A 55,220-nucleotide genomic window follows, 5' to 3' on the forward strand; every position below is an offset into this window, starting at 1 on the left:
TCGGGCTGGTCCGCGTCGTCGCCGATCCACTCGGAGAGGTTCTCCACGCCCAGGTCGTCCAGGAGGAGGCCGTGGGAGGCGTCGACCTCGCCGACGACGGCGAACACGGCCTCCAGCCGGGTGTGGGCCGCACGCTCGCAGTGCAGCCCGGGGGTCTGGGGGAGGACCTCGGAGTCGTAGGTGCAGCCGGCCGGTGGAGAGGCCTTCAACTGCTGCCAGACCTCGGCCGTCGCCGCGTCGGTGCCCAGCGAGGCCGTGAGGGTGAAGGTGTGGACAGGCACGGTGGGTTCCTGGTGTGCCGAGGGTGGGAGGTGGTCAGGGGCGGACGGGGAGCGCGAGGCGTTCGATGCGGGTGGCCAGGTCGGGGTCGCTCTCGGTGCGACCGAGTCGGCACATGGTGGTGGTACGGACCGAGGTGGCCTTGACGCCGCGCATGCTCATGCACAGGTGCTCGCCGGCGGTGTAGACGGCGACGTCATCGGTCCCGGCGGCCTTGGCGAGGTCGTGGGCGACATCGTGGGTGATGCGTTCCTGGAGCTGGAGGGCGTGGCTATGGGCCTCCAAGTGCCGGACCAGCTTGGACAGGCCGATGACGGTGGTGGCCGGCACGTAGGCGATGGAGACGTCGAGGCGGAACGGGAGCAGGTGGTGCTCGCAGACGCTCCACGCCTCGATGCCGGTCAGCAGGACGAAGTCGCCGTACTGGCGCTCGTGGGCGAAGCTGGTGTCGAGCCGGCCGGGGTCGTGGTCGAGGAACTCTCCCCACCAGTCGGCGACTCGGCGGGGCGTGTCCCTGAGGCCGTCGCGGTCGGGGTCTTCGCCGAGGGCGTGCAACAGCTGGCGGGTCAGCTCTGCGACGCGCGGGCGGTCGACTGGGCGGCGCTGGGCTTGCACGGGTATGGACGTCATAGTCATCCCTCGGGGGTGAGTTGACGGTGGAGGGGCCGCGAAGTGCGGTGTGTCAGAGGTGGGTGGCGCCGGGCAGGCAGCCGAGGATCGGTACGGCAGTGAACGCCTCCGCGTACCGGGTGCCGATGCGGGCGCCCCACAGCCGGCCGAGGGTCTCGGCCATGGGCCCGAAGTGCTGCTCGATCGGCTGGCTCGCGTGCTCGCGCAGCGCCGCCATCTTGGTATCGAAGGTCGCGGTGGCGTCGACGATCACGTCGGCGCGCACCGGTCCGTCGAGGGTGAGCGAGTTGTAGGTGTCGCAGGTGTAGAAGCGGCTCGGCCGGCCCGTGGCGATCCTGGGCTCGGGGACGGCGGCGAGCACGGTGGCGGCGACCGCCCGGTGCTCGGGATGGACATCGCCCAGCGGGTGGGTGATGACGATGTCCGGCTGCGCCTCCAGCAGCTGCTGCTGCACGGTGGCGTGGTCGAGCTGGGGGACCTGGCGCAGGTCGGCGCTGAGCGCCGCGGCGCCCTTGCGGGCTTCGGCGTCACGGACGTCGTCTCGGTGCGGGACGACGACGGTGACGACGGCGTACCTGGCGTGGAGGGCGAGGGTGGCGCCTGCCCACAGCTCGGCGTCGTCGGGGTGCGCGAAGGCGGCCAGGATCGAGCCTGGCAAGGCGCCGGTCACCACAGCCCCAGCTTCTCGACGACGTCGGCGGGCTTCGGCAGCTGGGGGCTGGCCTCGCCGCGGAGGGCTACGGGCGCGTCCACGTCGCGGCGGACCGTGATCATCGCCTCCCAGCGGAGCACGTCGGCCCAGGCGGTGGTGATCGCGGTGCCCTCGGCGCCGGTCAGCCGCCCGGAGCCGGGCAGGCCGTGCAGCAGCATGCCGCCACGCAGCAGGGTGGCGGCGACCTTAGGGCCGACGCCGCGGACGCCGGGGATGTTGTCGGACTTGTCGCCGGTCAGGGCGCGGAAGGCCGGCCACTGGGCCGGGGTGACGCCGAAGCGGGCGACGACCTCGTCGGCAGTGATGATCCGCTGGGACGACTTCCGGGAGCGGTTGAGGATGCGCACACGGTCGTCGAGGAGCTGGTAGAAGTCCATGTCCCGCGACATGATTAGGACCGGTCGGGAAGCGGCGGCCCGGGTGGCGAGGGTGGCGATGACGTCGTCGGCCTCGGCGTTCTCGACCTCGGCCCACCGGATCCCGAGTGCGTCCAAGCCGTCCTTCACCGGGGCGAGGAACTGCAGCGGCTTGAGTGCCTCCGGTGTCGCCTCCCGGTTCGCCTTGTACTCCTGGTCGGCGGCCACGCGCTCGGCGGAGCCGTGCTCGCCGTCGAAGACGACCAGGACCTCAGGGGGCGCGACGTCGACGTCGTCGCGGATCGCCGCGCGCAGCAGGGCGAAGAAGGCGAACAGGCCGGTCAGCTCGCGGGTCTTGTCGCGGGAGTGGATCGGCGCGGGGAAGCCGAAGGTGCCGGCCCACAGAAGGTTGAACCCGTCGACGAGCAGCAACGGGGCAGGGGTTGCTGGGGTTTCGGGCATCACGACACCGCCTCCATGAAGAAGTCAGCGATTCGGCGGGGCTCGAACTGAGCCGCCCGCCGATACACGGTCTGTGTAGTCGCGACGTACAGTACGTCATCTTCCAGGAGGGTTCGTGCCGCCTTGTGGAGTGCGGCCGGGCCTTCACCGTGGTCGACGAGGAGGTGGTCGCCGTGGCCGGTCGGGCCGATCAGGGTAGGAAGGTTGCCGACCCGGTAGGCGACGACCGGGGTGCCGACGCTCATGGCCTCCAGCGCCACCAGGCCGAAGGTCTCCTTGTGACTGGGGACGATCACCACGGCGGCCTGGGCGAGCCAGGGCAGTACCGCGGACGGGGTCAGCGGCCGGGCGTCAGTGGGTGACGGCCTGTTCGAGGAGGTCGACGGCCTCCGCGAGGGTGGCGGGGCGGGCTGCGCCGCTCGGCGGCTGGTTGCGGGCCCAGCCGGGACCGGCGGCGACGACCACCGCCCCGCCGCGGGAGCCGTGCGGGCCCCACGCGCTGTCGCTGACCGTGCGTACCAGCTCGCGGTCCGCGGTGTGCCGGTCCTGGGACCAGATCATCACGGCCCCCGGGCCGATCCGGTGGACGGCGTCCAGCAGGGCCCGGTGCGGGACGGCCGCGCCCAGCATGCGGAAGGCGACCGCGCGCTCGGTCAGCGCCGCGGCCGTCGCTTCCAGGGGGAGGGTATGCAGTTCGAGGGGAGTCGCGGTCAGCAGGACAGTCCTTGTCCGCCGGGCGGTGTACGCGCCCACGGCCACGCTCCGCAGGGCACTGGAGACGTGCCAGGACAGCAGGTGCTCGACCTCGACGTACTGCTCGCCGTCCGCCGCCCACTTGCGGCCCGCGGCACGAAGGGCGGGCATCATGACGTCCGTCCACGCGTCGACCACCCCCAGCGTTTCCAGCGCTTCCCGGAGGATCCTGGAAATCTCCGGCGCGTCGAGCCGCACCGCCGCCCGGGCCAGGCCCCGGCACTCAGGGCGTACCGTCCCGACCCCCAGGGCGCGGCTTCCACCCGGGCCGGGGCCGGGCCGGTTGCGGCCCCGGGAGTTCGCTTCGGGCCTGCCAGGGGCGGGATGCGGACTGCCGTCGCGTTCGGCCAGGGCCGCGCGGGCGGCCTCGCCCGGCGGTACCCCGCGTGCTGTCAGGCGGCACATCGTCTCCAGGACCGCGATGTCCTGCTGGTTCCAGCGCCGGTGGTGTCCGGCCTCGCGGTGGGCAGGACCGATGCCGTAGCGGCGCTCCCAGGAACGGACGGTGGTGGGTGAAACCCCCAGTCGCCGGGCCACACCGCCGGTCGGCAGCCCCACGTCCTCCAGCGGACCGGAGACGGAGTCCGACGCCGCGGGCTCCGCCCCGACGGGCAGTCCGGCAGCGTGGCCCGGAGACACGGTCACCATCCGGCGATCCGCCCCACGGCGAAGCCCACGCAGCACACCACCATGGCGGCGATGACCAGCAGCGGGATCCAGCCCGGCCAGGCCGTGTGCAGCTCGACCGACTCCGGGGTGGAGATGCCCGCGCAGGTCGAGGCCTCGCACTCGGGCGTCTCGGTGGGCGGGCTCACGGGCTGCGGGCGCCCGCCGGCGGGGAGTTGGTGGTAGGTGGTCATGATGTCCTCCCGCTGTCTGCGGTGGTGCGGGCGATCCGATTGGATGCGAGCCCGGCCGGTACGGTGCGCGTCGGCCCGGAGCGAACTCGGGCCTGCCCGAAGCCCTTCGGGCCCGTCGCAGGTCCGGCGGTTCAACGTCTCCATTGTGCGTCTGCCTGCTCCCTGTCCCCAGCCGCAGCGTTTGCGCACCGCCACCGGAACCCGGTTCCGTCGTACTCGGCGGTGCTCGACACGTCGCCTACCAGCCCGAGGTGCCATGCCCGCCCTTGAACGGGCCGGTGATCTCCCGGGTGATCCACCCTCCGTAGAAGTCGCCGTCCTGGGCGTGCACGGCCTCGCCGTCGACGGTGCAGAGGTCCACCCGTCCCGGGTAGAACGCCAGCATGCCGCGCAGTTCCCGGTACCCGGGGAGCGGATGCGGGTAGCTCCACGCCGCCCGCACCGCCGCCCGGGAGCCCACCCTCAGGTCCCAGTAGCGGGCCCGGCCCTTCCACTCGCACACGCTCTCACCGTCGGCGGGGCTCAGCAGTTCGGTGGCGACGTCGTCGGGCGGCAGGTAGAACACCGGCGGGTGGCTCGTCTCCAGCACCCGCACCGCCTGCGTCGTGGACGCCACCAGCTTCCCGGCGAACCGCACCTCGACGAGCCGGCCGCGGGCGGAGCGGACCGCCGGAGGCCGCGGGTAGTCCCACACCGACTCCGTACCGCGACCTGCCACCGTCATCGTCCCGCCCCCGTCAGACGGTTGGACCCGGGCCAGGCCCGCAGCCCGGCGCGCGCTTGCCTCGTGCACGGGAGGTCGGAGCCAACGTCGAAGGCGGCCCTGAGCCGAATGAGCGCGTCGCGGATGCGGGTCTTGACAGGACCCAGGGGCACGCGGGTCCGCTGCGCGATCTCCCGATGTGAGTACCCGCCGTAGTAGGCCAGCACCATCGCCTCGCGTTGCGCCGAACTCAGCTCCGCGAGGGCAGACCTGACCCGCAGCCGGTCCAGGGAGCGGACCACCTGCTCCTCCGGCGTATCGCTCGGCACAGGCCCGCGAGCCGCGACACGGTGGTCCCGCTCGGCAGCCGCCCGGACGCAGCGCACTCGATCCACCGCACGGTGATGCGCAATCGTCAGCGCCCACGTCATCACCGACCCCCGCTCAGGCCGGTAGACCGCGGCAGTGCGCCGCATCTCCAGCAGGACCTCCTGGGCGACCTCCTCGGCGTGTGCGGGGCTGCGCAGCGTCCGCAGTGCGACTCCGTACACCGGTGCGGCGACCGTGGGATACACACGTTCGAACGCACGCTCGTCGCCGCGCGCCGAACGCTCCACGAGAGGACGTAGATCGGAGGCCTTCGGCACCCTGCTGGCGCCGGGGGCACTGCCGACACGACCTTGCCATGGTGAGGTCACGCCGTCACGGTGCAGCGATTCGGCACGGGAGAGAAGTCGAAGCGTTTGTGCAGCGTTTTGATCCAGCCGGGAACCCGTCCGTCCGGTAAACGGTGCGGTACCGCTGCAACTGTTGCGGCCGGTTGCGGCGGCCGAATCTGCGGGGGAGGCCGCGTGCCTCGCGCCCACCCGATGACCGAGAAGTGGAGCCGACCATGAAACTGCACGATGAACTGCCGGTCGATCACCGTCTGTCCCAGGTCTACCGTGCCGGCGCCGGACTGTGCGGTGCGGCCCTGTTCGTGTTCGGCGCTCTCGGCCTGGTGGACGGGCTGTCCTTCTTCAGCACCTCCGGTGAGAGGATTGCCGGTCTCTCCAGCAATGGTCTGCTCAGTCTCGTGTCGGTGGTGACCGCCGTGGTGCTCGTCGTCGGCGCGCTGATCGGCGGGAACACCGCCTCCACGATCAACATCACCGTGGGCACGCTGTTCGTCCTCAGCGGCTTCGTCAACCTGGCGCTGCTGGACTCGTCGGCGAACATCCTGGCCTTCCGCATGCCGAACGTGCTGTTCAGTTTCGTCATGGGGCTGGTGATCGCCACCTTCGGCATGTACGGGCGGGTGAGCGGAAAGCTGCCGCTCGACAACCCCTACTGGCGTCACCGCCACCCGCGGCCGGCTCTTCGGGACGGCGCCGCGGCCCTTCCCGGCGGGACGGGACGGGCCCTCCTGCCCGGGCGTCCGGTATGAGCGGCCCGCGCCCGCACTGGGTGTTCGGCGACCAGCTGGGGCCGCACTTCCGCGTCCCCGCGCAGGACGGCCCGGACCCGGACGCCCCGGTGGTGATGATCGAGGCCCGGTCCGTGCTGCGCCGACGGCGTTTCCACCGGGCCAAGGCCCACCTGGTGCTCTCGGCCATGCGCCATGCCGCGGCCGCCCTCGGGGACCGGGTGCGCTACGTCCAGGCCGACACCTACCGGGAGGGCCTGGCCCGGGCGGTGGGCCGGCAGCAGATTACGGTGTGCCACCCGACCTCGCGAGCCGCCCTCGGCCTGGTGGACGGCCTCCCCCGGGTGACGGTGCTGCCACCGCGCGGCTTCCTCGTCCCCTTCGCCGATTTCCGCCGCTGGGCCGGCGAGCCGGGGCAACGGCGCCTGCTGCTGGAGGACTTCTACCACCGGGTGCGCCGCGCCGAGCACCTGCTGCTGGAACCGGACGGCAGCCCGGCCGGCGGCCGCTGGAACCTCGACCGGGACAACCGCGAGCCACCGCCCAGGGGAGCCGCCGCCCTCCCACTGCCGCCGCCCTTCGCGCCCGAGGAGGACGGGATCGACGAGCAGGTCCGGGCCGACCTGGACCGCTGGGAACGCGCGGGCGAGGTCGCCTTCGTCGGCCGGGACGGCCCGCGCCGCTTCGCCGCGACCCGCGCGGAGGCCGAACGGGCACTCGCGCACTTCGTCACCCACCGACTCCGCGACTTCGGCCGGTACGAGGACGCCATGCTCCACGCCGACCCGTGGCTGGCCCACAGCGCGCTGTCCGTCCCGCTCAACCTCGGCCTGCTCGACCCGGGCGAGTGCGTGCGCGCCGCCGAGGCCGCCTACCGGGCGGGGCAGGTGCCGCTCAACAGCGCGGAGGGCTTCGTACGGCAGGTCGCCGGCTGGCGCGAGTACGTCTGGCAGCTGTACTGGCACCTCGGCGAGGGCTACCGCGACGCCAACCGCCTCGGCCACCACGAGCCGCTGCCGGCCTGGTTCCGCGACCTCGACGCCGACGCCGTCACCGCCCGCTGCCTGGCCCGCGTCCTCGCCGAGGTCCGCGACCACGGCTGGGTGCACCACATCCCCCGGCTGATGGTGCTCGGCAACTGGGCCTTGCAGCACGGCTGGGACCCGCGCGAACTCACCGACTGGTTCCACCGCTGCTTCGTGGACGGCTACGACTGGGTGATGACCGCCAACGTCGTCGGCATGTCCCAGTTCGCCGACGGCGGACTGATCACCACCAAGCCCTACGCGGCGGGCGGCGCCTACCTGAACCGGATGAGCGACCACTGCCGCCCGTGCCGCTACCGGCCCACCGAACGACTCGGCGAGCGTGCCTGCCCCTTCACCACCGGCTACTGGGCCTTCGTCCACCGCCACCACGACCTCCTCGCCGCCAACCACCGCACCGCACAGGCCGCCGCCGGCCTGCGCCGACTGGACGGCCTGCCGGAACTCCTGGCCGCCGAACGCGCCCGCGGCCAGTCACCGCCGTAGCTCGCCGCTCAACGTCCGCTCAGGTACCCGCCCCTTGAGCATCCGTGCCTGAGGACCGCGTCGGTGCGCATCCGTCCGCCCGTCTCGTCGGCGGCCTCCACGACCATGACGTCCCGTCCGGCCGCGGTCAGGTCCGGCGCGGCCGGGCCCGCGCCGACCGCGCCCGGGTCCACTGGTTGTCTCTCGTCGCACCCTGCTCACCGGCTTTCCGTCGAGTGCGGGCTGCGCCGCGGGCGGTGGTGGCCCGTCGGGCAGGTGGCGTGGTAGGCGTGCGCGAGGGACTCGGCCATGGTGTCGACGCCGAACCGGTCACGGACCGTCGCCGCCCCGGCCGCCGCCATCGCCGCCAGCTCGGGCGCGGGTGTGCGCAGGAGGGACTGCAGGCCTGCGGCCAGGCCCTGCGGCGACTCGGTGACCAGGAGCCGTCCGTTGACACCGTCACGCAGGTAGTGGGAGGCGCCGCCGCGGCGCGGGGCGGCGACGGGCAAGCCCGCCTCCATGGCCTCCAGCACCGCCAGTCCGAACTCCTCCTTCGCGCTGGGGCACACGTACAGGGCTGCTCCAGACCGCCCCTGCGCCAGGAGCCGCTCCAGCAGGCGCACGTGGTGGTTGGGCAGCGCCGGCCACAGGGCCGCCCGGCGCATCGCGACCGGTTGCGACCGCAGCAGCTCGCTCACCCGTCCTCGCACCGCCGATTCGACGGCGGTCGGCTCCCTGAGTGACCCGCCGACGAGCAACAGGGTCGAGCGGTTGTGCAGGCCGGCGTGCATCCAGGCCCGCACGAGCTGCTCCTGCTGTTTGACCGGGTGGAGCCGTCCCACGCACAGGAGCAGCGGCAGTTCGCGGTCCGCGGAGTCCAGTCCGTCGGCGTTCGCACCGCCTGCGAACAGCCGGGAGAGCATCGCGCGTGCGGTCGCGCCATCGTGCGGGGCCGGGCGGAAGGGGGCGATGCCTTCGGGCAGCGTGTGGATCGCGCGGCCCCGCAACTGCGGGAAGTGCGTGTGGAGTTCCTCGGTCCCGGACCGGCCGGGCATGGCCACGAGCAGGTCGGCGCGGGCCACGAGACGGTCGGCGACGAAGACCCGGTGCAGGTCCAGGCGCAGCGCGCGGCCCGCGTCGTCGGTGTGGACCGGCTCTGTGCCGGCGTGCCGTTCGTCCATGGAACGGTGCGGGTCGGGGGTGACGGTGAACGCGAGCTTGGCGCCGTGGCGCAGCGTGGCCTGGGCGACGGCGAGGGACGCGTCGTCGGCGAACCTGACGTGGGTGATGTCGGGTCGGGCGCCCGGGAGCTCGAAGACGCGGGTGGTCCACCAGGCCAGGGCGCTCCGATGGGCGGCGGCGGTCTCGGGATCGAGCGTTCCCGGCGTGTCCACGGGGAGCCGCACGAGCCAGTGCCCGGGACTCAACTCGTCCACCAGCGACTGGTGTTGTGACTCAGTTGGGTGGGTGGCGGTGAGGGTCAGGACTCGCGCGACGCGTGCGTCGGCCGTCAGGGCCTCGCCGAGTCCGGTCAGCAGCACGCTCATTCCGCCGCTGAGTCCGGCGCCCGGCTCCTCGAGGCGGCCCAGCAGCATCGACTGTGCGACCACCAGGGATTCCCGGAAGTGCTGAGTCAGGGCCTCGAACGCCGTCCTGAACCGCTGTCCGGCCGGGGACCCCGGGCGTGCCCGCTCGCAGCAGGCCGCGAGCAGGAGCCGCTCGTAGGCGTCTTCGGCCGTTTCCGGACTCGGCAGCACCAGATCACCGCCCGGTACCCCCGACAGGTAGCGCCACCGTGCGTGCAGGTGCGCCCGCGCGGCGGGTTTCAGCTTGATCACCTCACGGGCCGAGAGCGGCCGCAGGGCGTTCGCGTCGGCGATGTCCAGCAGGAACGCCGTCTCCGCCGGACCGGGGGCGGCCAGCAGGCGCCGACGGACCTCCGCGGTCGCCGTCAGCCCCTCATCAAGGCCGGCACTGCGCTCCCACGCCTCGGCGAGTGCCGTCCGCTCCCACGCCGCCTGGTCCGGCGCAGCCCCGGCGGCCGCCAGCATCCATGCCGGGGCGGCCCGTTCGTGCCGCGCCATCTGGCGAAGCCGTGCCGCTCGCCGGTCGGAGCCCGACAGGACCGCATCGGGGTGGACCCACGAACCCCCGTACTCGGCCCGCGCGAGCCGACCGAGCAGGTCGCCACCGGTCACAGCAGCGAAGTCCTGGGTCCAGTAGCACCTGCGCCACGCCGCCAGGCTCCTGGCGTCGCCCCCATCGGCCCCCGACGGTTGCGGGGTCGTGGTCGGTGTGCTGTGGTGTGTCATCGGCCGTCCTCCCGAGCCGCCGGATCGTTCCGGCCTCCTTTTCGGAGACCGGTGGCCGAACGGATTGGATCCGGGCGCCCCTCCACCCGCACGGGCCGCAGGAGAGCGGCAGGGACGCGGTCGCGCGGCCGGCAAGGTCCGCGGCTGCCCCGGGATTGCTGGCATCATCGAAGCCGCACGCGAACCCACGGCCCCCGACGGAGGACACCATGGCCCGCGTCGTCGTGATCAGCCCGCCCTTCCACTCCCACGCCCGCCCGCTCGCCGCCCTCGGCGCCGCGCTGGCCCGGCACGGCACCCGCGTCGACTTCGCCTGCACCGGCGCGTTCGCCGAACTCGCCGCCCGCAGCGGCCTCGGCTTCGCCGAACTCGCCGTCACCCGCAACGCCAACCACGGCATCGCCGAGACGACCCGCCAGGGCCGCACCGAGGCTGGCCGCCTGCGCGAGTTCCTCGCCGCCACCCACCACGGACCGACCGCGACCCTCCTCGCCCAGGCCCGCCACCGCGCCGACGACATGCTCCCCGACCCCGAGCGCGTCCTGAACGAGCTCGGCGCCCTCGACACCGCGGTACGCCCCGACTGGTACCTCGTCGACCAGCTCGCCTACAGCGCCACCCTCGCCCTGCACTGCCTCGGCCTGCCCTACGCCACGTTCTGCCCCGGCCACCCCAGCTACCTGCCCGCCACCCCCGACGCCCACTTCGGCCTGCCGTACGCCTGGCCCGACACCCTGCGCCCGGACACCGCCGACCTCGGCCGGCTGCGCGCCGCGGTAGCGGCCAACGACGCGTCCTTCACCCGGGTCTTCCGGGCGACGACCCGCCGCCACGCCCCCGACCGGCCGGAACCCGGCCGTGCCTGCGCGCTCTGCTCACCGCACGCCGTCGTCTTCAACTACCCGCTTCTGCCCTGGCTGCCGCCCGCTCCGCCCGGGCCCAAGGCCATCTACGCGGGCCACCTGTTGCCGCACACCGGCACCGCCCCGCTGGACGGGCACTGGCGCAACGCGGTCACACGCCTGACGGCGGCGGGTCGCCCACTGACGCTCGTCGCCCTGGGGACGTTCCTGTCCGCCCGCCACGACGTCCTGGCCACCGCGACCGCCGGGATCCTGCGGCACACACCGGCCTCGGTGATCGTGGCCGCCGGCGACCACCTCGCCGAGCTCACCGCCCACCCGCTGCTGCGGGAGGCGCCGGCCGGGCGGCTGGAGGTCGCACCCGCCATTCCGCAGCAGGAGTTGCTCCCGTACGCCGCCGCCATGGTCCACCACGGCGGGAACAACTCCTTCACGGAGTGCCTGCACGCCGGCGTGCCCGCCCTGGTGCTGCCCTTCTCCAGCGACCAGTTCGCCATCGCGCACGACGCCGAACGCGCCGCCCTCGGCCGCTGCCTCGACCCCAACACGCTCACACCGGAATCCGCCGGCACCGCCGTCGCGGCCCTGCTCGACGGACAGGCCCGCGGCACCGCAGAGCTCAGCGCCCGTGTGCGCCCGCGGGGCCCCGAGTGGGCGGCGTCCTCCCTCCTGCGGCACATGCCCTCCCACTGCTGAAGACCGCGCCCCGCAACGGTCGATGTGCCAAACGCTGCGACTGGCGACGCGCCAGGACCGGCGGAGGCTGGACGAGGACCGGCGGATGAGAGGCGGCAGCACCGTGAACGCACCGTTGACCGACAGAGAGCGACACCTGCTGAACGGCATCGAGCAGCACCTACGCCGCGACGACCCGGCTCTCGACCGTCTGCTCGGGCGTCGGCCTTCGATCCTGACGCGGATCGGTCACCGCCCCCGGCTCCTCGCCGCCCTGGCCGCAGCGCTGGCCACCCTGACCGCATTCGCCGCGCTGTGTGCGAGCACGGGCGGACCGGCCACGCCGATGGCCGCAGCGGGTGCAGCCACAGGCGCACTCATGATGGCGCTCGTCTTCCGACGACTCGCGGCACTTCGCACGGTCTGACCTGCCCGCTCCGCGTTCCCGCGAACGGCCGCCACGAGCCGGGGGCTTGCGCGAACTCCGTCACCGCAGTTCAGCTACAGGTCCGCGTGACCGCAAGGGCTTGTGGCCCCGCCCCTCTGCCCACCTTCCCGGCGGCGGCCATGCACACTGCGGCGCTGCGCGCCGTCCGGCGGCGACGGCCCGGTCGAGGTGGTGGGCGAGCTCGGGCAGCTGGCCGTCCGGGTCGTTGCCGACGGTGATGCTGCGGGGCATCGCCAGGGCGATCGCGCCGGCGGCTGCCAGGACGAGGCCTTCGCCCTCGGTCAGGCCGTTCTCGTCGACCAGGATCAGCCCGCTGAGGACGAAGGCGAGGTCTGGGTGTACGCCGCCGTCCTCGTCGTCCCCGGGGTCCAGGTCCCGCCCGCAGGCGAGCACCGCGGCCGCGTACCCGGCCAGGCGCCGGCTACCGGTCCGCGCGGCCAGCTCCTCCACCCACGTGGCCGCTCGGCTGGCCGCGGCCGCCGCGATCCCCACCGCGGCCTCGACCCGTACCCGGTACCGCGCGTCGGCCCGCGCCACCTCCATCGCCTCCGCCGAGTCATGCCGCGCGCGGGCGGCACGGGCAGCCTCGAAGGCGGCCCGCTCGGCGGCGAGGACCGACACCGCACCGCCGCCGCTGTCGTGTCCGCCGCCGAAGTGCTGCTGGTCGTTGGACAGGGGAATCAGGTTCGTCATGACCGGTGAACCCCGCCGACGCCATCCCGCTCACGCCCCGGTTGCCGGGTTTCGCCCCACCAAAGCGCTGCTTTCGCCCCGCCAAGACACGGGATCTGCCTCGCTCCCCGCCGCAGGCCAGGGCGGATAGGCTGCCCGTGGCGCCCGCCGGACCCGAGACGCACAACCCGGGCCATCGTCGACGGGCGCCACCCACGAGGCGGGCCCGAGCCCGCGAGCCGGGCGCCGCGGGGCTGGCGCTCACATCGACCGGACGGCCCGCTCGCATCGCGGTCACACGTGCCCGGCGTGCTCGGGCGGGTACCAGCGCGAGCCCGGTCCGGACGGTCGCCACGGGTCGACGATCATGCTTACGGTCTCGATCCCGCAGGCCGTCACCGGCAGCGGGTCACCGGGCGAGTCCGGGTCGGAGCCAGCGGCGTGCACGACCAGGAGGTCCGGCTGTTGCGGCTGCTCGATCACCACGAGGATGCCCACCACCTCACCCTGCTCCGGCGCCGGGCACCACCGCACCCGGTGACCCGCCAACAGGGCGCGGGACCGTCCTGCGGGTTCCGCCCTGCGGGGCGGCGCGTTTCGCCCCGCCGTCCCCACCGCAGGCCAACACCTTGGTGCGACTCCGCTCCCGCGACCGTGCCCGCGCCCGTCCAAGATCGGCGTCGTCGCACTGGCCCCCTGGTGCCCGCCTGACGATCCCGTGCACCGGCTCAGGGCCAAGCAGCTCCTTCTCCTGCACGGCCGGGCCGACCACGCCACCCCCGGCGGTGATGACATGGGAGCTCGCCCGCCGCGCTGCCACTGCGGGGGCCGCTGTCGAGGCCGTACCCATGGCCATGGGCGGCCACACGACGCTGCGCACCGCACCCCAATGGCGCCGGCTGACCGCTGAGTGCGCCTCTGCGGCCCTCGGCGCCGCGTCACGCCCATGCCGCCGAAACGGGTGACATCTCCTCCCGCTCCCCAACCGGCCGACGGTGGACGAAGGCCGCCAGAGCAGACTTGGTCCACGAGCCGCGGCACGGCGGTGGACGCTGGGTGACCGGCTGCCTCCAGCGCGACCGCGCCCGGCTCGTGGCCGCGAACCGGCCCCAGGAGATCGGGCGCGCGCCCACCATCCGAAAGGCCGTCCGCACCGAAGAAGGGGGTACAAGCCCGCTGACCGGGCAGGCAGAACTCGAAGGGAGAGCCGATGATCAGTGTGGAGCGCACCATGCTCGTCGACCGACCGGTGGGGGAGGTCATGCGCTACCTGGCGGACTTCGGGAACACACCGCAGTGGGACCCGGGCACCGAGAGCTGCACCCGCCTGGACCCCGGCCCCGTGGCGGAAGGGGCGCGCTGGCGCAACGTCTCACGGTTCCGGGGGCGGCGTACCGAACTCCTCTACCGCCTGGAGCACTACGGCCCCGAGCGGTTGGTGTTCGTCGGCCACAACCGGACCGTCGAGGCCACCGACGACATCGCCATCCGGGCCTCCGAGGAACGCACGGTGGTCGTCTACCGGGCGTCACTGAGGTTCAACGGACTCGCACGTCTGGCCGCCCCCTTCCTCCGCGCCGAGTTCGAACGCCTCGCGGACGCGGTGGCGCTGCGCCTGCCCGTCGTCGTTGCGGGCCCTTGACCAGTGGCGACGTGTGCCATTGGCATGGCCGGAGATCCCGCGTCCAGCCACACGCCGTTGGGGGCTGAGAGGTCGGAGAAGACAGTGGAGACCGAGGGCTCGCGGGCCGTCACTCCTCGCGCTTCGTGGGCTCGGCCGGTCGGCGGCGCCACTTGTAGGACCACGCCTCGGTCATTCGTGGGTGGCAGCCAGGTAGATGCGGTTGGCGGCTTCCTGGGCGCAGTGCGCGAAGGCCCGGTGGGCCGAGGTGTTGTTGGAACGGAGCCAGACGGGTGCCCAGTCGATGGACTTCGCGTCGGACAGCGGGATGAAGGCGACGTCCGGCCTGGTGTAGAACCGGGTGACTTGTGTGCCGACGATGTAGGCGCCGTTGCCCGCGCCGATGAGTTGCAGGGCCTCTTGGAAGGTCTCGAACGGGGGCCCGCCGGGGATGTCCCTGCCCGAGGGAGTCCGCTCGGGCCAGCGGTCGGACGGCCAGTCGCCGGGCAGCGCGCCGGCCAGACGCAGGAGACGGACGTCCGCGAGGTCTTCCATCGTCACACTCGTTCGTGAGGCGAGGGGGTGGGTGGCGGGCACGGCCAGCATGCGGCGTTCGGAGATGAGCACCGGGCCGATGACCAGGTCGGGGCCCGGCAGGGGCAGGCTCAGGATGAGGACGTCCATGTCGCCGGCGCGCAGCTTGGCGACCGCGTCGACGACCTGCGCCTCGCGGACGTGGACACGGCTGCCGGGTTCGCGCTTCGAGAACAGGTTGCTGGCCTGGTGGGCCACCTGCCCGGCCGCCGCGCCGACGAAGCCGACGCGCAGGACAGTGTGCTGGTGCCGAACGCTTTCCGTCGCGCGGTCCAGGCCGGCTCGGATCTGCTCGTAGCCGGGACGGATGTCCTCGTGCAGCAGGTGTCCCAGCGGGGTGAGGCGTACGCTGCGGTTGGTGCGGTAGAACAGCGGCGCACCGATCTGCCGCTCCAGCTTCTTGATGGTCTGGCTTATCCGGCCGGTGCTGACGTGCAGGCGCTCTGCGGTGCGCCCGAAGTGCAACTCCTCGGCCAGGGTGAGGAACGCCTCCAGCTCCAGACGTTCCAGCACGAGCCCTCCCTGCGTCGGTCCGAGTGTTGAAGCCGGCTAAACACGGGTTCCAGTATCGCTCGTTGTTCGAGTGGTTGACGCCGGGCAGGCTGGTCACAGCGACGCACAGGGACGAAGGACCTGAAGCACCGGATGCTCCGTGACATCGCAGAGCCCTGAGAACATCCACGAAGAGGAACCACCATGCGCTACCTGATCCTGCTCAAGAGCGACGGCGACTTCGGCATGCCGCCCACCGAGCTGTTCACTGCGATCGGCGAGCTCGGCGCCGAGGCCGTGGCGGCCGGCGTCTTCGTCGAGACCGGAGGCCTGGCGCCGTTGGACGGCTCGACGCTGGTCACCCTGGCCGGGGGCGAGATCACGGTCAGCTCCGAGTTCGAGCAGAGCCCGGCCGAGACCGTCGCCGCCTACACGATCTACGACGTCGAGTCGGTCGAGGAGGTCGTGGCCTGGACCGAGCGCTTCTTCGAGGTCCACCGGAAGCACTGGCCGGTGTGGAGCGGCAAGGCCGAGATCCGGCAAATCTTCAACGGTATGTGAGCCCAGAGGAAACACCATGGGAAAGATCGTCGCGCTGACATTCCTGTCGCTGGACGGCGTCATGGAACACCCGGTCTGGACCGGCCCGTACTTCAACGCCGACCACGCCAAGTACGCCCATGGCCAACTGTTCGCCAGCGACGCCCTGCTCCTGGGCCGTATCACCTACGAGGGCTTCGCCGCAGCGTGGCCGCACTTGGAGGAGACCGAAGGCGAGTTCGCCGCCCGGATGAACACGATGCCCAAGCACGTCGTGTCCACAACGCTCGACCAAGCCGAGTGGACCAACTCCACAGTGGTGCGCGGTGACCTGGCGACCGAGGTCGCCAAGCTCCAGGAACGGTACGACAGGGACATCCTTGTCTACGCCAGCGGCGAGCTGACGAACTCGCTGATCGAACTCGGGCTCCTCGACGAATTGAAGCTGTGGATCCACCCCGTCGTCGTCGGCACCGGTAGACGCCTGTTCCCCGAGGGCGTTGGGTTCACGTCATGGAGGCTCGCCGCGACGACGTCCTTCAACTCCGGCACCGTCATCCTCGACTACCGGCCTGCACCGGTCGCCGAGGAGCCGTAGAACGGAGCCTGTCTGGGCGGCGCCACCGCCGCCGTCCGCGCAAGGACGTCGGCCACGGCCGCTCTTCAACCCCGAGCCCACCGCTGCTGGACGGCTCGTGCAGGGCCTCCACCAGGCTCGGTGACCCGGCAACCCTTCCGCCGAGCCGCCGGTGTGAACCGGTGGCCCGGCGGGTTACCAGGGTCCTGCTACCTGCGGTTCGGCTGCGGTACTACGGAGACCTCCACGAGTTCCGCCTCCAGTTCCGCGATGGCCGCCGGGCTCCGCACCTTGGTCAAGACGCGCCTGTGCGGTAGAAACCTGCACACGGACGATCGGTCCCGACCGCAGCCGTGCGGCGGGTGGCGCCATCGCTGCGACTCGCGCCGCGGACGGGGATCGCGGGTGGGGGCTCGCCGCCGAGGCTGGTGCTCAGCTGCCGCTGCGGAACTGGAGCCGCAGGTAGGCGTAGAAGGGCTTGGCGCCGAAGAGCCGGCGCGCGTGCACCAGGGCCTTGGCCGCGGGGGTCACGACGTAGCGGGTGCGGGGCCGAGGGGAGGTGGCCGCCGTCTCGATGACCGCGGCGACGGTCTGCGGCGGGGCGGACAGCAGCGTGGACCGGTAGGAGGCCGCCCAGGGCGGTGAGGTGGCGGCGGTTTCGGTGCCGTTCGACGGCGACGAAGGCTGCGAGTGCGACGAGGCCGAGGGCGAAGGCGACGGGAACGGGGGAGGGGCCGCTGTCCAGGCGCGTACCGAACGCGGAGAAGGGCTGCTCGAGGTGCCACCAGCCGTAGGTGCGGCCTTCGATGAGGCCGAAGACGATGCCGGTGAACCCGACGACGGACAGCACCGCTCCTGGGAGGTCGAGGCCGCGTTCGGCTCTGTCGTCGCGGCTGTCGGCGACCAGTAGCAGGACGCCTGCGGCCACCAGCGCGCCGAGCGGCAGGTTGATGCCGAACGCCCAGCGCCAGGACAGGTGGGTGGTGAGCCAGCCGCCCAGCAGCGGTCCCAGGGCGGCGGTGCCGCCGATGGTCGATCCCCAGACGGCGAACGCCTGGCCGCGTTCGCGGCCCCGGAAGGTGGCGTTGATCAGCGACAGCGAGGTGGGCAGGATCATCGCGCCGCCGAGCCCTTGGACGAGTCGGCTGCCGATCAGCACCGGCCCGCTGGGGGCCGTAGCCGCGGCGACGCTCGCCGCGACGAAGACGGCGGTGCCGGTCAGGAAGACCCGGCGTCGCCCGACCCGGTCTCCGGTACGCCCGGCCAGGAGCAGGAAGGAGGCGAACACCAGGGTGTAGGTCTCCTGGACCCACTGGGCGCCGCTGGAGGTGATGTGCAGGTCATCGATGATGCTGGGGACGGCGACGTTGACGACCGTGGAGTCCACGATGATCAGCGACACGCCGAGGCTGATCGCGACCAGGCCCCACCAGCGCCGACGGCCAGCGGATGAAGCGGCGCCCGCCGGGGTGTCGGGGGCCTTGCCGGTGGTGGTCATGAACGCCTCCTTCGGGGCGGTGCTGGGGGCTGTGGGAGTCGGCCGGTTCTCCGGGGCGCGCCGGATGGGCGCGCCCCGGGCCGGGCTCACGTGGAGTCGTGGTGGGCCCTCGGTCGGGGGGTTTCGGGGCGGCCGGGCCACCAGAAGTGGCGGCCGGTCAGCAGGACGAGTGCGGGTACGAGGACGGTGCGCACCAGCAGGGTGTCGAGGAGGACGCCGATGCCGACGATGACGCCGATCTGGGTGAGGGTGATCAGGGGCAGGACGCCGAGGACGGCGAACACGGCGGCGAGCAGGATGCCGGCGCTGGTGATGACGCCGCCGGTGGAGGCGAGGGCTCGCAGGACGGCGCGTCGGGTGTCGTGGCCGGCCACGGTGTCCTCGCGGGTGCGGGCGATGAGGAAGATGTTGTAGTCGACGCCGAGGGCGACCAGGAACAGGAAGGACAGCAGGGGGACGTTGGTGTCCAGGGCCGGGAAGTCGTAGACGGTGCGGAAGATCGTCCAGCTCGCGCCGAGGGCGGCGAAGTAGGAGGCGATCACGGTGGCGACCAGCAGCAGCGGGGCGATGAGCGCGCGCAGCAGGGCGATGAGCACGATCAGGACGATCGTGAGGACGAGGGGGACGACGATGCGGGTGTCGTGGGCGTTGGCTCGGGCGGTGTCGTAGGCCTGGGCCGTGGTGCCGCCGAGAAGGGCGTCGGCGCCGCTCACGGTGGCGATGTCGTGGCGTAGCCGCTCGATGGTGCGGTCGGAGGCGGCGGTGCCGGGGGCGTCGTCGAGGATGACGTCGGCGCGGGCCCATCGGTCGGTGCGGCTCGTCGGGGTGACGGAGGCGATGCCGGGCACCTGTCGTGCGGCGGCGGTGACCCGGTCGGCCGCGGTGGTGGTGGACAGGAGGGTGAGGGGGTCGGTGGCGCCGGCGGGCTGGACGGCGGCGAGGGTGCGCTGCCCGAGGACGGATTCGGGGGTCTTGCGGAAGGAATCGGCCTGGGCGAGCCCGGTGTCGATGCCGAGCGCGCCGGAGGCGAGGAGCAGCAGCACCGCCGTTCCGGCGAGCGCGACCCGGGCGGGGCGCTTGGCGACGCAGCGGCCGATGCGCGACCACAGGCCGCGGCGGTCGGCTGTCACCGGGGTGCCGACCTTGGGCACGAGGGGCCAGAAGAGTCGGCGTCCGGGCAGGACCAGGGCGGCGGGCAGGACGACCAGGCCGAAGAGCATCGCGGTGAGGATGCCGACGGCGCCGGCGAAGCCGAGGCCGCGGTTGCCGGTGAGTTCGGCGGCGAGGAGGGTCAGCAGGCTCAGGACGACGGTGGTCCCGCTGGCCAGGACGGCCGGGGCCGTGCCGCGCCAGGCGCGGGCCATGGCGGTGAACCGGTCCTCGGTGAGGTGGAGTTCGTCGCGGTAGCGGGAGACCAGCAGCAGGGCGTAGTCGGTGCCGGCACCGAAGACCAGGACGGACAGGATTCCGGCGGCGGACGCGTCGACCTGGACACCGGCGTGCGGGGCGAGGACACCGACGAGGATCGCGGCCGTGCGGTCCCCGGCGCCGACGACGAGCAGCGGGACCAGCCACAGGACGGGGCTGCGGTAGGTGACGATCAGCAGGACCGCGACGACCGAGGCGGTGGCGATCAGCAGGTTGGTGTCCGCGCCGGCGAAGACCTTTCCGATGTCCGTGCGGACCGCGGGCCCTCCGGTGACCTCGGCGCGCAGGGGTGCGGGCAGGTCCTGCGCGGCGACAGCTCGGATCCGGTCGACGGCGGCGGTGTTCTCCTGGTCGTCGGCTCCGGTGGGCAGGACGACGGCGACGGTCGCGACGGTGGCGTCGACGAACCTGGGGGCCGCGGCGGTGGGCGCCAGGCCCAGGGCACCGAGCGGCGTCGCGCGCCCACCGATGGCGGCCCGCTGGGTATCGGTGAGGGGGCTGTGGTCGGTGTTGCTGTAGACCACGATCGCCGGGGCGGCGGCACCGGACGGGAAGGTCTTGAGAATCTCGGCGACCTGGGCGGACTGGGACGAGGCGGGCAGGCCGGTCCCGGTTGCCTTCGTAGTGGTGGCGTCACCGGGCCCCAGCGCGAACGCCGCTGCCAGCCCGATCACGGTCAGGAGCAGGACCGTCCAGGCGGTGGCCCTCGGTCTCCCGAGGGGACCGCCGCCGGGGGACGAGTGGTCGGTGGACGGTGGCCCGGCGTGCCGGGTCGGGGAAGGGGACACGGAAACGCACCCTCGAAGTCGTTAAGTTACTTAGCGATTCTCACCGTGGCAGACTTCTCCTCATGGCGCAACACCAGTCATTCGGAGCCGGGCCGGATTCGGATTCCGGTCAGCGTGAAGCCGTGCGCCCGCATGGCGCACCGGTCGGCGACGACCTGTCCCGGGCGCTGCGCGACGTGCTCACGCTGACCCAGCTCGCCCGCGCGGTCCTGGCCGAGCGCCTGAGGATGCCGCTCACCAACGTCGAGGCCGTCGAGCACGTGATCATGGCCCGGGGTGCGGGTGAGCCGATCGGCCCGGTCGAGCTCTCGCGGCGCCTCGGTGTCACCAGTGCCGCCGGCACCCAGTCCGTCAACCGGCTGGTCTCCGAGGGCCACATGACCCGGGGCCCTCACCCGAGCGACGGCCGCCGCCAGGTCCTGGACGTCACCGACAGCGGCCTCACCCACGTGATGGGCGAACTCGCCCCACTGCTGGAACTGCTCTACGAGGCTTCCCGCGGCCTGGACGAGAGCGAGCGCGCGGCGGCGAAGCGCTACTTGGAGAAGGTCTCCGAGGCCTACCGCGCCTACCTGGCACAGAACGCCCGATAGACAGGTCAGGGGCCCGGTGTTGTCAGATCGCCCAGGCCTCCGGGGCCAATCGGTGATCCGCATGGTGCTTGCCGATTTGCCCGGGCCGACCGGTGCACCCTGGCCCTCCTCATCACCGCAGTCGGCCTTCGCCTCAGGTACGTTGGCGAGTGCCGGCAGGACGCCGTCGACGGAGTCCTGCTCCTGCGTTTCACCCTCGCCATCGGCCAGGCCCAGGACCGGCTCCACGCCGTCCACACCCTCACCCGGTAGAACGCCGGACGTTACCGCCGGCTCGCCGCTCGGCTGCGACTGGGTCCGCCCCCACCAGTGGGGGTGCCGCCGGCCGACGTGTCCGGCGGTATCGCAACCGCGGCATCAGCGCGGGCGGACACCCCTCGCCCGGCCGAGCAGCCGACACCCCTTCCGACGTAGTGCCTGCGTCGAGCCTGTCCGCCGTCAGCCGCCGAGCGGCCGTTGCGGCGGACAGCGGAGGACATCCCCGAAACGAACCCGACCTTCGCCACGGCATAGGCTTGCAAGTGCCTGCATGCACGTTCTAGGTCCGAGGTGGGCTGGTGGCGGCCCCCTCGTCCGGGTCGGCGCCCGAGCGCTGGCGGGCCACGGCGCGCGTGTTCCCGGGGAAACCGCGGGACGCGGGTCCTCGGCTGACGGGCAGCACGGCCGCTGGGCACCGCTGATGCCCGACGACGGGACTCGTCAGCCGTGGGGCGGGCCCACTACTGTGCCCAGGCGCCTGCCACAACGAAAGCGAGCTGAACTTTGGGTGCGGATCAGACCCGGAAGAAGATCCTCACCGCCTTCCTGGCGCTTGCGGGGGAGCAGGGCATGGCCGCGATCACCACAAAGGAGATCGCGACCGCGGCCGGTGTCAACGAGGTCACCCTGTTCCGGCACTTCGGCGACAAGGCCAACCTCGCCCTGGAAGCGGTCAAAGCGTTCAGCCCGGCAGCCCAGATCGACGCCTTCGAACCCAAGATCGACGCCAGCAGCCCCGAAACCACCATCGAGGGGCTACTGGCCTGTGTACACGAGCTGCGTCAGGAGCGTCCTTCCTTCCGGCACCAACCCCCACCAGCTCACCGGCGTCTGCGGACTACGGGTCGGCCACATCGACGAACGGGGCCTGCACCTTCGCCTGTTCCACGCCCCGACCGCACACCTCACCCTCGTCGGCCCGCCGGCCGACCGATGGCGCCAACTGCCCGCAGGCCTTCGGAGCGACACGATCGACGAGGGGGAGCCGGTGCTGTGGGACCGTCCGCAACTCGCGGCGGTAGAGCGCGACTTCTGTACCCACCACGGTGAATGGGATGGCGAAGAGGCCCAGATGCGCTGGCTCACCAGTGGTCTCCTGCGCCGCATCGGGCTGTGGCACACCGTCTCCACGGCCTTCTGCAGCCGCTACTGGCAGCGCGGTGACCAGACCATGGTCTGGGAACTGCGCCATGCCTACGGCATCCGCCCGGCCCACGATGAACTGGCGGCGGGCTTTCCGCAACCCGGTGTGGGGGCACCCTCTGGCCGTCTGGAAGTCCCACTGCGACTGCCATCACCGCCGGCCCGACCCGGGCGGCCGACCCCACCCGGACTTTGGACGGCAGTGCCGGTTCGAGTTCCACCACCCCGACCACCCCGGCGTGGTCCAGGTCCGGTTCAACACCGAGGCCCCCCGCGTCGAGGACGAACCGAAGGTCCACGCCGCCTTGAAGGCCGCCCGCGCGAACGCGGTCTGGCTGGAACGAGTGCTCCCGTCCCGCCGGTTCAGGGCCACCGGCTGAGCCAGTCCGCGCGCCGTCAGGAGAGCGATGCCACAGCACCGGCTGTCCAGCCGCCTCCAGTTCGATGAAGCCGCCTTCGGTAACGGCAGGGTAGGTAGGACGAGAACACAACGACAAACCTGGAGCTTCGCGGAACGAGCGAAGGCTACGTGGCGGCCATGGCGGCGCGAAGTGCCGTGTGGCCCTCGTGGGAGGAGTCGTCGTGGCCGTGGGCGGCAGCTGTGACGGCGATGGCGGCGGCGTCCCCGGTCCCGCACCATCGGATGAGGCGTTGTTCGTCCTCCGTGGGCTGTCGGCCGTTCCCGTTGTAGAAGGCGGCGGCGAGGTCGGGCCGGGTGCGCAGGGTGCGCTGGGTGATGCGGAGGAAGTCTCGGCCGGCGGCTTCGTAGCGGCTGGTCTCGAAGTCGATCACGGCGATCCGCAGTCGCCCGCGTTCGTCGGTGTCGGCGAGGAGGTTGCGGGCGGTGAGGTCCAGGTGGGAGGGCTGGGACTTCTGTGGGGGCAGGGTCTCCAACTGGTCGATGGCGGCCAGGGCGAAGTCGAGTTCGGCGGTGGTGAGGGGGTGGGTCGGGCCGGTGAGCTGGGCGCGCAGGTAGGCGGCGCGCCGGCGGCCGAAGTCCGTGATCGTCTGCGGCGGTCCGGTTTCGTGGAGATGGCGCAGTAGTTGGCCGGTCTGCTGGTAGGCGTCCTGTTCCTGGGCGGTGGTGAGGGTGGCGAGGTCGAGGCGGATGCCGGGTAGCGCGGTCATGAGCAGCACCTGGGCGTCCTCGTCGGCGTCGATCAGTTGGGGTGCCGCGGTGTCGAGGGCGGGAGTCCAGGTGTGCAGTGCGTGCAGCTCGCGGGTGAAGCAGTCCGGGTGGCTGTTCGCCTTGAGGACGAGGTGCTGGCCTGAGGGGCGGCGCAGGAGGCGGACGGTCGCGGTGGTGCCGGGCCAGCTGAGGTCGGCGACGACCTCGGCCGGCCCGGTGAGGCGCGCTGTCGCCTCGGAGACGGTGGTGGTCACAGGGCGCCGATGGTCTTCAACGCCTGGTCGGCGACCTGGCGGGGGGTGAGGTGGGTGGTGTCGATGACCTCGGTGTCGGCGGCGAGCCAACCGTCGTACGCCTCGGTGTAGACCGGCTGCTTGCGGCGGCGGAAGGCGCGGACCTTCTCGCTGCGCGCCTCGTCGTCGGGGAACTCGACGCTGGCGTCGATGCGGGCGCTGACGGTGTCCGGGTCGGCGTGGAGCAGGAGGTGCTGGAGCGGGATGCCAGTGGCCCGGATGGCACCGTGGATCTCGGCGGCGTAGGGCTGGCGCAGCAGGGTCATCGGGATGATCACCGGGTGGCCGTCGTTCTCCCGGTGGCAGTGGACGGCGAACTGGGCGATGAGGGGGCGCCAGGCCGGGTTGCCCTGGAAGTCCTTGTACTTGCCGGGGAAGACCTGGCGCAGGAGGAAGCCGGGCGCAAGTGGACGGCGAGCAGGCCGCGTTCGGGGCCGTCGACGGTGAGGGTGAAGGTCTGGCCGGGGTGGACGGCGGTGGGGGCGTGGACGGTCGGCGGGGTCTGGTCGGCGGGGCGGTTGTGGGCGGGCCCGCAGCGCGGGCAGGTGACGGTGATGCGGTCGCAGGGGCCGAGCACGCTGGTGAGGTGTTCTGCGGTCAGCGGCATCGCGCAGTGTGGGCACGGCGAAGCCGGTGCTCGCCGACCGAGGTGTCCAACGCGAGCAGCACCCGCGCCCGCCTGATCATCGACGCGCTGCGGACCCCCGTCGTCGTCACCCGCACCAACGCCCGACGATCTTCGGCACTCAACGCAACCGGATACTTCTTCTGCGAGGACACGGCACCCCTGCCAGCCGAACGGAAGCGACATGGGAGCCAGCCCGACCCCAACTCCACCAAGAAGAACAATACTTAGTCGCGACGAGCTACTAGGAAGGAAGCGTGCTCGGCATGGCACACCAGTACCCGGCGTCGGCCGCGGCGATCGAGGCAGCCGCAGCTCACTTCAGGGCGCTTGAGGAGCTGTTCACGGCGATCGTGGATGACCAGGGTTTGGCCGTGATTCAGCGGAACGGGCTTAGGGGTTACTCGGACCTCAAGTGCGTCGATGGGCATATTTTCACGGTCATAGCCATGAACCTGCTGCTTGACGGAAGCCGCGGGTATCGCACACCCGGCCAACCGTTGTGCTCCGAATGCTGCTACGCAGATGAGATCGCCTCCCGCCGCAGCGCGCTTCTTGCGCTCGCAGAGAAGCAGCACGTGACGCTGAAACCGACCGGCGGGCAGGCCGACGAATCCCACGATGAGCTGTTCGATGCCGTATGCGAGGCCGGACATGCCTCCACCGTGCACGGACGTCATCAAAGCGTTCTTCGCGGGAGCCTCCTGTGCCGTACGTGCTGGGAGGAGGAGGATTACCGGAAGCTCTTGTCTCGTGCGGCGGATCTCTGCGCGGAGACTGAGGCTCGGATCATCCGGAGCAACTTCGGAGAGAAGGCTGACACGGTTCACGTCCAATGCCGCCGGAACCACACTGTGGTGATCTTCAGCAATTACCCCTCGTACGGCAAGACCGAGTTCCGTCCATCCTTCTGCGGGGCGTGTAACAAACTGGACCTGCTTGCCGAGTTCTCGGACAAGGCGAAGGGCTTCGGTATGACCGTGCTTGCCACCGAGTGGAAGTCGGCCAACGCCGCATACCCCGCCATGTGCTTCATGGGGCATGAGTTCGCGCTCCGGCCAACAGGGAAGCGCTGGTCTTGCCCCGAGTGCCCCCCGGGAACGTACGGCCACGCGAATCCGGCTCACGATGTCTACTACGTCGTGAGCGGTCGGGACCTGGTGACGGATGCGTACACCGTTAAGCCTGGTATCAGCTCGGGCACCGGATACAGGCGGCTGGAGCAGCACAAGGAGGATGGCCTGACTGCGCAGCACCTTCGGATGATCGGGCTCCCTGCCGGAGCCGCGAGGGAGCTGGAGCAGCACGTCTTGGCCGGGTTGGACGGGGAGGGGTGGATTTCCATCCGGGGGGTCGAGTACTTCCCGGTGGACGCCCGCGAGATGGTCATGGACCTGGCCGGTGGGTGGTTCGCCGACCAGCCGGGGCTCGGTGCGCGCGACGTGATTGTAGACGTGGACGAGATCCTCGACGCCGGCCCCGAAGCTGCCGACGTCCTCGATCTCGACGCGGGCGCTGCTGTGGTGTCTGACATCGAAGAGGTCGGCCCCAACGCTCTGGACGCAGTCACGCCCGAGCAGAGCGTACCGGTCGATGATGGCGCCGCAGCCTTGGCGAAGCGTGCCGCCTACCTGGCCAAGCTGGAGAAGTTGAACGCGCGGTTCTCGGCGCGGGGCACCGCCTGACTCCACATCACCCAGGCCCGGCTGCGAGGAGCAGCCGGGCCTTCGGCTGTCCGGTGCCGTACCGGGGCTGGACCCCGGGTCCATGGTTCGGCCCCCGCGCACTAGCGAACCCGGGTGCATAATGTGACCAGCCGCTGGCGGTGAGGCCGGGTCTCAAACGGAACCAGCCACGTCGGCGGAACGATCGCTGGCGGTAGGCCGGATCCCAACCTGACGGGAGCAGCCGAGCCGCGCGACAGGTCGCCTGGCGTAGGCCGGACCCCGTGAACACCACCGGGAGTCCGCCGTGTCCAACACCCCAACTGACCTCGCCCGAGCTGCCCGAGCAGCGCATCTAGGCGTAATACCGGTGATTTAGGTTGCTTTCCGGCGGGTCGGGCTGGTCTTGGTCGGCCCGACCAGCGTCACGGTGGGAACGTCCGGGCGAGGCGGGTTGTAGTGGTGGCCGCGTTTCAGGGCCCAGTTGGACATCTTGCGTTTGATGACGCTGGGATTGGCGCGCAACCGCCGCGGCGGCAAGAGCCGTTCAGCGATCTCGCGGAGGCTGTGTGTGACGGCGCGGGCGAGCCGGGAGGGGGGAAAGAGCAGTCTGGGTGGTGACCTGGTGGCGGACGACCGGAAGGGTGCGGACGAAGGAGATTCGGTCGGGATCGTGCCCGGCCCGCTCAAATTCTGTGGTCCCGAAACGTGTGACAGACGGGTCCGCCAGTACGTTCGGTGAATGGTGCACGTGGAGAATGCTGCGGGATCTGGGGTGTCCGCCTTCCTGTACAGCGGCACCGTTCAGGCGGTGCCGCTGTTGTGTGCGGAGTTCTCGTATCCCGTGCGCCCCTGGAAGGCCACGAAGGTCTGGCTGTCTACGCCGCAGGTCAGCTATGGTGCCAGAGTGTTCCGCCCGTCTGGCTGGGAGACAATTCGTTGGTGATGAAGAAGGTCATCGAGCGGTTGTACGCCTGCTCGTCGATCCTCAACTCCGAAGGGCAGTAAGCCTACTACGGCCGGGTCGGCGGCTGTCTGATCACCGGCAACGAGGACGGTGCCAAGCACTGCGCGATGAACGTGCTCTACAGCCTCCAGCACCTCGGCTACACCGTCCCCCCGCAGGCCGACGCCGGCTGGGTCGGGGAGGCCGGCCCGGGCCCGTCCTACCTGGACCCGGGGTCCGGCGGCCCGCAGAACGACTTCACCAACCGCAACACCACCTTCATGACCTGGAACCAGCTCCACCTGGCGAGGATGCTCAAGGACGCCGGCGGTATCCCGGCCCACGGCAACCAGCGTTCCGCGTGGGACGCCGGCTGCCGCTTCGACTTCGAGAACCCCGAGCACCGCTGACCTGTCTGAACCGAGGCACAGCGGCCGGGTCGTCTCCTGCTGATGCCGTTCGTGGCCGATCAAGCCCAGCCCATGAATCACGCACCAGCCCGTCAGAAGAACACTCCGCACCGCAGCAGCACGTTCGCGTACGGCCGGGCCTCCCCGGTGCGCACCACCAGGCGCGCCCCCGTGCTGAGCTCCTTGAGCGTTTCGTGCGGCACGTAGGCCAGTTCGGCGAAGATGCCGGTCAGCAGTTCGTCCGCGGCGGGGTTCGCCTCCCGTACCTCCTGCGCCGCGAGCGCCCCCTCGACCACCAACTCGTCGAGGAGTCCGGCCAGTACGTCCTCGAACGACGGGATCCCCGCCCGGAACGCGAGGTCGACCACTCGGGGTCCGTCCGGAACCGGCATCCCCGCGTCGCACAGGAGTACCTGGTCACCGTGTCCCAACTCGGCGATGGCTCCGGCGAGATGGCGATTCAGAATCCCGCCCTTCTTCACAGCGCCTCGACCTCCTCGGTGGTGGGGAACGACTCCTGGGCCCCCCGCCGGGTCACGGCGACGGCGCCCACCCGAGCGGCGTACGCGGCGGCCTCCACGAGCGAGGCGCCCGCGCCCAACTTCCAGGCCAGTGCGGCCGTGAAGGAATCACCGGCACCGGTCGTGTCGACGGCGTCGACCTTCACCGGCGCGACCCGCACGACCTCCTCCTCGGCGGACGCCACCAACGCGCCCTCCGAACCGAGTGTCACCACGACCGACGCGGGTCCGCTCGCGAGCAACTCCCGTGCCCATGCGGCGGGATCGTCGCCGACGGTCCCGCCGCCCAGGATCACCCGGGCCTCGTGCTCGTTGACGATCAGCGGGTCGCAGGCCGCCAGGACCTCGGCCGGCAGCGGCTGCGGCGGCGAAGGGTTCAACACGAACCTCGTGCCGGACGGCAGTTGCCGTACGACCTCCACGACCGACTCCAACGGGATCTCCAACTGTGCCGAGACCACCCGCGAGGCGTGGAGCAGGGGCCCGGCGGCCCGGACGTCCTCCGGCGTGAGCCGCCCGTTCGCGCCGGGCGACACCACGATGCTGTTGTCCCCCGAAGGGTCGACGGTGATCAGCGCGACGCCGGTCGGGGCCCCGCCCACCAGGACGCCCTCCGTATCGACCCCCGCGTTCTGCTGCGACTCCAGCAGCAGCCGCCCGTTGGCGTCGTCCCCGACCCGCGCGAGCAGCGCCGTGCGCGCCCCGAGCCGCGCGGCGGCGACCGCCTGGTTGGCCCCCTTGCCGCCGGGATGGACGGCGAGGTCCGACCCGAGCACCGTCTCCCCGGCTGCGGGCCTGCGCTCGACACCGATCACGAGATCGACGTTGGCCGAACCGACGACCAAGACGTCGTAGTCGTAGTCGTAGTCGTACATGAAGCTCCCCAATCAAGTAATCCGGAACGGGGCAGCCGGAGCCCCGCATCCGCGGGCACCCCGGCCACCCCTTTCCCCGTCTCAGCCGCTGAACCCGGCCACGTTCTCCTTCGTGACCACCTTCACCGGCACCTTGATGGTCGCCTCGACCTTCTCACCCCTGATCGCCTTGACCGCGTTGTCCACGGCGATCTTCCCGAGCTGCGACGGCTGCTGGGCCACGGAGGCGTACAGCGTCCCCTGCTCGACCGCCTTGAGCCCGTCGGGAGTTCCGTCGAAGCCGACGACCTGCACGGATCCGCCGGCCTTGGACCCGAGCGCCTTCGCCGCGCCGAGCGCCATCTCGTCGTTCGCGGCGATGACACCCTGGACGTCCGGGTGCGCCTGGAGCAGGTTCGACATGACGTCGAGACCCTTCGTCCGGTCGAAGTCGGCCGGCTGCTGCGCGACGACCTCGATCCCCGGGTACGCCTCCAGTCCCTTGGCGAAGCCCTCGGCCCGCTCGCGCGCGGCGGAGGTGCCGGCCAGCCCCTGGAGGACCACGATCTTCCCGCTGCCACCGAGCTTCTCGGCGAGGGCCTTCGCGGCCTGCGCACCGCCGGCGACGTTGTCGGAGGCGACCAAGGCGTTCACCTCGGCCTTGTTGACGCCCCGGTCGACGGCGATGACCGGGATCCTCGCCGCGCCGGCGGCCTGCACGGAGTTGCTCGCCGCGTCGGAGTCCACCGGATTGACGACGATCGCCCCGAGCTTCGAACTGGTGAAGTTCTGCAGCTGGTTGGCCTGCTGCGAGGCGTCGTTCTGCGCGTCGGTGACCGTCAGGTCCACGCCCAGGCTCGCAGCCTCGGCCTGCGCACCCGCCCGGATCTGCACGAAGAACGGGTTGTTGAGCGTGGAGAGCGAGAGACCGATCTTCTGGGTGCCGGACTTCGGATCGCCGTGCAGCAACGACGTCGCACCCACGATCGCCACGGCGACGACGGCCGCGAGCCCGTACGTGGCGGCCTGCTTGCCCCGTCCGCCGCCGGGCGCCCCGATCGCCGATGGCGCGGCCCCGGCCTTGCGCCGCACGGTGTCGAGCAGCACCGCCAGGGCGATGACGACACCGATGACGACCTGCTGCCAGAACGCGGAGACGTTCAGCAGGTTCAGCCCGTTGCGCAGCACCGCGAGGATGAGCGCGCCGATCAGCGTCCCCGACGCCTTGCCGGTACCCCCGGAGAGGGAGGCGCCGCCGATGACGACGGAGGCGATGGCGTCCAGCTCGTACCCGGTGGCGGCCTGCGGCTGAGCCGAGGAGAGCCGGGAGGCCAGGACGACACCGGCGACCGCGGCGAACACACCGGACAGCGCGTAGATCGCGAGCTTCTGCCTGGACACCCGCAGACCCGAGAGCCGGGCCGCTTCCTCGTTGCCGCCGATGGCGTACATGGAGCGGCCGATGTACGTACGGCCGAGGACGAACGCCGCGATGAGTCCCATGGCCACCATGACGAGCACCGGCACCGGCAGCCACCCGCCGAGCGTGTCGCCCAGGTGGGAGACCGAGCCCGGGAACGCGATCGGCGAGCCGTCCGAGATCACCAGTGCCAGACCACGCCCCACCGACAGCATCGCGAGCGTCGCGATGAACGGCGGCAGCTTGCCGTACGAGATCAGGAACCCGTTCACCAGGCCGGCGGCCACACCCGTGGCCAGTGCCAGCAGCACCGCGAGGACCACCGGCACTCCGTGCGCTGTGGCGCTCCACCCCAGCACCGTCGCCGACAGCGCGGCCACCGAACCGACCGACAGGTCGATGCCCGCCGAGACGATCACGAAGGTGACACCGAAGGCGAGGACGGCGGTCACGGCCGCCTGGACACCGACGTTGAGCAGGTTGTCGGTGGTGAGGAAGTCGCCCGACAGCGCCGACATGGCGATGACGAGGACGATCAGCGCGGTCAGTGCGCCGTTGTCGAGCAGCAGACGGCGCAACGCCGCGGCGCCACCGGCGCCCGTACCGCTCTTGAGCGTTTCAGCGGCCACGGGGGGCCTCCAGTTCGGTAGGGGGATTGCTCACGGCCAGCGACATGACCGCGTCCTGCGTGGCCTGGTCGGCGGACAGCTCGCCCGCGATCCGGCCCTGGGCCATCACCAGCACCCGGTCGCTCATCCCGAGCACCTCGGGCAGATCGCTGGAGATCATGAGGACGGCGGCCCCGGCCGCCGTCAGTTCGTTGATGAGCTGGTAGATCTCGACCTTGGCGCCGACGTCGATGCCGCGGGTGGGCTCGTCGAGGATCAGCACCTTGGTGTCGGCCAGGAGCCACTTGCCGATGACGACCTTCTGCTGGTTGCCGCCGGACAGCGTGCGCACCTGCTGACCGAGCCCGGCCATCCGTACGCCGAGCTGCCCGGCGATCCGCGCGGCGGCGAGGTGCTGGGCCTTCAGGTCGACGATCCCGGCTCGGGCGGCGGACCTGAGGGTGACGAGTCCGAGGTTCTCCTCCACCGACTGGTCGAGCACCAGCCCCTGACCCTTGCGGTCCTCCGGTACCAGCCCGAGTCCCGCGGTCATCGCGGCGCCGATGTCGTGCCGCTTCAAGGAGGCCCCGGCGACGCGGACCGAACCGCGGTCGTACGGGTCGGCCCCGAAGACCGCCCGGACCACCTCGGTACGACCCGCCCCGACCAGCCCCGCGACGCCGACGACCTCGCCGGCCCGCACCTCGAAGCTAACGTCGTGGAAGACACCGTCCCGGGACAGCCCCTCCACGGACAGCAGGGCGGTGCCCGGGACGGCGCGCTCGCGCGGGTACTGCTGCTCGATGGACCGGCCCACCATCAGCCGGACGAGTTCCTCCTCCGGTGTGGAGGCAGGCACCTGCCCGACCGACCTGCCGTCCCGGATGACCGTGACCCGGTCCCCGAGGGCGGCGATCTCCTCCAGGTGGTGGGTGATGAAGACGATCCCGACGCCGTCCTCGCGCAGCTTGCGCACGATCGCGAACAGCTTCTCGACCTCCTCGGAGGTCAGCACGGCGGTCGGCTCGTCCATGATCAGAACCCGCGCGTCCAGGCTCAGCGCCTTCGCGATCTCGACCATCTGCAGGCGCGCGATGCCGAGTTCGCGCACCCGCGCGCGGGGCGACACGCTGACGCCGACGCGCTCCAGGAGCTCCGAGGCGTCCGCCTCCATCCTCCTCCGGTCGATCATCCCGAACCGGCGCGGCTGGCGCCCCAGGAAGATGTTCTCGGCGACCGTCAGGTCGGGGACGAGGTTGAACTCCTGGTAGATGGTGGCGATCCCGAGGCGCTCGGAGTCCTGCGCACCATGGATGCGGACCTCCTCACCACCGACCAGGACGCGGCCCTCGTCGGGTGTGTGGGCACCGGACAGCGTCTTGATCAGCGTGCTCTTCCCCGCGCCGTTCTCACCGAGCAGCACATGCACCTCGCCCCGCCGCAGGTCGAAGTCGACGCGGTCCAGCGCGACCACCCCGGGGAAGGTCTTCCGAATGCCCTCGATGCGCAGCAACTCGTCCGGGTCGCTCACGACTGGCTCCTGTTCGTCACGGGGGTCTCGGTCACGGGGGTCTCGGTGACGGGGGTCTCGCCGCACGAGCGGCGAACGACGAGCCGGGCGGGGAGCGTCACGGATCGCGGCGTCCGCCCCTCGATGCGGTCCACGAGCGCGCGCACGGCGGCCCGGCCCAGCTCGCCCGTGGGTTGGGCGATCGCGGTGATCGGCGGGTCCGTGTGCACGAACCAGCGGATGTCGTCGAACGCGGCGAGCGCGATGTCGTCCGGCACGCGCAGACCACGGGCGCGTACGGCGTCCAGGGCCCCCAGCGCCATCAGGTTGTCCGCCGCGAACACGACCTGCGGGGGCTCGGCGAGGTCGAGGAACCGCTCGGTCGCCCGCCGGCCGCTGGCGGCCTGGAAGTCACCCTGGCCGATGTACTGGTCCGGCAGGTCGAGGCCGCACTCCGCCAGCGCCTCGCGGAACGCCTCCACACGCTCCTGCCCGGTCGTGGTGGCCGCCGGCCCGGCGATGATCGCCAGCCGCCGGTGCCCCAGCCGGTGCAGGTGCACGACGAGGTCCCGTACGGCACCCCGCCCGTCCGCCCGCACCACCGGCACGTCGACGCCGGGGATCCACCGGTCCACGAACACCATCGGTGTCCCGGCCCGGGCGGCGTCCAGCATGAGCGGCGACCCGCCGTCGGTGGGCGAGACCAGCAGTCCGTCGATACGGCGGTCCAGCAGCGTCCGTACGTGGTGGTCCTGCAGGTCCGGCCGCTCGTCGGCGTTCCCGATGATCACGCTGTACCCCAGTGCCCGCGCCTCTTCCTCCACGGACCGCGCGAGCTCGGTGAAGTACGGGTTCAGTACGTCGCTGATCACGAGGCCGAGGGTGCGGGTCTGGTCGGTGCGCAGCGACCGTGCCACGGCGTTGGGCCGGTACCCGAGCGACGCGACGGCGGCCAGCACCCGCGCCCGCGCGTCCTCGCTGACCGAAGGGTGCTCATTCAGGACACGCGAGACAGTGGCGACGGACACGCCTGCCTCGGCGGCGACGTCCTTGATGCTCGGCACAGTCGCTCCACCTCCTCGTGGAATCGATTACATCGATGTGTTCCCACGATTGGAATCGATTACATGCCCGCAGGGCAAGCCTTGAGCGGATGGCTGAAACCTGATCGTGATGAACGCCGCGCCGGTGCCTCCGCCGGACGTGGAGCCGGGCGGTGAGCCGCCGCCGCTGGGCGGGGCTGGGCCCGGGAGTACGGTCCCGGAACGGGGCAGGAGCGGGAGTGCGGTCCCCGTTCCGGTGGGTGACGCCCGGTGACGGGTGCGCTCCGTAGTGTCGGGGGCGTGACCTGGTGGTTCGTCCGCCGTCACCGTCGACTCCCGTTTCCCGTGCCGCCCCCGCGGTGCCGCTGTCCAAGGAGCCTGTCCATGGCCGATCGTCACTTCCTCCACCGCTTCGACTCCTCCGCTCCCACCGGCGACGGCGGGCCGGGGTACGGGCCGGCCCGGTGGGGCCGGCAGGAGGCGGCGATGGCCGGGATCGGCCGTGCGGGCCTGTCCCGGCGGCGGGTGCTGACGGCGGGTGCGCTGGCCGGGGCGACGCTCCTGGGCACCGGTCTGTCGGGGGGCAGGGCCTCGGCCGCGTCCGCGCCGGCGATCTTCTACTCGCCGCACCAGGACGACGAGGTGCTGGGCCTGGCCGGGTCGATCCTGGAGCACAAGGCGGCCGGACGGCCCGTGTACCTGGTGCTGGTGACACTGGGTGAGAACGACGGGCTGGCGAGGCTCATGAACGAGAAGGACCAGAACGGCGACCAGCTGGACTGCGAGCTGCGCGCGATGGACCACTGCATTGCCCGCGGCCCGCACGGGCTGAACTGGCCGACCGGCGCCGCCAGTGACAGCGTGATCGTGCCGGCCCGGACCGCGGAGTTCATGGCCTCGGCCGCCGTCCTCGGCGTCGACAAGGTGATCAACCTGAAGATCTCCGACTCCGCGTGGAACGGGGACGACGCCTTCAAGAAGTTCACCAAGACGGTCAAGTCGAAGATCGCGTCCATCGCGGATCAGTACCCGGGCGCCTCGCACAAGTTCACCGCGGGCTGGCTGGAGGTCAGCGCGACCCACAAGGCGATCTCCGACGCGGCCGTGCAGCTGGCGAGGGAGGGCAAGCTCACCGATGTGCGCTTCAACTTCGTCTACGCCTACGACCACAAGCCGTCCTTGCGCGGCAACGGCGCCGCCTACGTGCTGAACATCCCCGACGCCCACATGAGGACGAAGCGCGACGCCATGGCCTGCTACAACGCCTGGAAGCCGTCCAAGAACTTCTACGCGCTCGGCTACCACAGCGCCTGGCGGAAGCTGGAGCCCGCATCGGCCGACCCGCGCGAGTACGTCTTCGCCCTCCCCAACGGCGACTACCGGTACGGGGACATCGGCCGCAAGGAGGGCGGCTACGACGGCGAGCCGCGGTGGGAATGGTCCTGACGGACCGCCGGCCGGGCCGTCGAGCGCCGCGGCACGCCTTGACTTCGAGAATCCCGAGCACCGCTGGATCCCGCCGCAGCGCTGCCGGAGACCGTCCGCACGGTCTCCGGCAGCGCTGCGGTCGTGGACCGGTACGGCGGGTCCGCTCCGGCTACGTGGGCGAGGGTTTGAGCGCTTGGTGTCCTTGGCGCCGGGTGCCGTCGCCTACGAGGAGGCCCTGCGGCACACGGCCCACCCGGAGGAGATCCAGCGGCCGCACGCCCCGGTCGGCCGCGCCTGACCGTTCCGAACGGTGGCGCGCCGACCGCGTACCGGGGCCGGTGACCGGGTTCAGCGGCCGGGGGCGGTGCGGGGCGGGGTGGGGAGGACGCGGAAGGAGAGGCCCGCCGCGGTGAGGCGGTCGATCAGGGGGCGGCCCATGGCGACCGCCGTGGTGAGTTGGCCGGCCAGCGGGGGCAGGTCGTCGTAGGCGAGGCAGAGGGCGGACTCGGCGAGCATCTTGGCCGTCTCCTGGTAGCCGGGGTCGCCGCCGGTGACCTCGGTGAGGAGGGTGCGGCCGTCCTGGGCCCGGGCGGCGAAGCGGACGGCGAACCAGGAGCGGGCCCGCTGTTCCGGGCCCGGGCCGTCGCCGGGTTTGCGCAGCCGCTCCAGGGCGTGGCGCAGCGCGGGGAGTTGGGCGGCGAGGGCGAGCGCCGCGACGGCGCCGAGGCCGGCGAGGGCGACCGGCAGCCTGCGTACCGCCGCGTAGTGGGCGTAGCCGAAGTCCGGTCCGTACGCGTCCAGTGCGGCGGCCGAGCGGGACACCACCTGGGGGTCGATCGTGGGCAGCGGCACGGCCCAGGCGCGGGCGGCCCGGGAGCGGTGCGGCAGGCCGGCGGGGGTGCGGACCAGCCGCCCCTTCGGTCGGGGCTCGACCGCGCGGCGGGCGCGGGCGGCCCGGGCCATGGCCCGCGGCCGGGAGAGGGCCGTGAGCGCGGAGGCGAAGGTGCCGCCGGAGACGGTGCCGCCGACGCGGACGAAGCCCTCGACGGAGAGCCGGGCCACCGGGCCGCTGCGGCGCACCAGTTCGTCGACGGTGAAGAGCACGCCGAGGTCGTGCGGCACCGAGTCGAAGCCGCAGGCGTGCACCAGCCGGGCGCCGCTGGCCACCGCCCGCTCGTGGTGGCGGAGGTACATCCGGTCGACGAACTCCGGCTCGCCGGTGAGGTCCACGTAGTCGGTGCCGGTGTCCGCGCAGGCCGCTACCAGCGGCTCGCCGTGCCGCAGGTAGGGGCCGACGGTGGAGACCACCACCCGGGCCGAGCCCGCCACCTGGCGCAGCGCCCGGTGGTCGGCGGCGTCGGCCACCAGCAGCGGGAGGTCCGCGCAGCGCGGGTCGATCCGCGTCAGCCGCGCCCGGACGGCGGCGAGCCTGCGCTCGTCCCGCCCGGCGAGGGCCCAGCGGCAGCCCTCGGGCGCGGCCCGGGCCAGGTACTCGGCGGTGAGACCGCCGGTGAACCCGGTGGCGCCGAACAGGACGAGGTCGTACGGGCGGGGCTCGGCCATCAGCGTTCCCTACTCACGGGTAATCGACTGCGCCACGTTAGGAGCCCGACATGGCACTGTCAACGGTCCCGCTCCGAGCACCGGGCCGGAGTCAGAGCACGTCCGCGAGGAACTGCCGCAGGCGCGGGCTGCGCGGTGCGTCGAAGACCGCCCCCGGTGGGCCGGACTCGACCACCACCCCGCCGTCCATGAAGGCGACGGTGTCGGAGACCGAGCGGGCGAAGCCCATCTCGTGGGTGACCACCACCATGGTCATGCCCGCGCGGCCGAGGTCGGCCATCAGGGACAGGACGCCCTTGACGAGTTCCGGGTCCAGGGCCGAGGTCGCCTCGTCGAAGAGCATCACTTGGGGCTCCATGGCCAGCGCGCGGGCGATCGCCACCCGCTGCTGCTGGCCGCCGGACAGCCGGGCGGGCCGGACGTCGGCCTTGTGCCGCAGGCCGACCAGGTCGAGTTGGCGCAGGGCGGTCCCGGTCGCCTCCTCGCGGGAGAGGCCCCGGAGCTTGCGGAGCGGGAGGGTGAGGTTGCGCAGCACGCTCAGGTGCGGGAAGAGGTTGAACTGCTGGAAGACCATGCCGACCTGGCGGCGCAGCAGGTCGGGGTCGCGGTGCAGGACGCTCTCGCCGTCCAGCAGGACGTCGCCGCGGTCGGGCTCCAGCAGGCGGTTGATCGTGCGCAGCAGGGTGGACTTGCCGGAACCGGAGGGACCGATCACGGAGAGGGTGTGTCCCGAGGGGACGTCGAGGTCCACGCCGCGCAGGATCGGGGTGCCGCCCAGGGACAGGTGGAGGTCCCGGGTGGCCAGGCTGACCGGGGAGAACGGCGTGCGGGTGGCGGTGCCGGTGGCCGTCGTGGTGGTGCCAGTGGCCTCGGTGTCGGCGGACTCGGTGGGGCGGTGGTCAGACACGTGCCGCTCCTTCGGGCGCGGGGGCGGGCTCGGGCGAGGGCCGGGCCTCGGAGGGGGAGGGGGCGGCCGGTGCGCCGCGCCCGTGGCGGAGCCGCCGGTCGATCACGTTGACCAGATGCGTCAGCGGCACGGTGAGCAGGAGGTAGAACAGGCCGGCGAGCACCAGCGCGGACTCGTTGCCGGTGGTGGCGGCGGAGTCCTGGCCGATCCGGAAGAGGTCGCGCTGATCGGCCGTCAGGCCGAGGAAGTAGATCAGGCTGGAGTCCTTGATCAGCGAGATGAGCTGGTTCACCCAGGCCGGCAGCACCCGCCGGACGCCGAGCGGGAGGATGATCAGCCGCATCGCCGCCGCGTACGAGAAGCCCAGCGCGCGCGCCGCCTCGAACTGGCCCGCCTCCACGCTCTGGATCCCGGAGCGGAAGATCTCCCCGAAGTAGGCGGCGGCGATCAGGGACAGCGCGAGGACCCCGAGCGGGTACGGGTCCGGCCCCCAGATCTCCATCCCCTGCGGGGCCAGCCCCACGCCGATCAGCAGGATGGTGACCGCGGCCGGAAGACCGCGGAACACGTCGGTGTAGACCCGGGCGGGCCAGCGCAGCCAGCGCGTCCGGGCGATGCCGGCCACTGCCAGCAGCAGCCCCAGGACGGTGCCGATGACGGCCGAAGTCACCGCGAGGATCAGCGTGTTGGGCACGCCGGTGGTGAGCAGGTCGGAGATCGCGGAGCGCATCGATCCCCAGTTGAAGAACGTCTCCGCCAGCGTGCCCAGCTGGTCCACGTCGGCCTCCTTGTCGTCCGGTTCGGGGGTGAGGGGGTGAGGGGCGAGGTCAGGGAGTCGGGGACGCGCCGGCCGGTGCACCCGTGGTCGGGGCCGCCTTGACGGGCGGGTAGGCGACCGAGCCGTTGCCGGGCTTGAAGCCGTCCGGCACCGGGCGTCCCGGGTAGTACTGCTCCTGGAGGCGGGTCCAGGTGCCGTCCGTGATCACCTCGTCCAGGGCCTTGTTCAGCGCGGCGAGCAGTTCGGGGCGGTTCTGGGCGACGGCGAAGGCGGTCGGCGCGGAGCTGAGCTGCTTCTGGGCGAGGACTACCTTGCCGCCGCTGTCCTGGGCGCTCTTCTCGCCGATCTCCGCGGGCGAGATCCAGGCCTCGGCCGTCCCGGCCTTGAGCTGGTTCAGCGCGCCGTTGTAGTCGGGCACGCGCACCGGGTTGAGGTTGTTCTTGGTCGCGTAGTCGTCCTGGACGGTCCCCTGGACGACCACGACGCGCTTGCCCGCCAGCTGGTCGAAGGCGGTGATCGGTGAACCGGCGGGGACGTCCAGGCCGAAGTAGCCGAAGTCGTAGCCGTTGGTGAAGGCCACCGTCTTCTTGCGGGCCTCGGTGACGGTGATGGACGAACTGCCCACGTCGAACTTGTGGTTGGCGACCTGGGACAGCAGCGACGAGAAGTCCGTCGCCGCGAACTCCACCTTGAGGCCGGCCTTGGCGGCGACGGCGGTGAACAGGTCGTTGTCGAAACCGGTGAACTTGCCGTCCTTGAGGTACACGTTCGGCGGCGCGTCCGAGAGGGTGCCGACGCGTATCGTCCCGGGAACGGACAACTGGTACGGATTGTCGGCGGACTTCGCGCCCGAGGAGCTGCCGCCGCAGGCGGTGAGCGAGGCCAGGGAGGCGAGAACGGCGAGAGTGGTGACGAGAACCCGGCGCGGGCCCATGGAGGCTCCAGAGGTGTGGTGGTGAGGGGAGGCGCCGCCGGCCGGCCCGGCCTGGGTTCGGCCCGAGGTCGGTCTGATCCGGTCCGGGACGTACGGGGACCGGGACCGGGGAGGACCGGGGCAGGGCGGACGGCAGCGCACGACCGCACGGATCGAGGCGGTCGCGAAAAGGGCGAGCGGAAGGAAGGAAGTGAAGTGAAGAAAGGGAACGGAGGGACGCGGGCGCCCGGCGTCAGAGCCGGAAGAGGGCGTGCGTCAGCAGCTGGGGCGACAGCTCATCGCCGTCACACGGCGCAGGTCGATGTGCCTGCGCGAAACGAGGTATCCAGCCATGCGGGCACTATGCGTGGTGATCGTCGGCGGAGTCAAATCCTCCGCCGACGCCACGGCCTCACAGTTCGCGGATGACGCGCCTGGTCAGCGCGTACCCGAACGCGCCCGTCAGGCACAGTCCGGTCGTCGCGAACACCCCGCGGGCCCCGAAGGCGTCCACGGCCGCGCCGGCCGCGATCACCGAGAGCGGGAGGACCCCCAGCGCGCAGAAGGTGATCGCCGCCATGACCCGGGCCAGCAGCGCGGGCGGAGTGCCGCGCTGCACGCCGGTGACGACCAGGACGTTGGTCACGGTGCTGGCGCCGCCGGCCAGGAAGAGCAGCAGCACGGCGCCGACCAGGCCGGTGAACGGCACCAGGCCGATCGCCGCACCCATCACCAGGCCGGAGAGCATCGCCGTACGGCCACGCGAGCGCAGTTCGGTGAGGCCGGCCGCGAAGAGGCCGCCGACCAGCGCGCCGCCGGTGAAGGCGGCCAGCAGCAGGCCGAGCCCGACGGCGCCGGCGCCGAAGCCGTGGGTGGCCAGGGTCGGCAGGGCGACCCGGGTGGCGCCGCCCACCGTCAGATTGGCGATCACCGTCACCGTCAGCACCGCGCGCAGCAGCGGCGACTCCCGCAGCAGGGTACGGAAGTTCCTTGGTACGGAGGCGCGTTCGGAGATCGGGCCGGGCGGGGCGACCGGGCTGCCGCGACCGATCAGCAGCAGCGTCGCCGCCGACACGGCGAAGGTCGCCGCGTCCAGGCCCAGCGCGGCGGCCGGGTCCAGCCAGGCGACCAGCGGGCCGGCCAGCGCCGGACCGAGCAGACCGGCGCCGAAGGTGACCGTGCTGTTCAGCGCGTTGCCCGCGTGCAGGTCCGCGGCGGGCAGCAGGGTCGGGGTGATCGCCCAGGCGGCCGGCAGGAACACCCCGGCGCCGAGGCCGACCAGCAGTGCCAGCCCGCCGATCAGCCGGAAGTCCGCCGCCCCGGCGGCCGCGGCCGCGCACAGGCCGGTGGTGGCGAGCAGCCGGCCCAGGTCGGCGGCCAGCATCACCCGCCGGGCGCCGAAGCGGTCGGCGAGCATCCCGCCGAGCGGGGTGGCGGCCAGCCGGCCCGCGCCGTAGGCGGCGACCACCAGGCTCAGTCGGCGGGCGCCGCCGCCGAGGGAGTAGACCAGCAGCGGCAGGGCGACCACCTGGAACGCGTTGCCGAACTCCGAGGTGGCCTGCCCGATCACCAGCAGCCGGAAGCCGCGGGCGCGCAGCGGTGCCAGGCCGAACCGGGGGCGGAACCGCAACGTCCCTGCGGCGTGTGCGGGTTCGGTGCCGCCTGGGCTCGTACGGCCACCCGGTTTCACCTGGCTGCCCGCCTCCGCGCCGCCGGGCCCGTCGCTGCCGCTCGTACCGGTGCCGGTGCCGCTAGCCATCGAGCGACACCGGCAGCGACTCCAGGCCGCGCAGCATGATGGTGTTGCGCCAGGGCAGGGTCTCCTCCGAGGCGGCCAGCTCGATCCGGGTGAAGCGCGACAGCAGCCCGGTGAGCGCGACCTCGCTCTCCAGTCGGCCGAGGAAGGAGCCGAGGCAGCGGTGCAGGCCCTGTCCGAAGGCCAGGTGGCCGGGGTCGCCCCGGTCCAGGACCAGCCGGTCGGGGTCGGTGAAGCGGGCCGGGTCCCGGTTGGCCGCGCCGAGGGAGAGCAGCACCAGTTCGTCCGCCGGGATCTCGACGTCGTCGACCGTCACATCGGCGTTGGTGAACCTCAACGTGGCCATGCTGACCGGGGATTCGTAGCGGAGGAACTCGTCGACGGCGACCGGCATCGACGCCGGGTCGGCGCGCAGCAGGGCGAGCTGGTCGGGGTGGTGGAGCAGCGCCAGGGTGGCGGTGCCGAGCAGGTTGACGGTGGTCTCGTGGCCGCCGATCAGCAGCAGGAAGACCATTGAGAACACCTCCCGCTCGGTGAGTTCGCCGGCGTCCCGGGCCTGCACCAGGTCGGTGAGGATGTCGGCCTTCGGCGACGCCCGCCGGGCCGCCATCAACTCCCGCAGGTAGTCGTTCAGTTCCTCGGTCGCCTGGGCGAAGGACAGGTCGCCGCCCTGGGTGAGGATCGCCGTCGACCAGGTGCGAAAGGCCTGCATGTCCTCCGGGGGGAAGCCGAGCAGCTCGCAGATGACCATGATGGGCAGCGGGAAGGCGAAGTCCGTGATCAGGTCGGCGGTCCCGCGCCCGCGCAGCCCGTCCAGCAGGCCGTCGGCGGTGCGCTCGACCAGCGGCCGCATCTCGTCGACCCGTCGGCGGGTGAAGACGCCCTGGATCAGGCGGCGCAGCCGGGTGTGGTCCGGCGGATCGCTGTTGAGCATGTGGACGACCTCGGAACCGAGCGTCAGCCCGGCGCCGCGTCCGCTCGCGATGGCCTGGCTGCGGCGGACGTCCTGCCCGAAGCGCGGATCCGTCAACGCGGCCCGGACGTCGTGGTAGCGGGTCACCAGGTAGACCGGCAGCCCCTCGCCGAATTCCACGACGGAGACCGCGCCGGCCTCACGGATCCGGGCGAGCGTGGGGTAGGGGGCGCGGATGAAGGCGGCCATCCGGGCTGCGGCGTCGTCGTCGACCGCAGTGGTCATGGATCTCTCTCCTCGGGCTCGGAACTCGTGCGGGCCGGTCGGCCGGTCGGCCGGGCAGCTGGGCGGCCGTGCCGCGGGGAAGGCCGTCAGACCGTCAGCGACGGGAACGGCCAGCGGCGCACCCGCATCGGCAGGAACCAGGCGCGGCCGGCCTGTTCGGCGATCAGACCGGCCTCGGCGAAGTCCCGGCGGACGGCGTCCGGCAGCCGGTCGACCTCGACGCCCTCGGACAGCGCCTCCAGCTGTGCCAGGTGGCCCGGCTCGTCGATGGTGAACAGCTCCAGCGTCCCGAACCGGCGGTCCCGCACCTCGACGAAGCCGGGGCCGCGCCGGAGCACGCACTTGCTCGGGAAGTAGGTGGCGCGCCAGTCGGCGAGCACGTCCGGTGCGCCGCCACCGGTCAACTGCTCGGGCGGGTACAGGTGGTGGAACCGGCGCTGCGCCGCGCAGCCGTCCGGGCAGACCGCCCGCCAGAGCACGGCCAGCCCCTGTCCGGTCGCCTCGCGCAGCAGCATCAGCGCCCGGGCCGAGGCCGCCGGCGCGTCCGCGCACAACCGCACCGGCTCGGTCAGCCGCAGGCAGCGGACCCCGGCCCGGTGCAGTCCGGTGACCTCGGCCTGCGCCGGGCCGGTCAGGGTGCGGCGGCCGAGTGCGAAGCCCGGCAACTCCCGTACGGCGGGGTCGTAGTCGAGCCAGAGCTCGACCTCCGGCGCGGCCTCGCGCCAGGCGGCGGCACCGTCGTGCCGCCCGGTCGGTTCAGCCGATCGCGACGGCATCGGGCACCTCCTCGCTGCGGGTACCGGGACGGGCAGGGGTGTCGGGGCCGGCGGCGCCTTCGGGACCGTGCCGGTGCCGCATCCGCATCAGCACCTGGTTGTCGGACTCGACGGCGACCTGGAGGTAGCCGTCGCCGTCGTGGAACAGCAGGCCCAGCGCGGTGAAGCGCTCCAGCACCGGCTCGACCGCCGCCGCGCCGCCGGGGACCTTGGCGGCCAGCGCGGCGGCCGACCGGGGCCGGTCGAGCAGCCGGAAGACGGCGAGCTCCACGGGATCGGTCAGCTCGACCACCCGCCAGTCGTACCCGGGGCGGGTGTTGACGAGCACGACCCGCGCGCCCGCGTCCCGGTAGCTGAGCCGGCTGTCGGGGAACCGCGCGAGCCAGGTGTCCACCGCCGCGCCCAGCCGCTCCGCGAGGCCGCCGCCGATCCCGCGCGGCGGCGCGCTGAACACGTAGGCCAGCTCGTTGAGTTCGCTCTCCGGGAGGCGGTAGGTCGCGCGGTACTGGAGGGCCGGCCGGGTGATCGCGAAGCCCAGCTCGGGGCGGTCGAAGTACGGGCTGAACCGCTCGATGGCGATCCGGCCCGCCCCGGTCGGCGGGTCGAGGTGGTGCAGCACCGGTAGTTGGCGGATCACCGACTCGTAGTCCTCCGGCTGTTCGCCCGGGAAGCCGTAGAGGTAGTTCCAGGTCACCGAGACCCCGGCGCTCTGCGCGTCCCGCAGCGCGCGGACGTTCTGGCAGCCGGTCACCCCCTTGTCCATGATCCGCAGGACCCGGGTGCTCAGGTTCTCGATGCCGGGCTGCACCTGGGCCGCGCCCGAGTCGCCGAGCAGTTGGAACTGGTGGCGGCGTAGGTTGGCCTTGATCTCGAAGTGCAGCCGCAGGTCGACCGGGAGCTCGGCCAGCGACTTGAGGACGGTGTCGAAGTAGCCCATGTCCAGGATGTTGTCGACCACGTAGACGTCCAGCAGCTGGTGGCGCTCGGCGAGGGTGAGCACCTCGGCGAGGAAGTCGGCCGGCGGCTTGGAGCGGAACGCCATCGAGGACCCGTTGAGCCCGCAGAAGGTGCAGTGGTGCTTCTCGCCCCACCAGCAGCCGCGGGAACCTTCGAGGACCAGCTTGGGGTCGACCCAGCCGGCCGCGACGGAGGTGTCGAGCCGCTCGAAGAAGCCGTCGTAGCGCGGCGTCAGGATCGCGGCGGGCGGCAGCGGCCGCTCGGCCATCGGGTTGGCCGTCGACCTCCCGGCGGCGTCGCGCCAGCACAGGCCGGGGACGGTGGCGGGGTCGTCGCCCGCCAGCAGCGCCGGGAAGGCGGCCTCGCCCTCGCCGCGCACCACGTAGTCCAGGAAGGGGAAGTTGCGGTGCAGCGCGGCGCCCTGCGGACCGTCGCAGTTCGCGCCGCCGAAGACCGTGCGCACCTGCGGGCAGCGCTGCTTGAGCAGTTTCGCGGCGGCGAGGCTGGCCGTGTTCTGCTGGAAGGTGGTGGTGAAGCCGACCAGGTCCGGTGGGTCGGCGGCGAGTTCGTCGACCAGCCTGGTGATGAACGCGGGGGCGAGGGCCCGGACGGACCGGGTCAGGGCGATCTCCTGCGGGCTCGCACCGGCGGCGGCCAGGTACGCGAAGTAGTCGGCGGAGCCGTCGTGGGCGCCGCCGGGATCCTCGTCGTCGTCGCCGTACAGGGCGCCGGCGAAGGCCCAGTCGCCCGCGCCCTGGAAGTACGACTTCTCGGAGAAGTACTGGTAGTCGTCCACGCCGAGGCCGGCGGCCCCGGCGGCCCAGTCCACGAAGTCCAGGTTGGCGTACCGCACTTCGGTCTCGTGCCCGGCCTTGGCGGCGGCCGTGTGCAGGATCCCGAGGGCCAGCGAGGGCACGTCGATCGCACCCCAGGGCATGTGCAGCAGGACGATACGCATGGTGGCCACTTCTGTCGGTCGAGGGCGGTCGCGGGTGGTCGAGGGCGGCCACGGGGACGGTCGGCGGGGTGTCGCTCCGGGGCACCCGCGGGCGCCCCGGAACGACGGTGGGTCACTTGACCTTGGTCTCCGGCTTCGGCTTCGGCTGCCCCTTGAGGGCAGGCGCGACCGCTGCGGCCTTGGTGATGTCGAGCGAGAAGTTCTGGACCACCACGGCGCCCCGGTCACGCTCCGGGGTGCCGATCGGGTCGTTCTGGATGCTGCGTCGCTTCATGGCTGTTCACCTCCTTCCATCGGATCGGTGGGTGCCCCGGGGCGGCCGCCCCGGGGTGTCCGGGGGAGCGGTGCCGGCCAGGCGAGTCCGGCGAAGCGGACCATGGCCTCCAGCACCGATCGGTGGTCGGCGGTCCGGCGGCTGTAGTGGCCGCCGTCCACCCAGAGCAGTTCGTGCGGCACCGCCAGCCGGCGCAGGTCCGCGGCGTACCCGGCGACCTGTTCGGGCGGGCAGCGCTCGTCGGTCCGCGAGGCGACCAGCAGGACGGGCGAGCGGACCCGGTGCACGTACGACCGCGGATCGGCCGCGCGGTAGCGCTCGGGGACCTCGTCCGGGGTCCCGCCGAAGAGCTGGCGGTCGACCTCGCGCAGGGCGGGGGTGGTGGTGCGGTAGGTGGCGGGGTAGTCCGCGATCGGCTGGGCGGCCATGCCGAGCGTCCACAGCTCGGGCTGCGCGCCCAGCGCGAGGAGGGTCAGGTAGCCGCCCCACGAGAATCCGCAGAGGCCGGTGCGGTCCGCGCGCGCCGTACCGTCGGCGACCAGTTCGGCGCGGACGGCGGCCAGGTCCTCGATCTGGGCCAGTCCGACCCGGTGGCCGTAGTCGTGCTGCCAGCCGGGGCCGTAGCCGGTGGAGCCGCGGTAGTTGGTGCGCACCACCGCGTAGCCGTGGCCCACCAGGGCGTTCACCCGGGGGTCGTAGGAGTCCCGGTCGTGGGTGGCGGGGCCGCCGTGGACCAGGAAGAGGGTCGGCCACGGGCCGGGGCCGGCCGGGGTGGTGACGAAGCTGTGGATCCGCCCGTACGGCCGGGGCGTCCACCGTCTGCTGCGGCGGGTGTCGTCGGCGGGCTCCGGGGCGTGGTCCGGGGCGGGGTGGTGCGGTTCCTCGGCGCCCGGGCGCAGGACCAGGGGGCGGGGCGGGGTCGACTCCCGGCTCCAGACGCAGTGCAGGGTGCCGTCCGGGGCGCAGGACAGGTCGTGGATGGTGCCGCCGGGTGTGCCGATCTCCCGGGCGGGCGCGGGCGAGGACGGTTCCACCGGCGGGCCGAGGTCCGCGAGGAGCAGTCGGCTCCGCCCGGCCCGCTCGTGCTGGATCAGCACCCCGTGCGGCCCCCCGTACCAGCCGGCCGAGATCTGCGAGTCGAAGGACAGCTCCGGGTGTCTTCGCAGGCCCGAGGCCGCCCGCCAGGTCGCGACGGAGTACCGCTCGTCCTCCTCGATCACCAGGAGGAGCTCCAGTTCGTGGACGGCGAGGGGGTTGAACTCGATCGGCCAGAGCCGCAGTCGGGAGCTCCCGGCGAGCCGCGTGGCACCCTCCGGTGCGCTGTCCGGTGCACCGGGCGGCGTGCTGTCCGTCGGCCACAGGAGTACCGCGTCGTCACCGTCGGGGCGTCCGGCGAGGGCGAGCAGCCGGCCGTCCGGCGACAGGTCGGCCAGGCCCAGGTACCCCGGCGCCGAACCGATCGGCCGGGCCTCGCCCGCGGGCGGGCCGACGTAGCAGTGCGAGGCGTCGCCGGTCCCCACGGCCACCGCCGCGAGGGCGCCGGTCCGGTCGAAGGCCACGCCGTAGGCCCGGCCGGGCGGCACGCCGTGCAGTGCCGGGCCGCGCGCACCGCCCGTGAACGGCTCGCGCCACCACCGGCCCTCCCCGGCGCCGTCGGTGTCGAACCACCAGATGGCCTCGCCGTCCGGTTCGATCTCGCTCAGGTGGACGCCTTCGGGCCGGTCGGTGACCACCCGGCGCCGGTCCGTCCGCCGGTCCCAGGCGACCGCCTGCCAGCGCTCCTCGACGAGCCGCGTCTCGACCGCGCGGTCGGCCGCCAGGGCGGCGAAGCCGGGTGACTGGAATGCCTGCGTCACGGACCCGGCCCTTTCGGTTCGACGGCGGGAGCGGTGGGAGCGGTGGGAGCGGTGGGACGGAGCGCGCTGAACGTGCCGGAGCCGGCACGCCGGTGTGAAGGCAAGGTGAACCAGTGTGAAGAAACGGTCACTTGCGGAGGATCGCGGCCACTCTAGGAGGGTGTCGCGGTCACGACCAGACCTTTCGCACAGATGGCCGAAACGCAGCTGAGATGAATCCGTCGGCCGCCCGCATGCCGGTCCGCGCCGACCCCGGCGGTGGGGGCGGTCCCGGGTGGATGCGAAGGTGGGCGGCGTGAACGAGACGATCATGGCAGCCGCCCGCGAACGGGCCGCCGGACACCGGCGCCGCTTCGACCTCCGCTTCGAGGCCTACTTCGACGCCCTGCCGCAGCGCCTCGACACCCCGCCGCTCAGCCGCTTCACCCCGCGCTGCCTGGAGCTGCTGCGCGAGCTCTCGCTGCGCGGCGGCAAGCGCCTGCGGGTCGCGCTGCTGTACGAGGCCGCGCGACTCGTGACCACCGACCCGGTGCCCGGCCTGGCCGAGGCCGCGCTGAGCATCGAACTGCTCCAGACGCACGGGCTCGTCCACGACGACATCATCGACGACGCGGCCGTACGCCGCGGCGGACCCTCCACCTACTACGCCTACCGCCGGGAGTTCCCGGACTCCGAGCGGACCGCGCTCGGCCTGGCCGTCCTGGCCGGGGACCTCGCCGCCTTCCTCGCGATGCGGGTCCTGCTGGAGGCGGACGTACCCGCCGAGCTGCGCCAGGCGCTGCTGGAGGTCCAGTTGAACGCGGGTGCCGAGACGGTCGCCGGCCAGATCGTGGACCTCGAACGCGACTTCCGGCCGCTCCCGGACGAGGAGTTCCTGCACACCGTCTGCGAGTACAAGTCCACCCGGTACTCCGTGCTAGCCCCGCTGCGGCTGGGGCTGCTGGCCGCCGGCGAGGACGTGGCCCGCCACGACGCGCGGCTGCGCCGGTACGCGACCCTGGTCGGCATCGGCGGCCAGCTGCGCGACGACTACCTCGACCTGTTCGGGGAGGAGGACGCCACTGGCAAGTCGACCGGCGCGGACCTCCGTGCGGGGCGCCGCAGTTACGCGGTGACCGCCCTGCTCGCCGCGGCGGACGAGGGGCAGCGGGCCGTGGTGGAGTCCGCGCTCGGCGACCCGCAGTGCCCGGCCGCCACGGTCGAGCGGGTCCGCGAACTGGCCCGGCTGCTGGGCGTGGACGGGAAGCTCCGCGCCGACATGCGCCGCTGCGCGGAGGCGGCCCGTAGGGAAGCCCAGGGTTGGCGGCCGTACTGGCGGGAGGAGGCGGTGGCCTTCTTCGAGGGCCTGCCGCTGTCGAACGTGATCGCGGGAACGTGATCGCGGGAACGTGATCGCGGGAACGTCATCCCGCAGGCGTGATCAGAACACCCCCGGAACCCCCGGGAGCCCGGGCCCACCGGCCTCGCCCGCCGTCCAGTCCCAGTCCGCGACGGCGTCGCGCAGCAGCCGGGCGGCGGTGGGCAGGCGTCCGCCGCGGGGCCAGTGCAGGGTGAGGGCGCGGCGGCAGTCGGGGCTGTCGACGTCGACCCACGCCAGCGGGAGGCGGGTAGCGGTGCGCCGGGCGAGGGCGGGCACCAGGCCGATGCCCAGGCCCGCGCTGATCAGTTCGGCGATGGCGCCGGCCTCGTCGCCCTCGCAGACGATCCGGGGCACCAGGCCCTGTCCGGCGAACAGGCGGTCCAGCAGCCGGCGCTGCCAGTGCCCGGGGCGGGCGGCGATGAAGGGCTGGTCGGCGAGTTCCTCGACGCCCACCGCGGCGCGTCCGGCCAGGGGGTGGCCGAGCGGCACGGCCAGTCCCACCTCCTCGTCGAGGAGCCGGACCGACTCCAGGCCCTCGACGGCGATCGGCTGGGAGGCGACGGCCAGGTCGACGTCCTGGGCCCGCAGCTGCCGGGCCATCTCGACGGCGGTCAGCTGGTGCAGTTCGATCTCCACGCCGGGGTGCGCGCGTTTGAACGCCGCCAGCGGGCCGCTGAAGGCCAGGAAGGTCTCCGAGGCGAGCCGGACCGTGCCCAGCCCCTCCCCGGTCGCCTCGGCCACGGCCCGCCGGCCCGCCTCCAGTTCGCCGAGGGCGCGCTCGACGTAGCCGCGGAACAGGTGGCCGGCCTCGTTCAGCCGCAGCCGCCCGCCCCGTTCGAACAGCGGTGTGCCCAGTTCGGCCTCCAGCAGCGACCGAGCGGCTCAACGACGGCTGGGCGACGCGCAGTTCCCGTGCCGCCCGGCTCAGGTGCTCCAGCCGCGCCACCGCCAGGAACTGGGTGAGCGTGTGCAGGTCCACCGGTGGATCCCCCCTGAGCCGGACGCGCGTTGATCGCTCGTCTACCGGGGGATCCTACGGTCGGCGCGTTCGACCCGTTCCGTACCGCTCAGAAGGATTCCCATGATCGACCCGGCCGCGCCGTCGCGCGGTGACACCCCCTGGATCGGCGACGATCCGCGCTTCGCCCTCCTGCGCGCCAGGTACCGCAGGTTCGTCTTCCCGGTGACGGCGGCGTTCCTGCTCTGGTTCCTGGCGTACGTGCTCTGCTCGGCCTACGCCCGCGGCTTCATGGCGGCCGAGGTCGTCGGGAACATCAACGTGGCGCTGGTCTTCGGGCTGCTCCAGTTCGCTTCCACCTTCGGCATCGCCCTGGCCTACGGCCGGTTCGCCGCCCGGCGCCTGGACCCGCTGGCCGAGGAGCTGCGCCGGACGGCGGCCGCCCGGGCCGGCGACGAGCACGAGCCGACGGGGAGCCTGGCATGACACAGCACCTTCCCCTCGCCGCTGCCGCCCCCACCGCCACCACCACCACGGCGCAGGAGGCCTCGCACCAGGGCCTGACCGTCGGCCTGTTCGTCGCCCTGGTGGCGGTGACCCTGGTGATCACCCTCTGGGCGCGGCGGAGCACCCGGGGCACCGGCGGCTTCTACACCGGCGGCGGCCAGTTCTCCGCGCTGCAGAACGGCATCGCGATCTCGGGCGACTACCTGTCCGCGGCGTCCTTCCTCGGCATCGCGGGGATCATCGCGCTCTCCGGGTACGACGGCTTCCTCTACTCCATCGGCTTCCTGGTGGCCTGGCTGGTCGCGCTGCTGATGGTGGCCGAACTGCTGCGCAACACCGGCCGGTTCACCATGGCGGACGTGCTGGCGGCGCGGCTGCGCAGCGGGCCGATGCGGACCGCGGCCGGGGTGTCGACCATCGTGGTGTCGATCTTCTACCTGATCGCGCAGATGGTCGGCGCGGCGACGATCGTCGGCCAGCTGCTCGACGTCAAGGGCGCCTCCGCGCAGATCTGGACCATCGTCGGGGTCGGCGCCCTGATGATCGTCTACGTCGTGGTCGGCGGGATGAAGGGCACCACCTGGGTGCAGATCGTCAAGGCCGGGCTGCTGATCGCCGGCGCGGCCGTGATGACCGTGTGGGTGCTGGCGAAGTACGGCTTCGACCTCGGCCACCTGCTGGGGGACGCCGCCTCGGCGTCGAAGAAGGGCGAGGCGTTCCTGCGGCCCGGCCTCAAGTACGGGGCGACGGACGGCTGGTCGAAGCTCGACCTGGTCAGCCTCGGCGTGGCCCTGGTGCTGGGCACCGCGGCGCTGCCGCACGTGCTGGTGCGCTTCTACACCGTGCCGACCGGCCGCGACGCGCGGAAGTCGGTGAACTGGGCGATCGGCATCATCGGGGTCTTCTACCTGATGACCCTGGTGCTCGGCTTCGGCGCGGCCGCGCTGGTCGGCACGGCGACGATCAAGGCGAAGGACCCGTCCGGCAACACCGCCGCCACCCTGCTGGCCGAGCACCTCGGCGGGGGCGCGGGCACCACCGGGGGCTCCCTGATGCTGGCGTTCATCGCGGCGGTGGCCTTCGCCACCATCCTCGCGGTGGTCGCCGGGCTCACCCTGACCTCCTCGTCCTCCTTCGCCCATGACCTGTACGCCAGCGTGATCCGCAAGGGCCGGGCCACCGAACGGCAGGAACTGGTCACCGCGAAGGTCGCCGCCGTGGTGATCGGCGCGGTCGCGGCCGCCCTGTCGATCGTCGCCAGGGACCTCAACGTGGCGTTCCTGGTGGCCCTGGCCTTCGCCATCGCCGCCTCGGCCAACCTGCCGGCGATCCTGCTGACCCTGTTCTGGAGGCGCTTCACCACCTTCGGCGCCAAGTGCGGCATCTACGCGGGGCTGGTCGCCTCGATCGGTCTGGTGCTGCTCTCGCCGATCTGCTGGGGCGGCGCGAGCAGCACCGTCCCCGCCGTGAAGCTGACGGCCGCCCAGGCGAAGGACTGCGGGGTGGACGCCGGGGACCAGCGGGTCGGCAACGCCACGGCGCTGATCTCCTGCACCGCCGCGGCGCCGGTGCCCCTGCAGAACCCGGGCGTCCTCTCCATCCCGATCGGGTTCGCGGCCGCCGTCCTCGGCTCGCTGGCCGGCGGTCGCCGCCGCCGGGACGAGGACGCGGACGGGCGCGGCTTCGCCGAGCTGGAGGTCCGTGCGCTCACCGGGGTGGGGAGGTAGCCGTGGCCACCGGATCCAACCTCGACGAGTTCCTCGCCGACCTCGCGCGCTACGCCGCCGCCGACGTGCTGACCGCGGAGCTCACCGCGGACACCCTGCGCAAGTACCTGCGCGCCGGGCTGATCGTCCCCGAGGACCTGTGCGCCGGTGACACCGGGGGCTACAGCCAGCGGCTGCTGCACGCCGAACGCACCCACTCCGTGGTAGCCCTGACCTGGCTGCCCGGGCAGTCGACCCCGATCCACGACCACGTCGCCTGGTGCGTGTCGGGCGTGCTGGAGGGCGTCGAGGTGGACGAGGCCTTCCGGCTGTGGCGGCTCCCCAGGTCCGGCCGCAAGGTGCTGGCGCCGTACGCCCGGACGACCTGCTCGCCCGGCCGGGTGCAGTTCCTGGTGCCGCCCGACGAGGACATCCACCGGGTGTCCAACGCCGGTACCGGGCGCGCGGTCTCCCTGCACGTCTACGGCACGGACATCTCGCAGAACCTGGGCACCTCGATCAACCGGGTGTTCGGACAGGAGGTCGTGGACCGTCCACCGGACGGGGCCCGGCTGGTGAGTTGGCGGAGCCCGGAGGTCCTCGCCCCCTGATCCCTGAGCCACCCCTGACCCACCCCGTGCCCGTGCGCCGGTGGCCGTCCACTCCGGACGGCCCCGGCGCTCGCCGTTCACCACCCTGGTGCATCATGTCCGTGATCATGCGGGGGGTGTGATGGCGTTGTTCGCGCCGAAGTGTCCGGTGGAGCCGGACGAACGGGTCTGGATCGAGGAGTCGATGGCCTGGCTGGCGGCCGAGTTCGGCCGCGGGGTGCTGGACCGTGCCCCGGTGCTGCCGACGGCGGACTTCTTCCCCGGGCCGTACCGGGGGTCCGCGGAGGACATCCGGGGGGTGATCGCCCAGATCTGCGGCTACCTGGACGTGCCGCCCAACCGGCTGACCATCGAGATCGAGCCGGACGACGGCGAGCAGGCGATGGTCGACCAACTCCGGCTCAACCACAGCTCCCGCTCCGCCGCCGGGCACTACCGGCGGGAGAACGGGCGCCCGGTGATCGCCGTCGATCAGCGCCAGGCCGCCCGTCCCGTCGCCCTGGTCGCCACGGTCGCCCACGAGTTGGGCCACGTCCGGCTCCTGGACGAGCAGCGGATCTCCCGGGACCGGCGCGACCACGAACCGCTCACCGACCTGCTGACGGTGCACTTCGGCCTCGGCGTCTTCACCGCCAACTCCGCCTTCGAGTTCCGCCGGAGCGACCGCGGCTGGTCGTCCTCGCGGCTCGGCTACCTGTCCGAGCGGATGCTCGGCTACGCGCTGGCCTGCTACGCCCACCGGCGCGGCGAGACCGGGCCCGACTGGGCCCGGCACCTGACCACCAACCCGCGGGCCTACCTCAAGCAGGGCCTGCGCTACCTGGCGCGGAACCCGCCCAGCGCGTGACGGGGGCGTGCTCCGGCCGGGCCCGACGGCCGCTCCGGGAGTCCGGCCACTTCGCCAGTCCGGCCACTCCGCGAGTCCGGCTACTCCGGGAGTTCCACCGAGAGGGCGTGCCGGAACACGTTGCGCGGGTCCCAGCGGGCCTTGGCCCGTTGCAGGCGCGGGTAGCCGCCCTGGTAGTAGAGGGTGTGCCAGGGGACTCCGGAGGTGTTCCAGGCCGGGTCGGCGAGGTCGGCGTCCGGGTAGTTGATGTACGAGCCGTCGCTCACCGCGCCGGGGACGGGCACGCCGCCGGTGTCCCGGTAGACCTCGCGGTAGAGCGCGCGCACCCAGGACAGGTGGGCGTCGTCGTCCTTCTCCTCGGCCCAGACGCTGTGGTAGACGGCCTTCATCACCACGTCGCGCTGGGCCACCGCGGTGGCGCCCGGCTCCACCGCGCGGACCTGGCCGCCGTAGCCGACCACCAGCATGCCGCACCCGGAAGTGCCGGTGTCATTGGTCAAGTGGCGGTAGACCGTTGAGAGTTGGTCGTCGGTGAAGGAGCGTCTGAGGTAGCCGGCCTTTCCCTTGTAGCGGCGGGTGACGATGTCGCCGGCCTCGCCGTTGCCCGGCCAGGTCATCGGGTAGAGCCAGGGGACGGTCGCGCTGCCGCCGCCGAGGTCCAGGCCGGTGCCGGCGTTCACCTGGCCGACGAAGTCCTTGACCAGGTCGGCCGCGCCGGGGAGCCCGGCGTCGATCTGGACCACCATGGAGAACTTGGCCGCCGAGCGGTGGGTGAGTTCCAGGACGGCGTACAGGCCCGCCTCGGGCGCGCCAGGATCGCTGTGGCGTTCGTGCCAGGTGCAGAAGTTGCGCAGCAGGGTGGTGAACGCCCGCTCGGTGGTGCGCTCCTCGTCCCAGGTCCACTCCACCAGCGCCTCCAGCATCTCGGCGGGCGCCGGTGGCAGCAGGCGGCACGGGTCGGGCGCCGCCGCGCGGGCCTCGGCGTCGGCCCGCGGCGAGCGCAGCCAGTACCGGGTGACCACGCCGAAGTTGCCGCCGCCCCCGCCGGTGTGCGCCCACCACAGTTCGCGGTTCGGGTCGTCCGGCTCGCGGGTGGCCACCACGGCGCGGGCGGTGCCGTCGCGGTCGACGACCACCACCTCGACGCCGTACAGGTGGTCCACCACCGAGCCGTAGCGCCGGGAGAGCGGCCCGTACCCGCCGCCGACCAGGTGCCCGCCGGCGCCGACCTCCGGGCAGCCGCCGGCCGGCACGGTGACGCCCCAGCCCTTGAACAGCGTCCGGTACACCCGGCCCAGGGTGGCCCCCGGCTGCACCTCGAAGGCCCGGTGCACGGGGTCGTAGCCCACCGCGTCCAGGGGTGAGAGGTCCAGCAGCAGCCGGATCGCCGGGTCGGCGGTGAAGTCCTCGAAGCAGTGGCCGCCGCTGCGCACGCCGATCCGCCGGCCGTCGCGGACCGCGTCCTGGACGGCCTGCACCACCTGCTCGGTGCTGCCGACCACCCGGATCTCCTCCGGGCGGCCGACGAAGCGCTGGTTGTCGCCCTTCACCAGGCTCTCGTAGCGCGGGTCGCCGGGGTGCACGGCGGCCGGGCCGAAGGGTGTCGGGCCCCGGCGTGCGGCCGCCTCCGCGGCCGCCTCCGCCGGTTCTGCCGCGGCCTCCGTCGCCCCGGCGCCGGTGGCGGCCGCCCCGGCGAGTCCGGCGGCCAGGCCCCCGGCCGTGGTGAGCAGGGTGCGGCGGGTCGGCCGCGCGGCAGGTTCCTCACTGTGACTCATCGTCAGCCCCCGTACGGTGAAGCCGGATTGCCCCACGGGCAGGTCGTCCCCTCAGCATGCCCGTACCCACCGGCCCGTGCCCAGGGGTGTGGCCGGACGGCCGGAAGTGGCGCCTGCGGGCCCGCCCGGCCCCCGGTCCGGGGCGGCCCGCCGGGGCTCGCCGGGGGTGCGTCGCAGGTACGTCGGCACAGGTCACGGCAGGGGTCCGGGGTGTCCGGCAACCCCCTGCCGGGCACCGGTAGTTGGGGATGATTTCAAATCTCGAGCACCTGTTTCACACATCCCCCTCATCGGGCGCCCCGGATGCTCTACATTGATTTTCGTGCCGCACGATCGGGCGTGAGGGGTGACACGTGATGATCTACGGATCGGTCGTTGCGGACCGCCGGTAGTCGCGTTTTCCGGCGGCGGGCGGGGGGTGTCCCATTCTCGACGCCCGAGCAGAGGTTCTGAGTGTGGAGAGCAACCGTCGACGTTTTTCCGCGCACTCCGGGAATTCGGCAGGACGTACCGGTCTGCCGGTGCCCGGTGGGAAGTCCGCGTAGCGCCGCAATGGCGGATCCGCCATTTCCGGCGGCGTTGCCGTGCGCGGCCAGGAACGGCGCGACACGGGAGGCAGGGCCTCCCGGGGGGAGGAATCAGGTGCGGGAGGCAGCCGCCTCCCGGGGGGAGGAACCGTGTGGAGCGAGCACGTCGAACCCACTGACGGCCTGGCGGGGGCGGGAGCAGGAGCGGTCGAGCAGAAGGAGGGGGAATTAGTCGGCCGGTTCGCGCCGACCCGGGTGAGCCATCCGGGGAGCGGGAAATTCGGCCGGCCCGAGCGCGATTGGGAGCAGCAGTACCGCCGTACCGTGATCATCAGCGATACGGTGGCCACCGCCTTCGTGGTGGCGGCC

54 protein-coding genes and 3 pseudogenes (2 of these 57 cut by a window edge) are annotated in these 55,220 nt (G+C 72.4%); 20 read left to right on the forward strand and 37 right to left on the reverse strand.

The annotated features are described in order from the left end of the window. The 9 genes from ACFXOZ_RS01515 to ACFXOZ_RS01555 form a co-directional block, all read right to left on the reverse strand. Positions 1–281, reverse strand: partial view of a hypothetical protein gene (locus ACFXOZ_RS01515; RefSeq protein ID WP_380586414.1) — the 5' portion only. Its footprint begins 142 nt before the window's first position; the window shows 281 of its 423 coding nt (coding positions 1–281); it begins with the start codon at positions 279–281; its stop codon lies off the left edge, out of view. Between the two features lie 34 nt (positions 282–315). Continuing rightward, on the reverse strand, positions 316–909 hold the full coding sequence (gene folE / locus ACFXOZ_RS01520) for a GTP cyclohydrolase I (protein WP_380586417.1): 594 nt from the start codon (positions 907–909) through the stop codon (positions 316–318). Between the two features lie 52 nt (positions 910–961). Then, positions 962–1,567 (reverse strand): PIG-L deacetylase family protein, encoded by a 606-nt coding sequence (locus ACFXOZ_RS01525; protein WP_380586420.1) that lies wholly within the window; start codon positions 1,565–1,567, stop codon positions 962–964. An 8-nt stretch (positions 1,568–1,575) separates the two neighbouring features. Beyond that, positions 1,576–2,439, reverse strand: a complete 864-nt coding sequence (locus ACFXOZ_RS01530; RefSeq protein WP_380586422.1) for a 5'-3' exonuclease H3TH domain-containing protein — start codon at positions 2,437–2,439, stop codon at positions 1,576–1,578. Continuing rightward, positions 2,439–2,780, reverse strand: coding sequence for a glycosyltransferase (locus ACFXOZ_RS01535; protein ID WP_380586530.1), 342 nt, complete (start codon positions 2,778–2,780; stop codon positions 2,439–2,441). The genes ACFXOZ_RS01530 and ACFXOZ_RS01535 overlap by 1 nt, the downstream gene beginning before the upstream one ends. Before the next feature lie 10 nt (positions 2,781–2,790). Continuing rightward, positions 2,791–3,840, reverse strand: a complete 1,050-nt coding sequence (locus ACFXOZ_RS01540; RefSeq protein ID WP_380530154.1) for a MerR family transcriptional regulator — start codon at positions 3,838–3,840, stop codon at positions 2,791–2,793. Beyond that, positions 3,834–4,052, reverse strand: coding sequence for a hypothetical protein (locus ACFXOZ_RS01545; protein ID WP_380530159.1), 219 nt, complete (start codon positions 4,050–4,052; stop codon positions 3,834–3,836). The genes ACFXOZ_RS01540 and ACFXOZ_RS01545 overlap by 7 nt, the downstream gene beginning before the upstream one ends. A 238-nt stretch (positions 4,053–4,290) precedes the next feature. Beyond that, positions 4,291–4,776 (reverse strand): DUF427 domain-containing protein, encoded by a 486-nt coding sequence (locus ACFXOZ_RS01550; protein ID WP_380530162.1) that lies wholly within the window; start codon positions 4,774–4,776, stop codon positions 4,291–4,293. Further along, positions 4,773–5,453, reverse strand: coding sequence for a sigma-70 family RNA polymerase sigma factor (locus ACFXOZ_RS01555; protein ID WP_380586425.1), 681 nt, complete (start codon positions 5,451–5,453; stop codon positions 4,773–4,775). Before ACFXOZ_RS01555 ends, ACFXOZ_RS01550 begins: the two co-directional genes overlap by 4 nt. A gap of 194 nt (positions 5,454–5,647) precedes the next feature. Between ACFXOZ_RS01555 and ACFXOZ_RS01560 the strand changes: the two genes are divergently transcribed. Together ACFXOZ_RS01560 and ACFXOZ_RS01565 are read left to right on the forward strand one after the other, a co-directional pair. Further along, complete coding sequence (locus ACFXOZ_RS01560) at positions 5,648–6,181, forward strand: DUF4383 domain-containing protein (RefSeq protein ID WP_380530168.1); 534 nt, start codon at positions 5,648–5,650, stop codon at positions 6,179–6,181. Continuing rightward, positions 6,178–7,692 (forward strand): cryptochrome/photolyase family protein, encoded by a 1,515-nt coding sequence (locus ACFXOZ_RS01565; protein ID WP_380530171.1) that lies wholly within the window; start codon positions 6,178–6,180, stop codon positions 7,690–7,692. Before ACFXOZ_RS01560 ends, ACFXOZ_RS01565 begins: the two co-directional genes overlap by 4 nt. Positions 7,693–7,700: 8 nt before the next feature. On the opposite strand, the gene ACFXOZ_RS01570 is transcribed toward ACFXOZ_RS01565, so the two are convergent. Together ACFXOZ_RS01570 and ACFXOZ_RS01575 are read right to left on the reverse strand one after the other, a co-directional pair. Next, entirely contained in the window at positions 7,701–7,865 is a 165-nt protein-coding gene (locus ACFXOZ_RS01570; RefSeq protein WP_380530174.1) for an FAD-dependent oxidoreductase, read from the reverse strand. A gap of 24 nt (positions 7,866–7,889) precedes the next feature. Then, a complete protein-coding gene (locus tag ACFXOZ_RS01575) occupies positions 7,890–9,755 on the reverse strand; it encodes a glycosyltransferase family 4 protein (protein WP_380530177.1) in 1,866 nt (621 codons plus the stop codon). 437 nt (positions 9,756–10,192) lie between these two features. Here ACFXOZ_RS01575 and ACFXOZ_RS01580 point away from each other — a divergent pair, with 437 nt between their 5' ends. After that, on the forward strand, positions 10,193–11,542 hold the full coding sequence (locus ACFXOZ_RS01580) for a nucleotide disphospho-sugar-binding domain-containing protein (RefSeq protein ID WP_380586428.1): 1,350 nt from the start codon (positions 10,193–10,195) through the stop codon (positions 11,540–11,542). Between the two features lie 103 nt (positions 11,543–11,645). Next, positions 11,646–11,948: a DUF3040 domain-containing protein gene (locus ACFXOZ_RS01585; RefSeq protein WP_380530183.1), complete on the forward strand. Its 303-nt coding sequence runs from the start codon at positions 11,646–11,648 to the stop codon at positions 11,946–11,948. Between the two features lie 60 nt (positions 11,949–12,008). On the opposite strand, the gene ACFXOZ_RS01590 is transcribed toward ACFXOZ_RS01585, so the two are convergent. Further along, positions 12,009–12,662: a hypothetical protein gene (locus tag ACFXOZ_RS01590; protein WP_380586431.1), complete on the reverse strand. Its 654-nt coding sequence runs from the start codon at positions 12,660–12,662 to the stop codon at positions 12,009–12,011. A 273-nt stretch (positions 12,663–12,935) separates the two neighbouring features. After that, complete coding sequence (locus ACFXOZ_RS01595) at positions 12,936–13,139, reverse strand: hypothetical protein (RefSeq protein WP_380530188.1); 204 nt, start codon at positions 13,137–13,139, stop codon at positions 12,936–12,938. Between the two features lie 712 nt (positions 13,140–13,851). Between ACFXOZ_RS01595 and ACFXOZ_RS01600 the strand changes: the two genes are divergently transcribed. Further along, positions 13,852–14,283: an SRPBCC family protein gene (locus ACFXOZ_RS01600; protein WP_380586434.1), complete on the forward strand. Its 432-nt coding sequence runs from the start codon at positions 13,852–13,854 to the stop codon at positions 14,281–14,283. Positions 14,284–14,454: 171 nt separating this feature from the next. Here ACFXOZ_RS01600 and ACFXOZ_RS01605 read toward each other — a convergent pair whose 3' ends face one another. Next, complete coding sequence (locus tag ACFXOZ_RS01605) at positions 14,455–15,369, reverse strand: LysR family transcriptional regulator (RefSeq protein WP_380524976.1); 915 nt, start codon at positions 15,367–15,369, stop codon at positions 14,455–14,457. Between the two features lie 183 nt (positions 15,370–15,552). On the opposite strand from ACFXOZ_RS01605, the gene ACFXOZ_RS01610 reads away from it, so the two are divergent. Next, complete coding sequence (locus tag ACFXOZ_RS01610) at positions 15,553–15,909, forward strand: YciI family protein (protein ID WP_380524977.1); 357 nt, start codon at positions 15,553–15,555, stop codon at positions 15,907–15,909. A 16-nt stretch (positions 15,910–15,925) separates the two neighbouring features. Then, complete coding sequence (locus ACFXOZ_RS01615; protein WP_380586437.1) at positions 15,926–16,486, forward strand: dihydrofolate reductase family protein; 561 nt, start codon at positions 15,926–15,928, stop codon at positions 16,484–16,486. Positions 16,487–16,760: 274 nt separating this feature from the next. Here ACFXOZ_RS01615 and ACFXOZ_RS01620 read toward each other — a convergent pair whose 3' ends face one another. Continuing rightward, on the reverse strand, positions 16,761–17,963 hold the full coding sequence (locus ACFXOZ_RS01620) for an MFS transporter (RefSeq protein WP_380586440.1): 1,203 nt from the start codon (positions 17,961–17,963) through the stop codon (positions 16,761–16,763). Between the two features lie 86 nt (positions 17,964–18,049). Then, positions 18,050–20,065: an MMPL family transporter gene (locus tag ACFXOZ_RS01625; protein WP_380586443.1), complete on the reverse strand. Its 2,016-nt coding sequence runs from the start codon at positions 20,063–20,065 to the stop codon at positions 18,050–18,052. A 236-nt stretch (positions 20,066–20,301) separates the two neighbouring features. On the opposite strand from ACFXOZ_RS01625, the gene ACFXOZ_RS01630 reads away from it, so the two are divergent. Both ACFXOZ_RS01630 and ACFXOZ_RS01635 read left to right on the forward strand, forming a co-directional pair. Then, complete coding sequence (locus ACFXOZ_RS01630) at positions 20,302–20,772, forward strand: MarR family winged helix-turn-helix transcriptional regulator (protein ID WP_380586446.1); 471 nt, start codon at positions 20,302–20,304, stop codon at positions 20,770–20,772. A 762-nt stretch (positions 20,773–21,534) separates the two neighbouring features. Further along, positions 21,535–21,687, forward strand: a pseudogene (locus ACFXOZ_RS01635) (TetR/AcrR family transcriptional regulator); the annotation flags it as partial. Between the two features lie 181 nt (positions 21,688–21,868). Here the strand turns inward: ACFXOZ_RS01635 and ACFXOZ_RS01640 are convergent. Next, positions 21,869–22,222, reverse strand: coding sequence for a hypothetical protein (locus ACFXOZ_RS01640; protein WP_380586536.1), 354 nt, complete (start codon positions 22,220–22,222; stop codon positions 21,869–21,871). On the opposite strand from ACFXOZ_RS01640, the gene ACFXOZ_RS01645 reads away from it, so the two are divergent. Next, positions 22,221–22,553 carry a hypothetical protein gene (locus ACFXOZ_RS01645; protein WP_380586449.1) on the forward strand — a complete coding sequence of 111 codons (333 nt, stop codon included), beginning with the start codon at positions 22,221–22,223 and terminating at the stop codon, positions 22,551–22,553. The genes ACFXOZ_RS01640 and ACFXOZ_RS01645 overlap by 2 nt on opposite strands. Positions 22,554–22,698: 145 nt before the next feature. Here ACFXOZ_RS01645 and ACFXOZ_RS01650 read toward each other — a convergent pair whose 3' ends face one another. Then, the gene (locus ACFXOZ_RS01650) at positions 22,699–23,556 is read right to left on the reverse strand and encodes an aminoglycoside phosphotransferase family protein (RefSeq protein WP_380586451.1); all 858 of its coding nucleotides are present in this window, start codon (positions 23,554–23,556) and stop codon (positions 22,699–22,701) included. After that, positions 23,553–23,873 (reverse strand): hypothetical protein, encoded by a 321-nt coding sequence (locus ACFXOZ_RS01655; protein WP_380524984.1) that lies wholly within the window; start codon positions 23,871–23,873, stop codon positions 23,553–23,555. Before ACFXOZ_RS01655 ends, ACFXOZ_RS01650 begins: the two co-directional genes overlap by 4 nt. A 128-nt stretch (positions 23,874–24,001) precedes the next feature. On the opposite strand from ACFXOZ_RS01655, the gene ACFXOZ_RS01660 reads away from it, so the two are divergent. From ACFXOZ_RS01660 to ACFXOZ_RS01670, 3 genes and pseudogenes are all read left to right on the forward strand, one after another. Further along, positions 24,002–24,451: a hypothetical protein gene (locus tag ACFXOZ_RS01660; RefSeq protein ID WP_380586454.1), complete on the forward strand. Its 450-nt coding sequence runs from the start codon at positions 24,002–24,004 to the stop codon at positions 24,449–24,451. 35 nt (positions 24,452–24,486) lie between these two features. Further along, positions 24,487–25,905 carry a hypothetical protein gene (locus ACFXOZ_RS01665; RefSeq protein ID WP_380586457.1) on the forward strand — a complete coding sequence of 473 codons (1,419 nt, stop codon included), beginning with the start codon at positions 24,487–24,489 and terminating at the stop codon, positions 25,903–25,905. Between the two features lie 894 nt (positions 25,906–26,799). Then, positions 26,800–27,240: pseudogene (locus tag ACFXOZ_RS01670) on the forward strand (flavodoxin family protein); the annotation flags it as partial. Positions 27,241–27,332: 92 nt separating this feature from the next. Here the strand turns inward: ACFXOZ_RS01670 and rbsD are convergent. The 5 genes from rbsD to ACFXOZ_RS01695 all read right to left on the reverse strand — a co-directional run bounded on the left by rbsD (position 27,333) and on the right by ACFXOZ_RS01695 (position 33,217). Next, positions 27,333–27,722: a D-ribose pyranase gene (gene rbsD, locus ACFXOZ_RS01675; RefSeq protein ID WP_380586460.1), complete on the reverse strand. Its 390-nt coding sequence runs from the start codon at positions 27,720–27,722 to the stop codon at positions 27,333–27,335. Then, a complete protein-coding gene (locus ACFXOZ_RS01680; protein ID WP_380586463.1) occupies positions 27,719–28,636 on the reverse strand; it encodes a ribokinase in 918 nt (305 codons plus the stop codon). Before ACFXOZ_RS01680 ends, rbsD begins: the two co-directional genes overlap by 4 nt. An 81-nt stretch (positions 28,637–28,717) precedes the next feature. After that, positions 28,718–30,664, reverse strand: a complete 1,947-nt coding sequence (locus ACFXOZ_RS01685) for a substrate-binding domain-containing protein (protein ID WP_380586466.1) — start codon at positions 30,662–30,664, stop codon at positions 28,718–28,720. Next, positions 30,654–32,174, reverse strand: coding sequence for a sugar ABC transporter ATP-binding protein (locus ACFXOZ_RS01690; RefSeq protein ID WP_380586469.1), 1,521 nt, complete (start codon positions 32,172–32,174; stop codon positions 30,654–30,656). Before ACFXOZ_RS01690 ends, ACFXOZ_RS01685 begins: the two co-directional genes overlap by 11 nt. Continuing rightward, positions 32,171–33,217 carry a LacI family DNA-binding transcriptional regulator gene (locus ACFXOZ_RS01695; RefSeq protein ID WP_380586472.1) on the reverse strand — a complete coding sequence of 349 codons (1,047 nt, stop codon included), beginning with the start codon at positions 33,215–33,217 and terminating at the stop codon, positions 32,171–32,173. Before ACFXOZ_RS01695 ends, ACFXOZ_RS01690 begins: the two co-directional genes overlap by 4 nt. Before the next feature lie 363 nt (positions 33,218–33,580). On the opposite strand from ACFXOZ_RS01695, the gene ACFXOZ_RS01700 reads away from it, so the two are divergent. Further along, entirely contained in the window at positions 33,581–34,642 is a 1,062-nt protein-coding gene (locus tag ACFXOZ_RS01700) for a PIG-L deacetylase family protein (RefSeq protein ID WP_380586475.1), read from the forward strand. A 330-nt stretch (positions 34,643–34,972) separates the two neighbouring features. On the opposite strand, the gene ACFXOZ_RS01705 is transcribed toward ACFXOZ_RS01700, so the two are convergent. The 10 genes from ACFXOZ_RS01705 to ACFXOZ_RS01750 form a co-directional block, all read right to left on the reverse strand. Next, the gene (locus ACFXOZ_RS01705) at positions 34,973–36,187 is read right to left on the reverse strand and encodes a saccharopine dehydrogenase family protein (protein WP_380586479.1); all 1,215 of its coding nucleotides are present in this window, start codon (positions 36,185–36,187) and stop codon (positions 34,973–34,975) included. A gap of 91 nt (positions 36,188–36,278) precedes the next feature. Further along, positions 36,279–37,094: an amino acid ABC transporter ATP-binding protein gene (locus ACFXOZ_RS01710; RefSeq protein WP_380586482.1), complete on the reverse strand. Its 816-nt coding sequence runs from the start codon at positions 37,092–37,094 to the stop codon at positions 36,279–36,281. After that, positions 37,087–37,872, reverse strand: coding sequence for an amino acid ABC transporter permease (locus ACFXOZ_RS01715; RefSeq protein WP_380586485.1), 786 nt, complete (start codon positions 37,870–37,872; stop codon positions 37,087–37,089). Before ACFXOZ_RS01715 ends, ACFXOZ_RS01710 begins: the two co-directional genes overlap by 8 nt. A gap of 49 nt (positions 37,873–37,921) precedes the next feature. After that, on the reverse strand, positions 37,922–38,806 hold the full coding sequence (locus tag ACFXOZ_RS01720; RefSeq protein WP_380524997.1) for an ABC transporter substrate-binding protein: 885 nt from the start codon (positions 38,804–38,806) through the stop codon (positions 37,922–37,924). A gap of 391 nt (positions 38,807–39,197) precedes the next feature. Further along, positions 39,198–40,544 (reverse strand): MFS transporter, encoded by a 1,347-nt coding sequence (locus ACFXOZ_RS01725; RefSeq protein WP_380586488.1) that lies wholly within the window; start codon positions 40,542–40,544, stop codon positions 39,198–39,200. Beyond that, the gene (locus tag ACFXOZ_RS01730; RefSeq protein WP_380586491.1) at positions 40,537–41,739 is read right to left on the reverse strand and encodes a cytochrome P450; all 1,203 of its coding nucleotides are present in this window, start codon (positions 41,737–41,739) and stop codon (positions 40,537–40,539) included. Before ACFXOZ_RS01730 ends, ACFXOZ_RS01725 begins: the two co-directional genes overlap by 8 nt. Before the next feature lie 86 nt (positions 41,740–41,825). After that, positions 41,826–42,515 (reverse strand): DUF5825 family protein, encoded by a 690-nt coding sequence (locus ACFXOZ_RS01735; RefSeq protein ID WP_380586494.1) that lies wholly within the window; start codon positions 42,513–42,515, stop codon positions 41,826–41,828. Continuing rightward, a complete protein-coding gene (locus ACFXOZ_RS01740; protein WP_380586497.1) occupies positions 42,496–44,430 on the reverse strand; it encodes a RiPP maturation radical SAM C-methyltransferase in 1,935 nt (644 codons plus the stop codon). Before ACFXOZ_RS01740 ends, ACFXOZ_RS01735 begins: the two co-directional genes overlap by 20 nt. Before the next feature lie 112 nt (positions 44,431–44,542). After that, positions 44,543–44,704: a hypothetical protein gene (locus tag ACFXOZ_RS01745; RefSeq protein WP_380409779.1), complete on the reverse strand. Its 162-nt coding sequence runs from the start codon at positions 44,702–44,704 to the stop codon at positions 44,543–44,545. Further along, on the reverse strand, positions 44,701–46,560 hold the full coding sequence (locus tag ACFXOZ_RS01750) for an alpha/beta hydrolase family protein (RefSeq protein WP_380586500.1): 1,860 nt from the start codon (positions 46,558–46,560) through the stop codon (positions 44,701–44,703). Before ACFXOZ_RS01750 ends, ACFXOZ_RS01745 begins: the two co-directional genes overlap by 4 nt. Before the next feature lie 310 nt (positions 46,561–46,870). Here ACFXOZ_RS01750 and ACFXOZ_RS01755 point away from each other — a divergent pair, with 310 nt between their 5' ends. Then, on the forward strand, positions 46,871–47,938 hold the full coding sequence (locus ACFXOZ_RS01755) for a polyprenyl synthetase family protein (protein WP_380586533.1): 1,068 nt from the start codon (positions 46,871–46,873) through the stop codon (positions 47,936–47,938). A gap of 42 nt (positions 47,939–47,980) precedes the next feature. Here ACFXOZ_RS01755 and ACFXOZ_RS01760 read toward each other — a convergent pair whose 3' ends face one another. Beyond that, complete coding sequence (locus ACFXOZ_RS01760; RefSeq protein ID WP_380586503.1) at positions 47,981–48,661, reverse strand: LysR family transcriptional regulator substrate-binding protein; 681 nt, start codon at positions 48,659–48,661, stop codon at positions 47,981–47,983. Between the two features lie 175 nt (positions 48,662–48,836). Next, a pseudogene (locus ACFXOZ_RS01765) lies at positions 48,837–48,899 on the reverse strand (hypothetical protein); the annotation flags it as partial. Positions 48,900–49,001: 102 nt separating this feature from the next. Between ACFXOZ_RS01765 and ACFXOZ_RS01770 the strand changes: the two are divergent. From ACFXOZ_RS01770 to ACFXOZ_RS01785, 4 genes are all read left to right on the forward strand, one after another. After that, a complete protein-coding gene (locus ACFXOZ_RS01770; RefSeq protein ID WP_380586506.1) occupies positions 49,002–49,364 on the forward strand; it encodes a DUF485 domain-containing protein in 363 nt (120 codons plus the stop codon). After that, the gene (locus ACFXOZ_RS01775) at positions 49,361–51,112 is read left to right on the forward strand and encodes a cation acetate symporter (RefSeq protein ID WP_380586509.1); all 1,752 of its coding nucleotides are present in this window, start codon (positions 49,361–49,363) and stop codon (positions 51,110–51,112) included. The genes ACFXOZ_RS01770 and ACFXOZ_RS01775 overlap by 4 nt, the downstream gene beginning before the upstream one ends. A 2-nt stretch (positions 51,113–51,114) precedes the next feature. Continuing rightward, positions 51,115–51,702 (forward strand): cysteine dioxygenase, encoded by a 588-nt coding sequence (locus ACFXOZ_RS01780; RefSeq protein ID WP_380525008.1) that lies wholly within the window; start codon positions 51,115–51,117, stop codon positions 51,700–51,702. A 121-nt stretch (positions 51,703–51,823) separates the two neighbouring features. Further along, entirely contained in the window at positions 51,824–52,549 is a 726-nt protein-coding gene (locus ACFXOZ_RS01785; protein ID WP_380586512.1) for a hypothetical protein, read from the forward strand. 80 nt (positions 52,550–52,629) lie between these two features. On the opposite strand, the gene ACFXOZ_RS01790 is transcribed toward ACFXOZ_RS01785, so the two are convergent. Then, complete coding sequence (locus ACFXOZ_RS01790; protein WP_380586515.1) at positions 52,630–54,324, reverse strand: FAD-binding oxidoreductase; 1,695 nt, start codon at positions 54,322–54,324, stop codon at positions 52,630–52,632. A gap of 782 nt (positions 54,325–55,106) precedes the next feature. Here ACFXOZ_RS01790 and ACFXOZ_RS01795 point away from each other — a divergent pair. Continuing rightward, a protein-coding gene (locus ACFXOZ_RS01795; protein WP_380525012.1) for a sugar transferase crosses the window boundary here: on the forward strand, positions 55,107–55,220 show its start. The gene runs 1,326 nt beyond the window's last position; 114 of the gene's 1,440 nt are visible here — the first part of the coding sequence; its start codon is at positions 55,107–55,109; the stop codon falls past the right edge of the window.

This window comes from Kitasatospora sp. NPDC059160 (assembly GCF_042755465.1).
In the GTDB taxonomy this organism is placed as follows: domain Bacteria; phylum Actinomycetota; class Actinomycetes; order Streptomycetales; family Streptomycetaceae; genus Kitasatospora.

What these genes read in the sequence shown, in the direction of transcription:
- folE (WP_380586417.1), bottom strand. Translation starts at nt 909, where the DNA reads ATGACGTCCATACCCGTGCAAGCCCAGCGCCGCCCAGTCGACCGCCCG.
- ACFXOZ_RS01530 (WP_380586422.1), bottom strand. Translation starts at nt 2,439, where the DNA reads ATGCCCGAAACCCCAGCAACCCCTGCCCCGTTGCTGCTCGTCGACGGG.
- ACFXOZ_RS01540 (WP_380530154.1), bottom strand. Translation starts at nt 3,840, where the DNA reads ATGGTGACCGTGTCTCCGGGCCACGCTGCCGGACTGCCCGTCGGGGCG.
- ACFXOZ_RS01545 (WP_380530159.1), bottom strand. Translation starts at nt 4,052, where the DNA reads ATGACCACCTACCACCAACTCCCCGCCGGCGGGCGCCCGCAGCCCGTG.
- ACFXOZ_RS01550 (WP_380530162.1), bottom strand. Translation starts at nt 4,776, where the DNA reads ATGACGGTGGCAGGTCGCGGTACGGAGTCGGTGTGGGACTACCCGCGG.
- ACFXOZ_RS01560 (WP_380530168.1), top strand. Translation starts at nt 5,648, where the DNA reads ATGAAACTGCACGATGAACTGCCGGTCGATCACCGTCTGTCCCAGGTC.
- ACFXOZ_RS01565 (WP_380530171.1), top strand. Translation starts at nt 6,178, where the DNA reads ATGAGCGGCCCGCGCCCGCACTGGGTGTTCGGCGACCAGCTGGGGCCG.
- ACFXOZ_RS01575 (WP_380530177.1), bottom strand. Translation starts at nt 9,755, where the DNA reads ATGGCGCGGCACGAACGGGCCGCCCCGGCATGGATGCTGGCGGCCGCC.
- ACFXOZ_RS01580 (WP_380586428.1), top strand. Translation starts at nt 10,193, where the DNA reads ATGGCCCGCGTCGTCGTGATCAGCCCGCCCTTCCACTCCCACGCCCGC.
- ACFXOZ_RS01590 (WP_380586431.1), bottom strand. Translation starts at nt 12,662, where the DNA reads ATGACGAACCTGATTCCCCTGTCCAACGACCAGCAGCACTTCGGCGGC.
- ACFXOZ_RS01600 (WP_380586434.1), top strand. Translation starts at nt 13,852, where the DNA reads ATGATCAGTGTGGAGCGCACCATGCTCGTCGACCGACCGGTGGGGGAG.
- ACFXOZ_RS01610 (WP_380524977.1), top strand. Translation starts at nt 15,553, where the DNA reads ATGCGCTACCTGATCCTGCTCAAGAGCGACGGCGACTTCGGCATGCCG.
- ACFXOZ_RS01615 (WP_380586437.1), top strand. Translation starts at nt 15,926, where the DNA reads ATGGGAAAGATCGTCGCGCTGACATTCCTGTCGCTGGACGGCGTCATG.
- ACFXOZ_RS01620 (WP_380586440.1), bottom strand. Translation starts at nt 17,963, where the DNA reads ATGACCACCACCGGCAAGGCCCCCGACACCCCGGCGGGCGCCGCTTCA.
- ACFXOZ_RS01645 (WP_380586449.1), top strand. Translation starts at nt 22,221, where the DNA reads ATGCCTACGGCATCCGCCCGGCCCACGATGAACTGGCGGCGGGCTTTC.
- ACFXOZ_RS01640 (WP_380586536.1), bottom strand. Translation starts at nt 22,222, where the DNA reads ATGGCGCAGTTCCCAGACCATGGTCTGGTCACCGCGCTGCCAGTAGCG.
- ACFXOZ_RS01665 (WP_380586457.1), top strand. Translation starts at nt 24,487, where the DNA reads ATGGCACACCAGTACCCGGCGTCGGCCGCGGCGATCGAGGCAGCCGCA.
- ACFXOZ_RS01680 (WP_380586463.1), bottom strand. Translation starts at nt 28,636, where the DNA reads ATGTACGACTACGACTACGACTACGACGTCTTGGTCGTCGGTTCGGCC.
- ACFXOZ_RS01700 (WP_380586475.1), top strand. Translation starts at nt 33,581, where the DNA reads ATGGCCGATCGTCACTTCCTCCACCGCTTCGACTCCTCCGCTCCCACC.
- ACFXOZ_RS01705 (WP_380586479.1), bottom strand. Translation starts at nt 36,187, where the DNA reads ATGGCCGAGCCCCGCCCGTACGACCTCGTCCTGTTCGGCGCCACCGGG.
- ACFXOZ_RS01720 (WP_380524997.1), bottom strand. Translation starts at nt 38,806, where the DNA reads ATGGGCCCGCGCCGGGTTCTCGTCACCACTCTCGCCGTTCTCGCCTCC.
- ACFXOZ_RS01725 (WP_380586488.1), bottom strand. Translation starts at nt 40,544, where the DNA reads ATGGCTAGCGGCACCGGCACCGGTACGAGCGGCAGCGACGGGCCCGGC.
- ACFXOZ_RS01730 (WP_380586491.1), bottom strand. Translation starts at nt 41,739, where the DNA reads ATGACCACTGCGGTCGACGACGACGCCGCAGCCCGGATGGCCGCCTTC.
- ACFXOZ_RS01735 (WP_380586494.1), bottom strand. Translation starts at nt 42,515, where the DNA reads ATGCCGTCGCGATCGGCTGAACCGACCGGGCGGCACGACGGTGCCGCC.
- ACFXOZ_RS01740 (WP_380586497.1), bottom strand. Translation starts at nt 44,430, where the DNA reads ATGCGTATCGTCCTGCTGCACATGCCCTGGGGTGCGATCGACGTGCCC.
- ACFXOZ_RS01745 (WP_380409779.1), bottom strand. Translation starts at nt 44,704, where the DNA reads ATGAAGCGACGCAGCATCCAGAACGACCCGATCGGCACCCCGGAGCGT.
- ACFXOZ_RS01755 (WP_380586533.1), top strand. Translation starts at nt 46,871, where the DNA reads ATGGCAGCCGCCCGCGAACGGGCCGCCGGACACCGGCGCCGCTTCGAC.
- ACFXOZ_RS01770 (WP_380586506.1), top strand. Translation starts at nt 49,002, where the DNA reads ATGATCGACCCGGCCGCGCCGTCGCGCGGTGACACCCCCTGGATCGGC.
- ACFXOZ_RS01775 (WP_380586509.1), top strand. Translation starts at nt 49,361, where the DNA reads ATGACACAGCACCTTCCCCTCGCCGCTGCCGCCCCCACCGCCACCACC.
- ACFXOZ_RS01785 (WP_380586512.1), top strand. Translation starts at nt 51,824, where the DNA reads ATGGCGTTGTTCGCGCCGAAGTGTCCGGTGGAGCCGGACGAACGGGTC.
- ACFXOZ_RS01790 (WP_380586515.1), bottom strand. Translation starts at nt 54,324, where the DNA reads ATGAGTCACAGTGAGGAACCTGCCGCGCGGCCGACCCGCCGCACCCTG.